Source organism: Halopolyspora algeriensis (assembly GCF_003337235.1).
GTDB lineage: Bacteria > Actinomycetota > Actinomycetes > Mycobacteriales > Pseudonocardiaceae > Haloactinomyces > Haloactinomyces algeriensis.
This window is the reverse complement of record NZ_QPJC01000001.1, coordinates 1-57,545: the sequence shown is the minus strand read 5'-3', so window position 1 is coordinate 57,545 and position 57,545 is coordinate 1. Positions and strand designations below refer to the sequence as shown.

General features: G+C 69.0%; 53 protein-coding genes (1 of these 53 running past the window's edge). 28 read left to right on the top strand and 25 right to left on the bottom strand.

The genetic code is table 11. The annotated features are described in order from the left end of the window. The 8 genes from DFQ14_RS00260 to DFQ14_RS00225 all read right to left on the bottom strand — a co-directional run. Window positions 1-818 carry the 5' portion of a S8 family peptidase gene (locus DFQ14_RS00260; protein WP_114450994.1) on the bottom strand. Its footprint begins 259 nt before the window's first position, so the window shows 818 of its 1,077 coding nt (coding positions 1-818); the start codon lies at window positions 816-818; the stop codon falls past the left edge of the window. Window positions 819-1,000: 182 nt separating this feature from the next. Beyond that, the gene (locus DFQ14_RS00255; protein WP_158546632.1) at window positions 1,001-1,936 is read right to left on the bottom strand and encodes a glycoside hydrolase family 43 protein; all 936 of its coding nucleotides are present in this window, start codon (window positions 1,934-1,936) and stop codon (window positions 1,001-1,003) included. Window positions 1,937-2,149: 213 nt separating this feature from the next. Then, window positions 2,150-3,679 (bottom strand): nucleobase:cation symporter-2 family protein, encoded by a 1,530-nt coding sequence (locus tag DFQ14_RS00250; protein ID WP_158546631.1) that lies wholly within the window; start codon window positions 3,677-3,679, stop codon window positions 2,150-2,152. A 189-nt stretch (window positions 3,680-3,868) separates the two neighbouring features. Then, complete coding sequence (pucL, locus tag DFQ14_RS00245) at window positions 3,869-4,759, bottom strand: factor-independent urate hydroxylase (protein ID WP_114450992.1); 891 nt, start codon at window positions 4,757-4,759, stop codon at window positions 3,869-3,871. A 7-nt stretch (window positions 4,760-4,766) separates the two neighbouring features. Further along, entirely contained in the window at window positions 4,767-5,117 is a 351-nt protein-coding gene (uraH, locus tag DFQ14_RS00240; protein WP_114450991.1) for a hydroxyisourate hydrolase, read from the bottom strand. Next, entirely contained in the window at window positions 5,114-5,641 is a 528-nt protein-coding gene (uraD, locus tag DFQ14_RS00235) for a 2-oxo-4-hydroxy-4-carboxy-5-ureidoimidazoline decarboxylase (RefSeq protein WP_114450990.1), read from the bottom strand. Before uraD ends, uraH begins: the two co-directional genes overlap by 4 nt. Before the next feature lie 210 nt (window positions 5,642-5,851). Further along, window positions 5,852-6,220 carry a helix-turn-helix domain-containing protein gene (locus tag DFQ14_RS00230; protein WP_114450989.1) on the bottom strand — a complete coding sequence of 123 codons (369 nt, stop codon included), beginning with the start codon at window positions 6,218-6,220 and terminating at the stop codon, window positions 5,852-5,854. 9 nt (window positions 6,221-6,229) lie between these two features. Then, complete coding sequence (locus DFQ14_RS00225) at window positions 6,230-6,487, bottom strand: thiamine-binding protein (protein ID WP_114450988.1); 258 nt, start codon at window positions 6,485-6,487, stop codon at window positions 6,230-6,232. A 218-nt stretch (window positions 6,488-6,705) separates the two neighbouring features. On the opposite strand from DFQ14_RS00225, the gene DFQ14_RS00220 reads away from it, so the two are divergent. The 10 genes from DFQ14_RS00220 (at window position 6,706) to tsaD (ending at window position 16,712) form a co-directional block, all read left to right on the top strand. Next, complete coding sequence (locus DFQ14_RS00220; RefSeq protein ID WP_114451480.1) at window positions 6,706-7,506, top strand: hydroxypyruvate isomerase family protein; 801 nt, start codon at window positions 6,706-6,708, stop codon at window positions 7,504-7,506. Then, window positions 7,439-8,656, top strand: coding sequence for a 2-hydroxy-3-oxopropionate reductase (locus DFQ14_RS00215; protein WP_257233518.1), 1,218 nt, complete (start codon window positions 7,439-7,441; stop codon window positions 8,654-8,656). The genes DFQ14_RS00220 and DFQ14_RS00215 overlap by 68 nt, the downstream gene beginning before the upstream one ends. Before the next feature lie 241 nt (window positions 8,657-8,897). Beyond that, window positions 8,898-10,646: a glyoxylate carboligase gene (gene gcl / locus DFQ14_RS00210; protein ID WP_114450986.1), complete on the top strand. Its 1,749-nt coding sequence runs from the start codon at window positions 8,898-8,900 to the stop codon at window positions 10,644-10,646. Window positions 10,647-10,728: 82 nt separating this feature from the next. Beyond that, entirely contained in the window at window positions 10,729-11,853 is a 1,125-nt protein-coding gene (locus DFQ14_RS00205; RefSeq protein ID WP_114450985.1) for a glycerate kinase, read from the top strand. 109 nt (window positions 11,854-11,962) lie between these two features. Beyond that, on the top strand, window positions 11,963-12,130 hold the full coding sequence (locus tag DFQ14_RS21735) for a hypothetical protein (RefSeq protein ID WP_158546630.1): 168 nt from the start codon (window positions 11,963-11,965) through the stop codon (window positions 12,128-12,130). Window positions 12,131-12,132: 2 nt separating this feature from the next. After that, window positions 12,133-12,855, top strand: a complete 723-nt coding sequence (locus tag DFQ14_RS00200) for an aspartate/glutamate racemase family protein (protein WP_114451479.1) — start codon at window positions 12,133-12,135, stop codon at window positions 12,853-12,855. A gap of 119 nt (window positions 12,856-12,974) precedes the next feature. Beyond that, the gene (gene allB / locus DFQ14_RS00195; RefSeq protein WP_114450984.1) at window positions 12,975-14,354 is read left to right on the top strand and encodes an allantoinase AllB; all 1,380 of its coding nucleotides are present in this window, start codon (window positions 12,975-12,977) and stop codon (window positions 14,352-14,354) included. A gap of 53 nt (window positions 14,355-14,407) precedes the next feature. Continuing rightward, window positions 14,408-15,124 carry a tRNA (adenosine(37)-N6)-threonylcarbamoyltransferase complex dimerization subunit type 1 TsaB gene (gene tsaB / locus DFQ14_RS00190; RefSeq protein WP_114450983.1) on the top strand — a complete coding sequence of 239 codons (717 nt, stop codon included), beginning with the start codon at window positions 14,408-14,410 and terminating at the stop codon, window positions 15,122-15,124. Window positions 15,125-15,162: 38 nt separating this feature from the next. Continuing rightward, a complete protein-coding gene (gene rimI, locus DFQ14_RS00185) occupies window positions 15,163-15,642 on the top strand; it encodes a ribosomal protein S18-alanine N-acetyltransferase (RefSeq protein WP_114451478.1) in 480 nt (159 codons plus the stop codon). Window positions 15,643-15,653: 11 nt separating this feature from the next. Then, the gene (tsaD, locus tag DFQ14_RS00180) at window positions 15,654-16,712 is read left to right on the top strand and encodes a tRNA (adenosine(37)-N6)-threonylcarbamoyltransferase complex transferase subunit TsaD (protein WP_114451477.1); all 1,059 of its coding nucleotides are present in this window, start codon (window positions 15,654-15,656) and stop codon (window positions 16,710-16,712) included. 77 nt (window positions 16,713-16,789) lie between these two features. On the opposite strand, the gene DFQ14_RS00175 is transcribed toward tsaD, so the two are convergent. After that, on the bottom strand, window positions 16,790-18,358 hold the full coding sequence (locus tag DFQ14_RS00175; RefSeq protein WP_114450982.1) for an alkaline phosphatase D family protein: 1,569 nt from the start codon (window positions 18,356-18,358) through the stop codon (window positions 16,790-16,792). A gap of 507 nt (window positions 18,359-18,865) precedes the next feature. On the opposite strand from DFQ14_RS00175, the gene groES reads away from it, so the two are divergent. Further along, complete coding sequence (gene groES / locus DFQ14_RS00170) at window positions 18,866-19,156, top strand: co-chaperone GroES (protein ID WP_114450981.1); 291 nt, start codon at window positions 18,866-18,868, stop codon at window positions 19,154-19,156. A gap of 339 nt (window positions 19,157-19,495) precedes the next feature. Continuing rightward, window positions 19,496-21,112: a chaperonin GroEL gene (gene groL, locus DFQ14_RS00165; RefSeq protein ID WP_114450980.1), complete on the top strand. Its 1,617-nt coding sequence runs from the start codon at window positions 19,496-19,498 to the stop codon at window positions 21,110-21,112. Window positions 21,113-21,205: 93 nt separating this feature from the next. Here the strand turns inward: groL and DFQ14_RS00160 are convergent, their stop codons facing one another. Next, window positions 21,206-21,508, bottom strand: a complete 303-nt coding sequence (locus DFQ14_RS00160) for a WhiB family transcriptional regulator (protein ID WP_114450979.1) — start codon at window positions 21,506-21,508, stop codon at window positions 21,206-21,208. A 233-nt stretch (window positions 21,509-21,741) separates the two neighbouring features. On the opposite strand from DFQ14_RS00160, the gene DFQ14_RS00155 reads away from it, so the two are divergent. From DFQ14_RS00155 to DFQ14_RS00140, 4 genes are all read left to right on the top strand, one after another. Further along, on the top strand, window positions 21,742-22,815 hold the full coding sequence (locus DFQ14_RS00155) for a MerR family transcriptional regulator (RefSeq protein ID WP_420810122.1): 1,074 nt from the start codon (window positions 21,742-21,744) through the stop codon (window positions 22,813-22,815). A gap of 299 nt (window positions 22,816-23,114) precedes the next feature. Further along, a complete protein-coding gene (locus DFQ14_RS00150; RefSeq protein WP_114450977.1) occupies window positions 23,115-23,711 on the top strand; it encodes a response regulator transcription factor in 597 nt (198 codons plus the stop codon). A 300-nt stretch (window positions 23,712-24,011) separates the two neighbouring features. After that, the gene (locus DFQ14_RS00145; protein WP_114451476.1) at window positions 24,012-24,584 is read left to right on the top strand and encodes a sigma-70 family RNA polymerase sigma factor; all 573 of its coding nucleotides are present in this window, start codon (window positions 24,012-24,014) and stop codon (window positions 24,582-24,584) included. Next, entirely contained in the window at window positions 24,585-25,802 is a 1,218-nt protein-coding gene (locus tag DFQ14_RS00140; RefSeq protein ID WP_114450976.1) for an anti-sigma-D factor RsdA, read from the top strand. It begins immediately after the preceding gene. 71 nt (window positions 25,803-25,873) lie between these two features. Here DFQ14_RS00140 and DFQ14_RS00135 read toward each other — a convergent pair whose 3' ends face one another. Then, window positions 25,874-26,275, bottom strand: coding sequence for a DUF5319 domain-containing protein (locus DFQ14_RS00135; RefSeq protein WP_170206401.1), 402 nt, complete (start codon window positions 26,273-26,275; stop codon window positions 25,874-25,876). A 217-nt stretch (window positions 26,276-26,492) separates the two neighbouring features. Between DFQ14_RS00135 and guaB the strand changes: the two genes are divergently transcribed. The 4 genes from guaB (at window position 26,493) to guaA (ending at window position 32,802) form a co-directional block, all read left to right on the top strand. Next, on the top strand, window positions 26,493-28,004 hold the full coding sequence (guaB, locus tag DFQ14_RS00130; RefSeq protein WP_114450975.1) for an IMP dehydrogenase: 1,512 nt from the start codon (window positions 26,493-26,495) through the stop codon (window positions 28,002-28,004). A 137-nt stretch (window positions 28,005-28,141) separates the two neighbouring features. Beyond that, the gene (locus DFQ14_RS00125) at window positions 28,142-29,272 is read left to right on the top strand and encodes a GuaB3 family IMP dehydrogenase-related protein (protein WP_114450974.1); all 1,131 of its coding nucleotides are present in this window, start codon (window positions 28,142-28,144) and stop codon (window positions 29,270-29,272) included. Window positions 29,273-29,361: 89 nt separating this feature from the next. Beyond that, window positions 29,362-31,092 carry a GMC oxidoreductase gene (locus DFQ14_RS00120; protein WP_114450973.1) on the top strand — a complete coding sequence of 577 codons (1,731 nt, stop codon included), beginning with the start codon at window positions 29,362-29,364 and terminating at the stop codon, window positions 31,090-31,092. A 96-nt stretch (window positions 31,093-31,188) separates the two neighbouring features. Then, entirely contained in the window at window positions 31,189-32,802 is a 1,614-nt protein-coding gene (guaA, locus tag DFQ14_RS00115) for a glutamine-hydrolyzing GMP synthase (protein WP_114450972.1), read from the top strand. 7 nt (window positions 32,803-32,809) lie between these two features. On the opposite strand, the gene DFQ14_RS00110 is transcribed toward guaA, so the two are convergent. Further along, window positions 32,810-33,085 (bottom strand): hypothetical protein, encoded by a 276-nt coding sequence (locus DFQ14_RS00110; RefSeq protein ID WP_246195825.1) that lies wholly within the window; start codon window positions 33,083-33,085, stop codon window positions 32,810-32,812. Further along, entirely contained in the window at window positions 33,078-34,322 is a 1,245-nt protein-coding gene (locus DFQ14_RS00105) for a PspC domain-containing protein (protein WP_114450971.1), read from the bottom strand. The genes DFQ14_RS00110 and DFQ14_RS00105 overlap by 8 nt, the downstream gene beginning before the upstream one ends. 189 nt (window positions 34,323-34,511) lie before the next feature. Between DFQ14_RS00105 and DFQ14_RS00100 the strand changes: the two genes are divergently transcribed. Further along, window positions 34,512-35,828: an ATP-binding protein gene (locus DFQ14_RS00100; protein ID WP_246195834.1), complete on the top strand. Its 1,317-nt coding sequence runs from the start codon at window positions 34,512-34,514 to the stop codon at window positions 35,826-35,828. A 64-nt stretch (window positions 35,829-35,892) separates the two neighbouring features. Then, window positions 35,893-36,576 (top strand): response regulator, encoded by a 684-nt coding sequence (locus DFQ14_RS00095; protein ID WP_114450970.1) that lies wholly within the window; start codon window positions 35,893-35,895, stop codon window positions 36,574-36,576. A gap of 29 nt (window positions 36,577-36,605) precedes the next feature. Here the strand turns inward: DFQ14_RS00095 and DFQ14_RS00090 are convergent, their stop codons facing one another. Next, window positions 36,606-37,619, bottom strand: coding sequence for a DMT family transporter (locus tag DFQ14_RS00090; protein WP_114450969.1), 1,014 nt, complete (start codon window positions 37,617-37,619; stop codon window positions 36,606-36,608). Between the two features lie 119 nt (window positions 37,620-37,738). On the opposite strand from DFQ14_RS00090, the gene DFQ14_RS00085 reads away from it, so the two are divergent. Further along, window positions 37,739-38,632: a LysR family transcriptional regulator gene (locus DFQ14_RS00085; protein WP_114450968.1), complete on the top strand. Its 894-nt coding sequence runs from the start codon at window positions 37,739-37,741 to the stop codon at window positions 38,630-38,632. Between the two features lie 43 nt (window positions 38,633-38,675). Here DFQ14_RS00085 and DFQ14_RS00080 read toward each other — a convergent pair whose 3' ends face one another. From DFQ14_RS00080 to DFQ14_RS00055, 6 genes are all read right to left on the bottom strand, one after another. Then, on the bottom strand, window positions 38,676-40,265 hold the full coding sequence (locus DFQ14_RS00080) for a serine/threonine-protein kinase (protein ID WP_114450967.1): 1,590 nt from the start codon (window positions 40,263-40,265) through the stop codon (window positions 38,676-38,678). A gap of 177 nt (window positions 40,266-40,442) precedes the next feature. Then, window positions 40,443-42,056, bottom strand: a complete 1,614-nt coding sequence (locus DFQ14_RS00075; protein WP_114450966.1) for a serine/threonine-protein kinase — start codon at window positions 42,054-42,056, stop codon at window positions 40,443-40,445. Window positions 42,057-42,615: 559 nt separating this feature from the next. Further along, window positions 42,616-43,428 carry a hypothetical protein gene (locus tag DFQ14_RS00070; RefSeq protein ID WP_114450965.1) on the bottom strand — a complete coding sequence of 271 codons (813 nt, stop codon included), beginning with the start codon at window positions 43,426-43,428 and terminating at the stop codon, window positions 42,616-42,618. A gap of 173 nt (window positions 43,429-43,601) precedes the next feature. After that, the gene (locus DFQ14_RS00065) at window positions 43,602-44,789 is read right to left on the bottom strand and encodes a hypothetical protein (protein WP_114450964.1); all 1,188 of its coding nucleotides are present in this window, start codon (window positions 44,787-44,789) and stop codon (window positions 43,602-43,604) included. A gap of 43 nt (window positions 44,790-44,832) precedes the next feature. Continuing rightward, on the bottom strand, window positions 44,833-45,570 hold the full coding sequence (locus tag DFQ14_RS00060) for a PIG-L deacetylase family protein (protein WP_114451472.1): 738 nt from the start codon (window positions 45,568-45,570) through the stop codon (window positions 44,833-44,835). Window positions 45,571-45,723: 153 nt separating this feature from the next. Further along, window positions 45,724-46,041, bottom strand: coding sequence for a hypothetical protein (locus DFQ14_RS00055; RefSeq protein WP_114450963.1), 318 nt, complete (start codon window positions 46,039-46,041; stop codon window positions 45,724-45,726). A gap of 174 nt (window positions 46,042-46,215) precedes the next feature. On the opposite strand from DFQ14_RS00055, the gene DFQ14_RS00050 reads away from it, so the two are divergent. Beyond that, on the top strand, window positions 46,216-47,019 hold the full coding sequence (locus tag DFQ14_RS00050; RefSeq protein WP_114450962.1) for a 3-hydroxybutyrate dehydrogenase: 804 nt from the start codon (window positions 46,216-46,218) through the stop codon (window positions 47,017-47,019). Between the two features lie 8 nt (window positions 47,020-47,027). Here DFQ14_RS00050 and DFQ14_RS00045 read toward each other — a convergent pair whose 3' ends face one another. After that, window positions 47,028-47,321 carry a chorismate mutase gene (locus DFQ14_RS00045; protein WP_420810121.1) on the bottom strand — a complete coding sequence of 98 codons (294 nt, stop codon included), beginning with the start codon at window positions 47,319-47,321 and terminating at the stop codon, window positions 47,028-47,030. Between the two features lie 315 nt (window positions 47,322-47,636). Between DFQ14_RS00045 and DFQ14_RS00040 the strand changes: the two genes are divergently transcribed. Next, on the top strand, window positions 47,637-50,153 hold the full coding sequence (locus DFQ14_RS00040; protein ID WP_114450960.1) for a UvrD-helicase domain-containing protein: 2,517 nt from the start codon (window positions 47,637-47,639) through the stop codon (window positions 50,151-50,153). A 10-nt stretch (window positions 50,154-50,163) separates the two neighbouring features. Here DFQ14_RS00040 and DFQ14_RS00035 read toward each other — a convergent pair whose 3' ends face one another. From DFQ14_RS00035 to DFQ14_RS00025, 3 genes are read right to left on the bottom strand one after another with little or no spacing between them, the layout of a single operon-like run. After that, on the bottom strand, window positions 50,164-50,508 hold the full coding sequence (locus DFQ14_RS00035) for a type II toxin-antitoxin system PemK/MazF family toxin (RefSeq protein ID WP_114450959.1): 345 nt from the start codon (window positions 50,506-50,508) through the stop codon (window positions 50,164-50,166). 56 nt (window positions 50,509-50,564) lie between these two features. Then, window positions 50,565-52,163: an ABC transporter permease gene (locus DFQ14_RS00030; protein ID WP_114450958.1), complete on the bottom strand. Its 1,599-nt coding sequence runs from the start codon at window positions 52,161-52,163 to the stop codon at window positions 50,565-50,567. Further along, a complete protein-coding gene (locus DFQ14_RS00025; protein ID WP_114450957.1) occupies window positions 52,163-53,080 on the bottom strand; it encodes an ABC transporter ATP-binding protein in 918 nt (305 codons plus the stop codon). Before DFQ14_RS00025 ends, DFQ14_RS00030 begins: the two co-directional genes overlap by 1 nt. Window positions 53,081-53,214: 134 nt before the next feature. On the opposite strand from DFQ14_RS00025, the gene DFQ14_RS00020 reads away from it, so the two are divergent. Continuing rightward, complete coding sequence (locus DFQ14_RS00020) at window positions 53,215-53,739, top strand: GbsR/MarR family transcriptional regulator (protein ID WP_114450956.1); 525 nt, start codon at window positions 53,215-53,217, stop codon at window positions 53,737-53,739. A 59-nt stretch (window positions 53,740-53,798) separates the two neighbouring features. Here the strand turns inward: DFQ14_RS00020 and DFQ14_RS00015 are convergent, their stop codons facing one another. Further along, window positions 53,799-54,542, bottom strand: a complete 744-nt coding sequence (locus DFQ14_RS00015; protein ID WP_246195832.1) for a M23 family metallopeptidase — start codon at window positions 54,540-54,542, stop codon at window positions 53,799-53,801. An 898-nt stretch (window positions 54,543-55,440) separates the two neighbouring features. Here DFQ14_RS00015 and DFQ14_RS00010 point away from each other — a divergent pair. Then, window positions 55,441-57,150, top strand: a complete 1,710-nt coding sequence (locus DFQ14_RS00010) for a hypothetical protein (protein WP_114450955.1) — start codon at window positions 55,441-55,443, stop codon at window positions 57,148-57,150. A 234-nt stretch (window positions 57,151-57,384) separates the two neighbouring features. Beyond that, window positions 57,385-57,545: ATP-grasp domain-containing protein (locus tag DFQ14_RS00005; RefSeq protein WP_179951452.1), on the top strand; the 161-nt coding region annotated here is incomplete at its 3' end.

Genomic DNA, 57,545 nt, shown 5'->3' with positions numbered 1-57,545 from the left:
CACACGTCCTCGGCACAGGACTGGATCGCCGAACCACCCGGCGCCGCCAGCGAGTTGGCGTCCAACTTGATGCCGAGGTTGGAGTACAGGGAGTGGAACTCGTTGCGGTCGGTCGCCGTGACGCACAGGGCGCCCGACTCCCAGGAAGGTGTGGCGCACAGCGGTGAGAGTTCGTTCCCGGCCGCGGCGACCACCACGACCCCCTTCTCACGCGCGTAGGCGATCGCGTCCTTGGCCGCGCTCTGCAGACCGGTCAGCGTCAGCAGTTGCGCACCGGGGAGAGCTCCCACGCTGAGGTTGATCACGTCCGCGCCGTGGTCGGCCGCGTAGCGGATACCGGCTGCGATATCGGTGAAGCTGCCGGAACCACCTTCCAGCACCTTGATCGGCATGATGCGGGCATCCGGTGCCACTCCGGCGATACCGATCCCGTTGTCGGTGGCCGCGGCCGCGATGCCGGACACGTGAGTCCCGTGGGTGTCGCTGGGTTGACCCTTGCCGTCCACCCCTTTCCAGCCGCCGTTTCCGCACGGAGCGGGATTCTGTCCACAACCGACGAAGGTGGCCCCGGGCACCAGTTGGGACTTCAGATCGGGGTGATTCAGGTCGACACCGGTGTCCACCACGGCGATGACCTGCCCGGCACCGGTGCTTTCGGACCATGCTTCGGGGGCATGGATCTGCTCGATGCCCCACTGCTTGCTTCGGAGGGGGTCGTCGGTGGACTGCACGGTGCCGGGTTCGGCCGCCGCGGCAGGTGCCGCGAGGACGAGCGTGCCTGCGGCGGCACAGGCGGTGATCACTGATCGCAACCGCATGGAATCTCCCATGGTTTAAGGCACGGTTCAGGCGATCAACGACCATGGGAGTGCCGGGGTGACGACCGTTACGTCATCGTTTTTGACTTCGATGGCAACGTCGGCGACGCGGTGTTCGGACGGCGCTCGAGGCCGCCGCGGGCCGCAACCGCAGCAGCCGCGGATGCGGTCGCGGCCACGGATCAGCGGGCCAGCACGGGATGCAGGCCGTTCCAGCGCAGGCCGGCCACATACATTCCGCGCGGGCCACCGGGAGCGGCGAGATCGCCGTGGAAGACGATGTGCTCGGAGTCCTCGACCACGTCCTGACCACCGGGGTCGGCCACCTGGCCGTCGAGTGTGTCCTTGCTCAGGAAAGCGCCCGGAGCCTTGGTATACGGCCCGGTGAGTGTCGGGGAGGTCGCGTAGTTCGTGAAATACCGGCCGCTGTCGAACGTGTTCGCGGAATAGAACAGGACATAGCCCTGCTCACGCCGCACCAGCGTGGGCGCTTCGATCACTCCGGCCTCCTCCGGGCGCGTCGATCGCAGCAGCACGACCTCCGAGCCCTGCTGGGTGAGCCCGTCGGCGGCGACGGGACGCAGCCGGATCGCGGAAGGTCCGCCTCGCGCACGAGCACCGCGCGAGTCCTTGTACAGCAGGTAGCGACGGCCGTCGGAGTCGACGAAGGCGGCCGGATCGATGACATCGCCCCGCCCGGCCCCGCAGACCAGCGGCTGCGGGCCGGTGGGTGCGAAAGGACCGCCGGGGGTGTCGGCGACGGCCGCGCCGAGGCACTGCTGCCGGTTTCCGGAATGGAAAGCGGTGTAGTAGAGCAGGAATGTCCCGTCGTCGCGCCTGCTGACGTCGGGAGCCCAGATATTCGGATGGCCCTGTGCGTCGGGTCCGATCCACTCCGGAAGGTTGCTCGAGGGCAACGCGTCGGGCTGGTGCCGCCACGGTCCGGTGAGGTCTTCGGCAGTGGCGACCTGTACGTTCGTGCCTCCGCTGTTCGTGGCATAGGCCCAGCGGACTCCGGCGATGTCGACAACGCCGGGATCGGGAAAGTCCCGATCGATCACGAGGTGGACCACATCGGACGTTGCCGTGTGGTGCGGGCCGGTTGCTCGGGCCGACACGGGCGGACAGGGGAGTGCGGCCAGAGCCGCTGTGGTGATGACGGCGCGACGTGAGTACCGCGGGAATCGCTGCACGATCTCTCCTGGAGGGGCTTCGTGCGCTCATTGCACCCGATCACGTCCGGCTCCGCCCCCTGCGTTGCTCCGACGGGGGACCCCCGAAAGGAGTCGGGCCCGCGGGCGTTGCCGCGGGCCCGGGGCGATCGAGACCGGTCAGGTACTCGGTTCGGCGTTGCGGCCGGACCGTTCGGAGTGCGGTACCGATACGGGGCCGGACTCCTGACCTGTGGCGCCGACGTCCTCGGAGTCGGTGGCCGTGCTGGTGGAGTCCTGCGCCAGAGCGGCCAGCGGATCCTGATCGCCGTCCTCACCTTGCGCGGCCAGCTCGGCCTTGCGTGCTCGGCCGCTGTTGAACAGCAGGTTCAGTGCCACCGCGGCGATGCAGCCGGTGCTGATGCCGGAGTCGAGCACCGTGCGCATCGCAGCGGGGAAGTGCTCGTAGAACCCCGGTGCGACGATCGGGATGATGCCCACACCCATCGAGCCCGCGACGATGAGGGCGTTGAACGGGTCGCCCAGTCCGGCCTTGCCGAGTGTGCGCATGCCACTGGCGGCCACGGAGCCGAACAGCACCAGGGCGGCACCGCCCAGCACGGGCTGTGGCACGAGCGAGACGATCGCACCGGCCACCGGGAACAATCCGAGCACGATGAGCACGCCACCGGCCGCGGCGACCACGAAGCGGCTCTTGACCCGGGTCAGCGCCACCAGCCCGATGTTCTGGGCGAAGGCGCTGCAGGTGAAGCCACCGAACACCGAGCTCAGCGCACTGCCCGCACCGTCGGCACGCAGACCGGCCGAAATGAGCTTCTCGTCGGCGGGACGGTCGACGATCTCACCGAGCGCGATCATGTCGGCGGTGCTTTCCATCATCGCCACCAGCATCACGATGCAGATCGAGATGGTCGCGGTGAGGTTGAACGCGGGAGCACCGAGCTCGAACGGCATGGGGAAGTTGAACACCGGTGCCTGTTCGAAGGTGCCGGTGTTCACCGCGCCGAGCGGCCAGGCCACGAGCGTGCCCACAACCAGACCGAGGAGCAGGGCGATCCGGTTGAGGAATCCCTTCAGGAAGCGGTTGAGCAGCAGAACGAGAACGAAGGTACCGGCGCCGAGGCCGAGCTTGAGCGGGGAGGCGTAGTCGGCTGCTTCCGGATCCTGCCCGGCGATCCAACCGATCGCGACCGGAAACAGCGACAGACCGATCAGTGTGATCACGGTTCCGTTGACCACGGGTGGAAAGAACCGCACCATTCTGGAAAAGTACGGCGCTGCGAAAAACGCGAGGACACCGGCGATCAGCACCGCGCCGTAGATGACCGACAGTGATTTCATTTCGCCCTGCTGGGACACAATGGCCAACATCGGTGCGACGGAGGCGAATGTGACGCCGTTGACGAACGGCAACCTGGCACCGATGCGCCAGACGCCGATGGACTGCAACAGGGTCGCCAACCCCGCGGTGAGCAGGCTGGCACCGATCAGCAGGGTCATCTCCACCGGGGCGAGCCCGAGAGCTTGGCCGACAATCAGCGGTGGTGCGGCAACACCGGCGTACATCGCTGCGACGTGCTGGACGCCGTAGGCGGTCAGTTTGCCCGGAGGAAGCATTTGGTCCACGGGATGGACTTCGGAACTTCCGTCGCGGGTGCCGTGGTCGCTCCGTTTGACGAAAAGGGCCATAGGGGACTCCTGGGCCGCAGGGAAAAGGTCAGAGCAGAGGAGTTTCGAATTCGGCACTCGGGCCGGTTTTCCCGCATATTGCGGGCGCACGAAGAAAGGATCGGTGAGAAGCGGTTCTCCGCGGACGAAAGCCGCGCCATTCCGGGAAGGACGGGGCCGCCGAACAACGGCGGCCCCACTACGTGTCGATCAGAATTCGGGGAGGGTGTACCAGGCCTGCGGCGCCGGCGGGACGTCATCGCGGGTCACGGTGCCCTCGATCAGCCCGTAGGGACGGTCGGCGGCGATGTAGACCTCGTTGTCGTTGTCCAGCCCGAACCGCTCCAGGTCGTAGAGGAAGTTGTGCTTGTTCGGCAGCGACATCCGGACCTCGGCGACCTCCGGCTGCTTTTCGAGCACCGCCTTGCCCATCTCGTAGAGGGTCTGCTGCAGCGCGTAGCTGTGCGTGGTGGCGAATGCTTCCAGCATGGTGCTGCGGATGGCCTCGAAGCTCTTGGCCCAGTCCACATCGGTGTGCAGGTAGCGCCACCGCGCGGTCACGGCGGTGGCCAGGATCCGGTCGGTGGTCTCGGCCAGCGTGGTGTACTTGTCCTTGGGGTAGCCCCAGAACTCCGAGCCGGTGGACTTGAGCACGACGAGGTCCTTGAGGCCGGAGACCACGTGGGCCTGCGATCCGTCGATGGTCACCGCAGTGGTGCGCTTCTCCTCGCCTGCGCGGGCGAAGGAGTGATCGTGACCGGCCCCGCCGACGGGGATCCGCTCCCAGCCGTACTCCTCGATGAGTACGCGTGCGCCCTCGACGGGCTCCTGGGAGTCGACGAAGTGCCTGCCGAGGCGCAGCCCGAAGTCCTCGATCTCGTTGACCGGAGATTCCTTGGCCAGGGCGAAGACGGTGTTCTTCTGCGTGTCGGTCGGCAGCACGTTGCTGTTGTCACCGCTCAGATGTGCCTGGTCGAACGCCCCGCGCAGCGAGGTGCTGACATTGAGGTCCTTGATGCGGTGTCGGTCGCTGCTGCGGTCGACGGTGACGAGGCGGCACTCGGCCTTGCCGTACTGGTTCTCACCAATGACGATGCCCATGAGGTGGTCAACTCCCTCGGTAGGTGGAATAGGCGAACGGGCTCAACAACAGCGGCACGTGGTAGTGCTGCTCGGGATCGCCGATGCGGAAGGTGATCTGCACCTGCGGGTAGAAGGACTCGGTGCCCAACTGCTCGAAGTAGGCGCCTGTGGCGAAGGTCAGTCGGTAGTCGCCGGCTTCCAGTCGCTGCGGACCGAGTTGCTTGACTCGGCCGTCGTCGTTGGTTCGTGCCTCGGCCAGGTGTGTCCAGTCGGATCCGTCGGCTGCTTCGAGCCGAACCGCGATCCCGGCCGCGGGCAGGCCCCGTGCGGCGTCCAGCACGTGCGTGGTCACCGCACTGGTTGTGTCGGTACTCAACTTTCGATCACCCTTGCCAGTCGCAGTCGTGCGATCTTGCGTAGTTCGTCGGCGACGATCCGCATTTCCGTGGCCCGGTCGTTGTCCAGGCGGGAGCGCAGGATCTCCAGCAGTTCGGCACCGCTGCGGCCACTGGCGCAGACGAGGTAGACGTGGCCGAACCGCCGTTCGTACTCCTCGTTGCCCTCCCGCAGCGCGGTGACCAGTTCGGCATCCTCGGCATCCACCCCGGACTGCTCGCTGCGCGACCACGTCGAGGAGGTACCACTGCCCTGCGAGCGTTCCCCGATCCTGGGGTGGGCCGCGAGAGCGGTGTGGATCTCGTCGTCGGTGAGGTCGGGCGCTGCCGCATCGGCCGCTGCGTAGAGCTCGGCCGCGTCGGCGAAGGGGCGCCGATCGGCGATTTCGTGTGCCCAGCGCTGTACGTCGAGGCAGGCGAGAAGCTGCTTGATCAGCTCGGGCCTCGGCAGGCTGTTGACCCTGCCGAGGCCGGAGCCGGTGTCGGTCGATGATGGTGCTGACATAGGAAAGACCCCACGGATTCGCGGACGGTGCGCTCCGGCGTGGGCCGTGGTTGGCCGTTGGAGCGGCGCGGTGAAGGCAGAAGCTACGCCTGTGTCGCCGCGAACGTCAACAGTTTGTTGAATGCGCAGGTCTCTCGATTGTGCAGCGGCACAATTCCGAGGCTCTCCGCCGGGCCGGCGGCTTGCCGAACCAACGGTTGCCTGCCCGGATCACCGCTGGGACTCGGCCTGCTCGCGGTTGAGGTAGTTGTACACGGTGAACCGGCTGACGCCGAGAGCCTTGGCGACCGTCTCCACCGATTTGCGCAAGGTGAATGCGCCGCGCTCCTCCAGCAACCGCACGGCCCGCTGCTTGTCGGCACGCGGGAGATCCGCCAGGCGGCCACCGAGCTCCGATTCGACCTGGCCGATCACCCGATCCAGCGCACTGGTCAGCTCTTCACCAGGCAGGCGGACAGCGACCGCGGGCGCGCCGTCCCAGTGCAGGACGACATCACCGGGTGCGCGTTCCTCGACGGGTACGGCGGTGGCGCCGATCCGGTCCAGCAGGGGTGTGATCGCGGTGGCGAGTTCGTGCACGGTGCCGTCCTAGGACTCGTCGACGGCGGTTCCGTCGACGCTGATCTGCAGCGTGATCCTGTCCGCTCCCGTGTCCAGGACTCTGTCCAGCATCGATGCCAAGGCGGGCAGGACGGTCTCGCGCTCTCCGGCGATCGTGGTGCCCAGGGGACCGAACTCGGGATCCAGCCCTGCCGAATGCAGGCTGTCGCGCGCCGCCACGGCGTGCGCGGGCGGTTCGCCTTCGCCTTCGAACGGTTCGGTGGTGAATTCTGCTCTCACGCGCATGGGCTGCTCTCCGGCCGGATGTACTGCGGTCACGGTAGCCCGCCCCGGTGCGGTGGCGGCAGCGCCCCTGGGCCGGCTGAAGGGAGTTCGGGGCTCCCGCAGCGTTGACCTGGTGACGGAAGCTCGCTAATCTATCGCTGTACGGAATATTAATTTCGTAATGCGGAACTCAGAGAAGGAGTCCGCGATACGGAATGACGGGTCAGCAAGGGGTGTGGATGAGTTCCTTCCGGTACGACGTCAATCTCTCGATCCTGTTCACCGAACTCGACATCGCACAGCGGCCCGCGGCGGCCAAGGAGGCCGGGTTCGACGCGGTCGAGTTCTGGTGGCCCTTCGCCGATCCCGTGCCCAGCGATGGTGAGGTCGACAAGTTCGTCCGTGCCATCGAGGAGGCCGGCGTTTCACTGGTCGGGCTGAACTTCTTCGCCGGTGACATGCCCGCCGGGGACCGCGGGGTGCTCTCGCATCCCGGCCGTTCCCGGGAATTCACCGACAATGTCGACGTTGCCGTGGGAATCGGTGCCCGCCTCGGATGCACCGCCTTCAACGCCCTCTACGGCAACCGGCTCGACGAGCTCGAGCCTTCGGCCCAGGATGCCGCCGCCACCGAGAACCTCGTGCATGCGGCGAAGGCGGCGGCCCGCATCGACGGCACGGTCCTGATCGAGCCGGTGAGCGGGACCCCCGCTTACCCGCTGAAGCGGGCCTCCGATGCGTTCGCCGTGATCGACCGGGTGCACTCCGCGGGCGGTGTGGACAACCTGCGCCTGCTGCTCGACCTCTACCACCTGGTGACCAACGGCGACGACCCCGATGCGGTCATCGACAGCCGCGGGGGCGAGGTCGGCCACGTCCAGATCGCGGACGCGCCGGGGCGGCACGAGCCGGGGACCGGCGGGATCGACTTCGAGCACTACTTCGCCAAGCTGCGCGCCGCCGGCTACTCGGGTGACATCGGCCTGGAATACAAGGCCAGCGGGGCCACCACCGACAGCTTCACCTGGGCTTTCCAGTAGACACGTGGGTCGGTTTCGTCGCGGGTCGGTCCGGAAGAGGGACTCGTTCGAACGGAGACGCGGAGACGCTGAGGGCTCATTTGAGAAAGCGGCGCCAGCCGCTTTGCACCACGCACGCAGTCGGCACCGCCGGGGGTTCTCCGGTGTCGCCTCGCGAGGACAGCCCCGACGTGGCGTAGTAACTACTCGATGTCGGGGATCCCGGAGCGAGGCGACGTCCGAGGTTCCCCTACCGGCACCGCTGCGCAAGCCATTGCGAAAGGACTTTCAAATGACCAAGGTCGGATTCATCGGACTGGGCATCATGGGGGGGCCGATGGCGGCGAACCTCGTCGCCGCCGGTTACGAGGTGACCGGCTACAACCGCAGCCGCCCCAAGGTCGACGAGCTCGTTGCCGGCGGTGGCAAGGGAGCGCAGAGCGTGGCCGAGGCGGTCGGCGACGCGGACGTGATCGTCACGATGCTGCCGGATTCGCCGGACGTCGAATCCGTGGTGCTCGGCGAGGACGGTGTCCTCACTCATGCCAGGGAGGGCGCGCTGCTCATCGACTGCAGCACGATCCGTCCGGACGTCTCCCGGCAGGTTGCCGAGACCGCTGCGAAGCAGGGCGTGCGGGCGCTCGACGCCCCGGTCAGCGGTGGGGAGAAGGGCGCGATCGACGGCGCACTGTCGATCATGGTCGGTGGCGAGGCGGATGCCTTCGCCGCCGCGGAAGAGGTGTTCGACGCGGTCGGCACGACCATCGTGCACGTGGGGCCCGCCGGGGCGGGCCAGACCGTCAAGGCCGCCAACCAGCTCATCGTCGCGGGCAACATCGGGCTGGTCGCCGAGGCGCTCGCCTTCCTCGAGGCCCACGGTGTGGACACCGAGTCGGCGTTCCGGGTGCTCGGCGGTGGTCTGGCGGGCAGCAAGGTGCTGGATGCCAAGAACGCCGGCATGCGTGCCCGGCAGTTCCAGCCGGGTTTCCGGATCGAACTGCACCACAAGGATCTCGGCATCGTGCAGAGCGCAGCCCGCGATGCGGGAGTGGCCACTCCGATGGGGGCGCTGGTCGCGCAGCTCATGGCGGCTGCCGTCGCTCAGGGGGACGGCTCGCTGGACCACTCCGGGCTGTTCCGCCAGATCGCCCGGCTCAGCGGTACCGAGTGAGCCTGCCCCTGTCGCTTCCCGACGGGTAGGTCCACACCGGAACCACTCGATCGGGTGAGTCCCGGCGCCGCCTCGTCTCTCCTGCGACGGCACAAGGCGGGGTCGGGACTCCACGAGAGGCACGTGTTGCCTCGGACGCCCAGAGCGCGAGTGGGCGGTCCGTCGCCGCCAAGCATCCGGTACCGCCCACCCGCTCTTCGAATCGATGCGGAAACACCCGCACCCCGAGAGGTTCTACACCATGGCGAAAGTCCCTGTCATGCAGGCCGTTGTCGACGTGCTCGAATCCGAGGGAGTCGACACCGCGTTCGGCTGTCCCGGCGCGGCCATCCTGCCCCTCTACGCCGCCCTGGAGCACCGCGACATCAAGCACCTGACCGTGCGCCACGAAGAGGGCGCGACCCACATGGCCGACGGCTGGGCGCGCACCAACGGCAAGGTCGGAGTGGCCATCGGGACCTCCGGTCCCGCGGGCACCAACATGATCACCGGCCTCTACACCGCGCAGGCCGACTCCATTCCGATGGTCTGCCTCACCGGTCAGGCCGTGTCCACCAAGCTGCATCAGGAGGCCTTCCAAGCGGTCGACATCGTGGAGGTCGCCCGTCCGGTCACGAAGTGGTCGGTGCAGGTCAAAGAGGCCGCGCAGGCACCGTGGATCCTCCGTGAGGCGTTTTGCACCGCCCGCTCGGGCCGTCCCGGCCCGGTGCTGGTCGACCTGCCGTTGGATGTGCAGCGGCAGGAGATCGAGTGGGACCCCGCGATCGACGCGCCGCTGGACGTGCAGCGCGTCGAGCCACATCCGCCGCGGGTGGAGCGCGCGTTGGACATGCTGTTGGCGGCCGAGCGCCCGCTCGTCCTCTCCGGCGGTGGTGTCGTGCTGGGGGAGGCCCACGAGCGGCTTCGCGAGCTCGCCGAGCTGCTCGGGATCCCGGTGCAGGTCACCCTCATGGGCAAGGGCTCGTTCCCGGAGGACCACGAGCTGTGGGCGGGCATGGCGGGTATCCAGACCAGCCAGCGCTACGGCAACCAGTCGCTGCTGGAGTCCGATCTCGTGCTGGCCCTGGGAGCTCGCTTCGGTGACCGCCACACCGGTGCGCTGGACACCTACCGGGGCGAGCGGACGTTCATCCACGTCGACATCGAACCGACCCAGATCGGCAAGGTGTTCGGGCCGGACCTCGGCATCGTCTCCGACACGGGGGCGTTCCTGGAGTCTCTGCTGGCGGCGGTCCGGCGGCGAGCTCCGGGCCCGGACCCCGTCGGCCGGCGTTTTTCGGAATGGGTCGGCCGGATCGGTGAACTGAAGCGGACCCACACCCGCCCGGACGACTACGACAGCGTGCCGATCAAGGCGCCGCGGGTGTTCAAGGAGATCAACGAGATCTTCGGCCCGGACACCTACTTCACCACCGCCATCGGCCTGTACCAGATCTGGTCCGGCCAGTTCCAGACCACGCACAAGCCGCGGCACTACCAGGTGTGCGGTCAGGCGGGGCCGCTCGGCTGGGAGATCCCTGCGGCCATCGGGGTGAAGTCGGCCGAGCCGGACGCCGAGGTGGTCGCCGTCGTCGGTGACTACTCCTTCCAGTTCCTGGTGGAGGAGCTCGCCGTGGCCGCGCAGTACGACGTGGGCTTCGTGGTGATCATGCTCAACAACGAGTACCTCGGCCTGATCCGGATGGCCGAGGAGGGCTACGGCATGAACACCGAGGTCGACCTCCACTACGACGAGCACGGCACCGACAACGTCAAGGTGATGGAGGCCTACGGCTGCTCCGGGCGCCGCGTGGTCGATCCGGACGAGCTCACCGAGACCATCGAGTGGGCGCGCAAGGAGGCGGTGACCACCAACCGCCCCGTCCTGGTCGAGGTCATGATCGAGCGGGAGGCCAACACCGCCAACGGCGTGCGCATAGACGCCATGACCGAACCGGAACCGGTGCCCGGGGCCCCGGTTTCGGCCGAGCCGGGCCGTCGGGTGCAATGACTCGACGACCCGGGGTCCCCCGCCGGCCGTGCCGGGCGAGCCGGTGGGGGACGCCCTCCACAGTCAAGGGCGGGAGTGTGCTGTGCCTGGTCATATCCTGATCGCACCGGACAAGTTCAAGGGGTCGCTCAGCGGGCCCGAGGTGGCCGAGGCGGTGTCGGCGGGGCTGCGCCGCGGCAGGCCGGACGTCGAGGTGCGCTGTACCCCCGTGGCCGACGGTGGCGATGGCACCGTGCAGGCCGCGCTCGCCGCCGGCGACTGTCGCCGGGTACCCGTGCAGGCCACCGGGCCGACCGGTGAACCGGTCGACACCGAGGTCGCCGTGCGAGGGGACACCGCGGTGGTGGAGCTGGCCGCGGCTTCGGGACTGGCTCGTCTCGACGAGGACGAGCTCGCCCCGCTGAGCGCCTCCAGCGACGGCACCGGGGAGCTGATCCGTGCCGCGCTGGACACGGGAGCGCGCACCATCGTGCTCGGTGTGGGTGGCAGTGCCTGTACCGATGGCGGGGCGGGCATGCTCGTCGCTCTCGGCGCCCGCGTGCTCGATGCGCAGGGGTACCCCCTGCCTCCGGGCGGGAGTCCGCTGGCACGGGTGTCCGAGGTGGACTTGTCCGGCCTGGATTCCCGGCTGTCCGAGACCGAGTTCATTCTGGCCTCCGATGTGGACAACCCCTTGCACGGCCGGAGCGGGGCCGCACATGTCTACGGTCCCCAGAAGGGGGCCGATCCCGAGCAGGTCGAGTTGCTGGACTCGGTGTTGCAGCGCTGGGCCGAGGCGGTGGTCGCGGCAGGCGGCCGTGACGTCGCGGGTGAACCGGGGGCCGGTGCGGCGGGCGGTGTGGGGTTCGCCGCGCTGGCCGTGCTCGGTGCGAGGCGACGCGCCGGTGTCGACATGGTCCTCGAACTGGTGGGCTTCGAGGAGCAGTTGGAGGGAGCGCGGCTGGTCGTCACCGGAGAGGGCTCGCTGGACGAGCAGACGTTGCACGGCAAGGCCCCGGCAGGTGTGGCGGAGCGCGCGGTGGCCGCGGGAGTGCCGGTGGTCGCCGTGGCCGGCCGCTGCGCGCTGTCCTCGGCGCGCCTGCACGACAGCGGCTTCGCCGGGGTTTACACCGTTGCCGAGCTGGAGTCCGATTCCGAGCGCAGCATGCGCGAGGCGGCGACGCTGCTGGAGTCGCTGGGGGAGAAACTCGCCGAGGAGTGGCTGTAGCGGCCGAGCAGCCCGGGGTCCGTGACCACATTCCCTTGACCGTGTCTCCGGCGGGCTCTAATTTACGTATACATTTAAGTATACTTAGCGGAACAGCAAGGGAGCGGCCATGTCCCCCGAACACGCCGGCCCCCGGGGCCGACGTGGCCTCGCCGCGGCCCTCCACTACCTGATTGCCGACCGGTCGGGGCGGTTCGCCGATGTCTCCGATGAGCACCTGAGCCGGGAAGCCGCCGCCGAAGGCATTCGCCGCTGTCCCCACGTCGAGCCGGGATGAACATGCGTATCGTCGTCGCCAACGTCAACACCACCGAGAGCATCACCGAGGCCATCCGCGGCCAGGCCGAGAAGGCTGCGCGCCCGGGCACCGAGATTCTGGCGGTGACCCCGTCGTTCGGCGCGCCCTCGGTGGAAGGCAACTTCGAGAGTTATCTGGCGGCGGTGGCGGTCATGGATCGTGTCACCGCCGTCACCGAACCCTTCGACGCCGTCGTGCTGGCCGGTTTCGGCGAGCACGGCAAGGAGGGGCTGGCCGAGCTGTTCGATGTTCCGGTCGTGGACATCACCGAGGCCGCCGCGCACCTGGCCTGCCTGCTCGGGCGCCGCTACTCGGTGGTGACCTCGCTGCGGCGGACCACCGGCCAGATCCACGACAGGCTCCGGCTGGCGGGACTGGATTCGCACTGCGCGTCCGTGCGCGCCACCGGCATGCCCGTTCTGGACCTGGAGGGTGACCTCGAACGCACGGGTGCGCGCCTCGTCGAGGAGGCCGAGCACGCGGTGGAGTCCGATGGTGCCGAGGTCATCTGCCTGGGGTGTGCGGGCATGGCCGGGCTCGCCGAACACGTGCAGGACCGGGCCGGCGTTCCCGTCGTCGACGGGGTGCCCGCCGCGATCGGTCTTGCTCAGACCCTCGTCGAGCAGGGATTGAGCACGTCGAAGGCCGGAAGCTGGGCCTCGCCGCTGCCCAAGGACATCACCGGGTGGCCGATCGGCGGCTGAGTCGGACGCGGCACGCGATGTTCGTCGGGGCCGCGCTCCCGCGAACGGCGAAGGGCTTGACCGGTCGCGCGGCAAGGTTCAACATTTTGTTTAACAAGTAAGCCGAGGAGGGAAACGCGTTGGTCGAGCCGGTATCCCCGACTTCCGGGGTGGGATTCGATGTGGTGTTCCGCGCACGGCGCCTGATCGGGCCGAACGGGGAGACCTCCGGCAGCGTCGGTGTGCGTGACGGCCGCATCGCCGCCATCGAGGCACTGGACGCCGATCTCGATGCCGCTCGGGAGGTCGAGCTCGCCGACGACGAGGTGCTGCTGCCCGGCATGGTGGACACGCACGTCCACGTCAACGATCCCGGCCGTGCCGAGTGGGAGGGGTTCCCGACCGCGACCCGTGCCGCGGCGGAAGGCGGGATCACCACGATCGTGGACATGCCGCTGAACTGCCTGCCCCCCACGATCGACGCGGGTGCGTTGCAGGTCAAGCGCAAGGCGGCGCAGGACCGGGTGCACATCGACGTGGGATTCTGGGGTGGCGCCGTGCATGGCAATCTCGCCGAGTTGCGCGGACTGCACGAGGACGGTGTCTTCGGCTTCAAGTGTTTCCTGCTGCACTCCGGCGTCGACGAGTTCCCGCCGTTGGATGCCACCGAGATGGAGGAGGCGCTGCGGACGGTCGCCGCGCTCGACGCGATGATGATCGTGCACGCGGAGGATTCCGACGCGGTCGAGCACGCTCCCAGCGCGCACGGCGAGGACTACGGCGACTTCCTGGCCTCCCGCCCTCGCGGGGCCGAGAACGTCGCCATCGCCCAGGTCATCGAAGCCGCCCGGCGCACCGGAGCCCGAGTGCACATCCTGCACCTGTCCTCCTCGGACGCGCTGGCCATGATCGCTTCCGCGCGCGCGGACGGGGTCCGGGTGACGGTGGAGACCTGCCCGCACTACCTGAGTTTCACCTCCGAGGAGATTCCCGACGGTGGCACCCAGTTCAAGTGCTGCCCACCGATCCGGGAAGCCGCCAACCGCGAACAGCTGTGGCGGGGCCTGGCCGACGGCACGATCGACTGCATCGTCAGCGACCACTCGCCGTGCACCCCGGATCTCAAGCGGTTCGACACCGGCGACTTCGGCGTGGCCTGGGGTGGAGTGTCGAGCCTGCAGCTCGGCCTGTCGGCGATCTGGACGCAGGCGCGGATACGCGGACACAGCCTCGCCGATGTGGCGCGGTGGATGTCGTCCCGGCCCGCCGAGTTCGTCGGGATGCGGCGCAAGGGGGCCATCGCCGTCGGCAACGATGCCGACCTGTGCGTCTTCGCTCCCGACGATGCCTATGTGGTCGACGTGGGCAGGCTGCACCACCGCAATCCGGTCTCGGCCTACCACGGGCGGGCTCTGGCCGGTGTGGTGCGCGGTACCTGGTTGCGCGGTCACCACATCGCCGGCCCCGGAGCCGACACCTCCAGCCCGTACGGGGAATTCCTGCATCGGGGAGAGGTGTAGAGCACGCCAGGTGCTGCGCCTGCCGGAGACGGCTCCGGGTAACCTGGAACATCGTGCTCGTCATCGCGCTGGATACCTCGACCCCCGCGGTCACCGCGGGGCTGGTCACCCTGGAGGACGGCGGCCCTCGCTCGCTTGCCGAGCGGGTCACGGTGAACCCTCGCGCGCACGGTGAGCTCCTGACCCCGCAGTTGCTGGAGGTCCTGGCCGAGGCCGGGTACCAGCTCGGCCAGGTCGGCGCGATCGTGGTCGGTTCCGGGCCGGGGCCGTTCACCGGCCTGCGGGTGGGGATGGTCACCGCCGCCGCGCTCGGACATGCGTGCGCCACGCGGGTGTACCCGGTGTGCAGTCTCGACGCGATCGCCGCGCAGACTCCCGGCGACGATCCGCTGCTGGTGGCCACCGACGCGCGGCGCAAGGAGGTCTACTGGGCGGCTTACGGTGCCCACCGGCCCGGCGGCGCGCGTGCCCGCCTGACGGAGCCGGGTGTCGAGCGCCCCGAGAACGTGCCGGGGCGGCTCGACGGCTTGGGTGTTCGCAGCGCTGCCGGGGAGATGGCGCTGCGTCACCGCGAGGTGTTCGCCCTCGATCCCGTCGAGCCGAGCTACCCGACCCCGGCCGGTCTGATCGCGGCCACGGCCGCCGAGTTGCGTGCCGGTGCAGCCCCGCAGCCGTTGGTGCCGCTGTACCTGCGTCGCCCGGATGCCGGAACCCCGGGACCGCCGAAGCCGGTGAGTGCAGGTACGGACATCGACCGAGGCCGGACGTGACCGACAACGCCGGGAAACCGTCGGGCACCCGTGGAACCGTGCGCCTGGCCAAGCTGCTCCGCCGCGATCTGGCGCGCTGCGCCGAGCTGGAACGGATCCTGTTCCCCGAGGACGATCCCTGGTCGGAGGGCGCGTTCGTCTCCGAGCTCAAGCGGGGAAATTTCTACCTCGGCGCCTATGACGCGCAGGAGTACCTGCTGGGGTACGCCGGGATCGCCCTGACCGGGCGCCCTCCCGATGCCGAGGCCGAAATACACACCATCGCCGTCGATCCCGAGTATCGGCGGCAGGGGATCGGTCGTGCGTTGCTGCGAGGGTTGTTGAGCAAGGCCGACGAGTGGCGGGCGCGGACGTTTCTGGAAGTGCGGACCGACAACGATGCCGCCATCGCGCTCTACCGTGAACACGGATTCGAGATCGTGGGACTGCGCAAGCGTTATTACCAGCCCTCCGGGGCGGACGCGCACACCATGTCGCGACCTGCGCAGTCCTCTGTGGAGGAGAGTGGTGTGCCGTGAGCGCCGGTGACATGCCCGAGCCCGGCCGGATCGTGCTGGGAATCGAGACTTCGTGCGACGAGACGGGCGTCGGCCTGGTCCGGCTGATGCCCGACGGGTCGGTGCGGTTGCTCGCCGATGCCGTGGCTTCCAGTGTCGACCAGCACGCCCGATTCGGTGGGGTGGTGCCGGAGATCGCCAGTCGGGCGCATCTGGAGGCGATGGCCCCCACCGCGCGCCGGGCCCTGGAACAAGCCGGTCTCGAACTGTCCGATGTGGATGCAGTCGCCGTCACGGCGGGTCCCGGGCTGGCGGGTGCGCTGATGGTCGGTGTCGCGGCCGCGAAGGCCTATGCCGGTGCGCTGGGAGTGCCGCTGTACGGGGTGAACCATCTCGCCGGCCACGTCGCCGTGGACACCCTGGAGCACGGGCGGTTGCCCGCGCGGTGCCTGGCAATGCTGGTCTCCGGTGGGCACACCCAGTTGTTGTCGGTAGCCGGGATCGCGGACACGATCACGCAGGTCGGCTCGACGATCGACGACGCCGCCGGTGAGGCCTATGACAAGGTCGCCCGCCTGCTGGAGCTCCCATATCCGGGCGGGCCGCCGATCGACAGCATGGCCCGCGAGGGGGATGCGCATGCGATCGCCTTCCCGCGCGGCCTGACCGGCCCGCGCGATGCCCGCCACGACTTTTCCTTCTCGGGTCTGAAGACCGCCGTCGCGCGGTGGGTGGAGCAGGCGCGTCGCGAGGAACGGGAGGTACCCGTCGCGGACGTGTGCGCCTCGTTCCAGGAAGCGGTGGCCGACGTGCTGACCGCGAAGGCGGTTCGTGCGGCCGGAGATCTGGACGTGGACACCCTGGTGATTTCGGGCGGCGTTGCCGCGAATTCCAGGCTGGCCGCTCTCGCTGCCGATCGTTGCGCCGCGGCGGGCCTCACCCTGCGCGTGCCGCGCCCGCGGCTGTGTACCGACAATGGTGCGATGATCGCCGCACTGGGCGCGCACGTGCTCGCCTCCGGCGCCGAGCCGTCCCCGCCGAACATCCCCGCGGATCCGGGGCTGCCGGTGGAAACCGTCGTCCTGCGCTGACCGGCAAGGGCGCGCGGATGAGAGCTGCTCGATGTTCCGCCACCCGCACCGAGAGCAAGTCCCATCTCGGAATATCCCTAGGCCCGGTGCAGGGTGGGGTCACCATCCTCGACGACGAAGGTGGCCGCCGTCTCGGTCCGTGCGCCCTTGCGGGTCACGTACGGCAGGACACGGTAGTCCGCTCGCAGTCGGCTGCCGCTGAACTTCGTGCGCACGTAGCCGCGACGATCGGCGTAGAACTTCACGTGCGGATTGTCGTCGAGCACGTCCCGATTGGTGTCGTCGCTGCCGTCGCCGGAGCTGGTGATCGAGGTCGTGACGAACTCGGTGCCGACGGGCCGGGAGTCGGGGTGCTCGTGCGAGTCCTTGATCTCGGCCGCCCAGTGCCGGTGCACGTCACCGGTGAGCACCACGCCGTTGCGGACCTTGCTGTTGCCCATCGCGTGCGCGATCCGGTCGCGGTTGGCGACGTAGCCGTCCCAGGCGTCCACGTTGTAGCCCTCTCCCGAACCCGGGGTCAGGTCGAGCTGGGAGAAGAAGACCTGCTGCCCCAACACGTCCCAGCGCGCGGAGGTGTTGGCGAACCCGTCGAGGATCCACTGCTCCTGCCTGTCACCGGTGATCGAGCGGTTCGGGGCGAAGCGCTCCGGGCACTCCACGTTGTACCCGTCACCGCAGGCCTGGTCGTGGCGGTACTGGCGGGTGTCGAGCATGTGGAAGTTCGCCAGTCCGCCCCACTGGATCCGGCGATAGAGTTGCATGTCGGGACCCTGTGGCCTGGACGTGCTGCGCAGCGGCATGTTCTCGTAGTAGGCCCGGAAGGCAGCCGCGCGCCGCTTCATCCAGTTCTCCTGCGGCTCCTCGGGGGTCTCGTCGGCCCAGTTGTTCTCCGCCTCGTGGTCGTCCCAGACCACCAGCCACGGCGCGGTCGCGTGCGCGAGCTGCAGGTCCGGATCGGTCTTGTACTGGGCGTGCCGCTGCCGGTAGTTGGCCAGCGTCCGGGTTTCCGGCCCGAGCACGGTGCGCACATCGTCCTCGGAGGAGGGGTACTCGTACTGGTAGTCGCCGAGGTGCAGGATCAGGCCCGGCTCGTCCTCGGCCATCCGCCGGTAGGCGGTGAAGTAGCCCGCGCCGTAGTGCGAGCACGAGGCGAAACACATGGTCAGCTCCCCGAGCGTGCCGGGAGCGGGAGCCGTGCGGGTGCGCCCGGCCGGGGAAAGCTCGTCACCGACCCGGAAGCGGTAGAAGTACTCCGCGCCGGGGCGGAGCCCGTCGACCTCGACGTGCACGCTGTGCCCGAGCTCGGGGGCGGCTTCGGCGATACCGCGCTGCACGATTTTCGTGAACGTCTCGTCCTCGGCGACCTCCCACCGCACCGGGACCGTCCTGTCCGGCATACCGCCCTTGCCGTCCTCGGCCGTCGGCTCCGGAGCCAGGCGCGTCCACAGCACGACGCCGCCCGGCAGCGGGTCACCCGAGGCGACGCCGAGGGTGAACGGGTCGACGAGGCGTCCGGTACCTGCCCCGCGCCGGCTCATGCCGTCGGCCAGAGCGGAACCGCCGACAGCGGTGGTTCCGAGCGCGGCGGCACCGCCGAGCAGGATCGAGCGACGGTTGACGGGGCCGGGTGTGGTGGGATGGCTCATCTCGCCCTCCGGGAAGACGGTCGCGGAACACTCCGCCGGAATCCTCACTCGGAGGAGTGGGCAAAAAACACCGACAGTCGGTGGGTATCCGGTGAACACTCGGCGACACGACCCTGTCGCACGCTCCCGCTCCGGGACTTACGGCCGGCGCCGACCGGGGCGCTGCGGGGGACCGTGCGGGCCGGGTGGGCGGGATGGTCGTGGGCGGCGCTTCCACGGTTGGTTCGTGGGCCTCGTCGGTGCAGCCATGGCGTGCAACCTAGGACAACGGGTCGATCATGGTGTACTCGCCCCGCTGTGAATCCGAATCATTCACATGGTGGTCCACCAGCGAAGATCCACCGACGATCCCTCGATGGTGGGGTGCTGTTGAAGGTTGGCACTCGCCTGGGTAGAGTGCTAGATGAACGGCGCCGGAGCGCCCCGGCACCCGCGACGGCGGGGAGCCACGGAGCCGTCGCACATCCAGCCAACGCTTCGAAGGCCCCAGAAGGTGGAGGTCACACCGTGGCGAACATCAAGCCGCTTGAGGACAAGATCGTTGTTCAGGCGAGCGAGGCCGAGACGACGACTGCGTCCGGCATCGTGATCCCGGACACGGCCAAGGAAAAGCCCCAGGAGGGCAAGGTTCTGGCTGTCGGGCCGGGCCGTGTCGACGACAAGGGCAATCGGATCCCGCTCGACGTCAAGGAGGGTGACGTCGTCATCTACTCCAAGTACGGCGGGACCGAGGTCAAGTACAACGGTGAGGAGTACTTGGTGCTCTCCGCCCGCGACGTGTTGGCTGTCGTCAACTGAGAACCAACGTCGCCAGCGCTGACAGAGCGCAGTAGCGCCGCCCCGGCGGTCCCGACCCCGGGACGCCGGGGCGGTCGCATGTGAAAACTGTTCTCGGGTCGGAATCCGTGGCTGCTGCGGCCGCCGCTTCGGACTCCGGATGTGTCCCCGGGTCGCAGCATTCGTGCCGGACTTTCCGGGAGAGCAGCGTCGGTGCCCGGCCGGACACGGCATCGAGAGGAAACCGGAGGCGGCCACCCTGCGGTCACCGTCTCCGCGATCGTGCTCGCTCCCCGCGGACAGGCACGGCGATTTCGGGAACTACAGACTCACCCTCCCATGCTGAAGGGCTGTTGAAACATGGCTAAGCAGATCACCTTCGACGAGCAGGCTCGCCGCGCGCTGGAGCGCGGTGTCAACCAGCTTGCCGACGCGGTGAAGGTCACCCTCGGGCCGCGCGGTCGCCACGTCGTCCTGGACAAGCAGTTCGGCGGGCCGCAGATCACCAACGATGGTGTGACCATCGCGCGCGAGATCGAGCTGGACGACCCGTACGAGAACCTGGGTGCCCAGCTCGTCAAGAACGTGGCGACGAAGACCAACGACGTCGCCGGTGACGGCACCACCACCGCGACCGTGCTCGCCCAGGCGCTGGTCAGTGGCGGCCTGCGCAACCTGGCGGCCGGTGCGAACCCGGCTTCCCTGGGCAGTGGCATCCAGCAGGCCACCGATGCGGTCATCGAATCCCTCCGGGAGAAGGCCACCCCGGTCAAGGGCCGGGACAACATCGCCCAGATCGCCACCGTCTCCTCGCGGGACGAGAACATCGGCGCGCTGGTCGGCGAGGCGATGGAGCGGGTCGGCGACGACGGTGTCATCACCGTCGAGGAGTCCTCGAGCCTGGCCACCGAGCTGGAGGTCACCGAGGGTGTCCAGTTCGACAAGGGCTACGTGTCCCCGTACTTCGTCACCGACTCCGAGCGGCAGGAAGCCGTCCTGGAAAACGCTCAGGTGCTGCTGCACCAGGAGAAGATCTCCAACATGCAGGAGCTCCTGCCGCTGCTGGAGAAGATCGCCAACGACGGCAAGCCGCTGCTGATCATCGCCGAGGACGTCGAGGGCGAGGCGCTGTCCACCCTGGTCGTCAACGCCGTCCGCAAGACCTTCAAGGTCGCCGTGGTCAAGGCACCGTACTTCGGTGACCGGCGCAAGGCCTTCCTGCAGGATCTGGCCGCCGTCACCGGTGCACAGCTGGTCTCCCCCGAGATCGGGCTCAAGCTCTCCGAGGTCGGTCCCGAGGTGCTCGGTACCGTCCGTCGCGCCACGATCACCAAGGACAACACCACCATCGTGGACGGTGGCGGGAGCAAGGAGGACGTGCAGGGGCGCGTCCAGCAGATCCGCAACGAGATCGAGGCCAGCGATTCCGACTGGGATCGCGAGAAGCTGCAGGAGCGGCTGGCCAAGCTCGCCGGTGGTGTCGCGGTGCTCAAGGTCGGTGCGGCCACCGAAACCGAGCTCAAGGAACGCAAGTCCCGCATCGAGGACGCCGTGGCTGCGGCCAAGGCCGCTGCCGAGGAAGGCAGCGTTCCCGGCGGCGGTTCCAGCCTGATCCACGCCGCGCAGGCGCTCGACGGCAACCTCGGCCTCACCGGTGACGAGGCAACCGGTGTGCAGCTCGTGCGCTCCGCGCTGGAGGCGCCGCTGTACTGGATCGCAGGCAATGCGGGCGAAGAAGGCGCCGTCGTGGTGTCCAAGGTCCGCGACATGAAGTGGGGCGAGGGCTACAACGCGGGCAACGAGACCTTCGGTGACCTCATCGGCCCGGGTGTCGTGGACCCGCTGAAGGTGACCCGTTCCGCGGTCTCCAACGCGGCCTCCATCGCGCGCATGGTGTTGACCACCGAGAGCGCCGTCGTGGACAAGCCCGAGGAGGAAGAGGAGTCCGCGTCCGGCGGCCACGGTCACGGCCACTGAGACGCGGTACCGGCGCGGTCCGCAGCGGGCCGTCCGGACGGAATCGAATGACATCAGGGGCGGCACTCCGCGAGAGTGCCGCCCCTGATGTCGTCAGCTCGCCACCGTAGCGACCGGCCGCCGGTGAGCCTTGATGATGACTTCGCGTTCCGACTCCGACAACCCGCCCCAGATGCCGTAGGGCTCCTGGACGGCCAGTGCATGCCTGCGGCACTGTTCGAGTACGGGGCAGTGGTGGCAGACCTCTTTTGCCTTGGCTTCGCGTCTTGCTCGAGCCGGTCCGCGCTCCCCGTCGGGGTGGAAGAAGTACGAGCTGTCCATTCCCCGACAGGAACCGCGTATCTGCCAATCCCAGATATCGGCGTTCGGCCCTGGAAGACGCCGTGTGTCCGCCATTGCGACAACCACCTCCAACCCGGTGGATCCCCTCTTGCCACGGCTTTTGCCGCAGCCCGCACCGATCACCGTAAAACCGCGCCAAAGCTTGTTCAACACTTAACGCGCCAGACCTTGTTCACGTTGGAGTGATCCTGGAAGAGCGACCCGGGTTGCCACGCCCGATGACCAACCACGAACATGGCCCCGTGACGAGGAGGCCGGGAACTGTCCGGACGGAGACCGACTCGGCGATCGCGGGCGCCGCCACTGCCGCGGCCGCGGAAGATGTCGACGTGTCGGACGATCGGGAACCGCCGAAACTCACGGTCGCGGCAGTGGCCCGGCGGCTGGGGGTGGCCCCCGCGACCCTGCGTACCTGGGACCGCCGGTATGGCATCGGTCCCAGCGATCACACGGCGGGCCACCATCGCCGGTACGGACCCGGCGACATCGCCCGGCTGGAACAGATGCAGCGCGCGCTGCTGCGGGGAGCCTCGCCCGCGGAGGCGGCGCGCTATGCCCGAACCGCCACTCCGGCGCAGCAGCCTTCCTCGTCGGCGGAGGCTTCGATCCTCGAAGAACCCCGGCAATCGCCCTCCGGTCACGAGCCGGTCCTGTCGTCCGGGGTTCTCGGCAGTGCCGATGACGAAACCGAGGAAACGTTCCACGCCGGCGGCGGTGGGCTGAAGCTCGGTAGCGCGGATCCGCGTGCCCGCGGCCTCGGGCGGGCCGCGCTCTCACTCGACTCGCAGTCGGCGCAGCAGCTCCTTGCGGAGGGGATGCAGGCCGATGGAGTGGTGGCGACCTGGCACGACATGCTGTGGCCGGTGCTGCGTGCGCTCACCGAACGCAGGCAGCGCTCGGGTACCGGGATCGAGGCCGTCCGATTGCTGACCGACTGCGCCTCGACGGCGTTTCGTGTCGTCATCGCCAATGCGCCGTTGCCGATCAACCCGCGTCCGGTCGTGCTCGCCCCGGTGCCCGGAGAGGGGCAGGAGCTCGAGCTCGTCGCCCTCGCGGCGGCCCTGGCAACGAGCCGGGTGGGACATCGCTTGTTCGGGGCTCCCCTTCCGAAGGAAGGTCTCGACAATGCCGTTCGCCGTGCGGCTCCGGCTGCGGTCGTTCTGTGGGCACAGCAGCCGTATGACGCGGCACCACACCTGATCTCCGACCTGCCGAGTCCGCGCCAGCGGGTCCGTGCGTTCGCGGCGGGGCCGGGGTGGGATGCCGAAGCCATGCCCGCTCGGGTCGAAGTGCTGGACTCGCTGCCTGTCGCCGTGAAACGCGTGTCCGAGACCGTCCTGGGAGCGGAAACCGGCGATTAGTTGTGACCTAAATCACATACTACTGCTCGAGCTGGTTCTGCCGGCTTCCCGGATCGGGTGTCGCGTTCTCGGCGAGAGGGTGCTTTCGAGTGAGTATCGCAGGTGACAGCCGTGCATGCCCGAATGCGTCAGGACGGGTGACAAGAGATTTCCGAAACGTGCTCCTTTCCGGTGAACGTCACTGTGAAACCCTGTCATCACACTCTGAATGGATTTAGTACCGGATCGTGTCAAGGTTCGCGTTTTTGCGGCCGATGGGGGAGGTGGAACGTTCACTCGCCTGCAGGAAAGGAGTTCCCGTGACGACGGTCTTGATCTGTGATGATCGGCGGAGCGTTCGGGAAGGGCTCACTCGTGTGATGTCGGCCGTCCCCGGAGTGAGTCGGATCGATTGCGTGGCGCACGGCGACGAGTTGCTTGCCCGCTTCGCGCGGCAAGCCGTGGATGTCGTCCTCGTCGGTACGCAGCGCGCGGTGCCCAACGGCGTGGAAGCCACGCGCAGGCTCGTTTCGGCGCATCCGCAAGCGAACGTGATCGTGTTCGGCGCGCCCGACGACGCAGGCAGTATCGCTGCCGCCATCGCCGGTGGTGCGCGCGGATACCTGCGTTGGGATGCCTCGCGACCGGAACTGGTCGCCGCGCTCGCGCACACGCTCGCCAGCACCTCGGTGCCCTCTCCCCGGCAACCCTCGGACCCCGGTGTGCAACTCACCGATCGGGAGTTGCAGGTGCTCCGCGGAATGGCTCAGGGCAAGAGCAACGGCCAGATCGGGCGGGAACTGTACCTGTCGGAGGACACGGTCAAGACGCATGCGCGGCGTCTGTTTCGCAAACTCGGAGTGCGTGATCGAGCACAAGCGGTGGCGCACGGGTTCCGCCGCGGCCTGGTCGCTTGAGGGATCGGCTCGGGGCGCGGAATCACTGGAGTGCGGCCCTGGGGTGGGCATCTGGTAATTGTGGTCGTGTGACTACAGTCGTCCGTCGTTCTCGCGCCCTGCTTGCTGTTCCCACCTTCTCCGCGGGCACCGCCTTGTCGATGTCCTCTCCCGCCGTGGAGTCCTCCCTCGAAGACCCGTCCCTGTTCGGTGACAAGTTGTCGCCCGGTACGGTGACAGTTGATCGGCGTGCGAGGAGCGCTGGAAACGCCGGTCGGATCCGAATCGCGTGAACTCGTAACACCAGGGCTGCTGTCTGCGATGAGCAACGTGGGGGACGGGCTGGACGCTCTTGTAAGCGCCGCCGTCGACGGCGACCGTCAGTCGATCGAGCGCTTGCTGGCGGAAATCCGTCCTTTGGTGGTGCGGTACTGCCGCGCCAGGGTTGGACGAAACGAGCGTTCGTACGCTTCGGCGGACGATGTCGCACAGGAGGTGTGCCTCGCCGTGCTCACGGCGTTACCCACCTATCGCGACCAAGGCCGTCCCTTCCTGGCGTTCGTATACGGCATCGCCGCGCACAAAGTGGCTGATGCGCACCGTGCATCGGCCCGCAACCGTTCCGAACCGGTCGCGGACCCTCCGGACACACCGGAGTCCGAGGCCGGTCCCGAGCAGCGGGCGATACAGGGTGAGCTTTCGGACAGGATGGCGCAGTTGCTGCGGGTCCTCCCTGCCAAGCAGCGGGAGATCCTGCTGCTTCGGGTGGTCGTCGGGTTGTCCGCGGAGGAGACGGCCGAAGCGGTCGATTCGACTCCGGGGGCGGTGCGAGTGGCGCAGCATCGTGCACTGGCCCGGCTGCGCAAGACGCTGTCCGCGGAGGAGGTGGTCTGAATGGCTGAGCGGAAAGGGTCCGAAGGTGACGGTGACGGACACGACCCTGTCGGGTCCGATCAGCAGGACGACCGTTCGCGCACCGAGACCGAGCGGGACACACCCGTCGGCAGTGCACCGAGTGACGAGTCGGAATCAAGCGACGATCTCGATGGTGGATCCGAAGCCCCGGAGTCCGTATCGGAACCGGATCGGCAGACGGCGAAGTCCGAACAGGACGGCATCGCCGATGGGGAACAGGTGACCGAACAGACTTCTCGAACCGAGCAGACCGCGGATGGCACCGCGAAGATCGTGACCTTTCGCGGGCGTGCGGACGAATCGGACGCAACGGAAGCAACCGGGGAGTACGAGAGCGAGCAACCGGACGCGGAGAATGCGGACCCCGTCGACCTCTCCGCGCTCCAAGCCGATGACGAGCTGCTGGACGTGCTCGGGGGAACCGATCCCGACATCGCGCTGGCGGATACCGACGAGCCGGCTCTGGAATCGCTGCTGGTCGCCTGGCGGCGCGATGTCGATGCCACGCCGATCGGCGAGCTCGTCGACACCGACACCGCGGTATCGGCCATCGACGAGGGGCGAGCGCGGCCGCGCAGGCGCAAGCGGCGTCACCTGGTGCCGGTCGCGACAGCGGCGGCTGTCCTGATGATCACGTTCACCGGCGTGGGGGTGGCGGCGCGTGATGCGCTGCCCGGTGACGCGCTCTGGGGTGTCGCACAGGTTCTCTACGCCGATCACGCCCAGTCGGCCCAGGCTGCCTGGCAGGCGAAGCAGCAGCTCGACAAGGCAGGCACGGCGTGGGAAAAGGGCCGCCCCGAGGCGGCCAGGGAAGCCCTGGAGCAGGCACGTGAGGAGATGCACACGGTCGATGCCGAGCACGGCCTGTCGGACCTCCAGGCTGCGCATGCCTCCCTGAGCGCGAAGATCGAGCGCGGGCAGGAGAACGTCGAGAACCTGCCGGTGGCGTCCTCGTCCTCGACACAGCCGGGGATGACGAGTTCCACGAGGCCGAGTTCGACTCCCCTGGTGCCTCCACCGCCTTCGGGCTCGACACAGCCGACGCACACGGGTTCCGGCTCCCCGAGCACGTCCTCGTCGAATCCGAGCGGTTCGGCGTCGCGGTCGAGCAGCTCCTCAACCGGTAGCTCGGACCGGAGCACGTCGGACGGGAGCTCCTCGAGCGACACCGGGGACTCCGGGCTGTTCCCGCCCTGATCACGAAGATCGAGCGGTTCGGCGCCCGAAAGCGCCGAACCGCTCTCACGTGCTTGTCGGCAGTAGTCGCCCTACCGGCTGTTCTCGTTCTCCGTCTCGGTGACCCCGTCCGCGAAGCCGCGGCAGTATTCCCAGCTCACGTAGTGGCCGGGGTTCGGCTCGTAGGCGGGCTCGTGCGGGCGCATCCGACCGTCGTTGAGCAGTTGCTCCAGGCTGGAACGCAGTAGTTCCCACTCGTGGTAGTGGGGTTCCCCGCAGTCCCCGCAGTCCACGACGATGCCGCGGACGCCCCGGGGCTCCAGCAGTGCCTGGTACACGGCGAGATCGGTCAGGTCCGACAGCAATTCGGCCCGTTCGTCGTCGCCGAGCGGTGGCTCCTGCTCGGGGTCGTGATCGCCGAGTGCCATGCTCGGATCATCCGGATCATCCGCGAATGGGTCTGGGGGCAATGGGTCATGCGGCACAGTCCGCACGGTACCGTCAACGTCCAGTCGGGTGTGTTCCGGCCGGGGACCGGGTAACGGGCCGGGAGCCGATACCATGGGGGTATCCCCCCTGCAGGTCGTGCCGGGATGTGGTGAGCGTCGTCGCCTGCGACCGTCGGTGAATCGGGCGAAGCCGGGTGCTGCCATGGCCGGGTGCGGGTCCTGCGGGTCCACCAGTTCTTCAGGAAGGCATTCCTTTCGCGCCATGACCAGCGAACTGACCGCACCAGGTTTTCCCACGAAGTTCGCGACGCTCGGGCTGACCTTCGACGATGTGTTGCTGCTCCCGGACGAGTCCGACGTCATTCCCAGTTCCGCTGACACCGGTACCTGGCTCTCGCGCAACATCCGGTTGCGAGTACCCCTGGCTTCGGCCGCGATGGACACGGTCACCGAGGCGAGGATGGCCATCGCCATGGCCCGCCTCGGAGGGGTCGGTATCCTGCAGCGCAACCTCTCCACCGAGGAGCAGGCGGCGCAGGTCGAGGTGGTCAAACGTTCCGAGGCGGGCATGGTCACCGACCCGGTCACGTGCACACCGGAGGACACGCTTTCCGAGGTGGACGCGTTGTGCGCGCGGTATCGGATCTCCGGGGTGCCGGTGACCGACCCGGACGGCATGCTCGTGGGGATCATCACCAACCGGGACATGCGGTTCGAGGCGGATCACACCAGGCGCGTCCGCGAGATCATGACCCCGGCTCCTCTGATCACCGCGCAGGTCGGGGTGACCGCCGAGGCCGCATTGGGGTTGCTGCGCAGGAACAAGGTCGAAAAGCTGCCGATCGTGGACAACGCGGGCAAGCTGCGCGGTCTCATCACCGTCAAGGACTTCGTCAAGACCGAGCAGTATCCCGACGCCACCAAGGACCCCGACGGGCGGCTGCTGTGCGGCGCCGCGGTCGGTGTCGGCGCCGACTCGCACGAGCGCGCGATGGCCCTGGTGGATGCCGGGGTGGACGTCCTCGTCGTGGACACCGCACACGGGCATTCCAAGGCGGTCGTGGACACGGTGGCGACCTTGAAGCGGGAACTCGGTCACTCGGTGGACGTGATCGGGGGCAACGTGGCGTCCAAGGCCGGCGCGCAGGCGTTGGTCGATGCGGGAGTGGACGGCGTCAAGGTGGGTGTCGGGCCCGGTTCGATCTGCACGACGCGCGTGGTGGCCGGCGTCGGTGTTCCCCAGATCACCGCGGTCTACGAGGCCGGATTGGCGTGCCGCCCGGCGGGTGTGCCGGTGATCGGCGACGGGGGGATCCAGCACTCCGGTGACATCGCCAAGGCGATCGCCGCGGGCGCCAGCAGCGTGATGCTCGGCAGTCTGCTGGCCGGAACCGCCGAGGCTCCCGGCGACCTGGTGCTGGTCAACGGCAAGCAGTTCAAGGTCTACCGGGGCATGGGGTCGCTGGGTGCGATGCAGTCGCGCGGCGAGTCGCAGTCCTATTCCAAGGACCGCTACTTCCAGGACGACGTGCTCTCCGAGGACAAGCTGGTTCCCGAGGGGATCGAGGGGCGTGTCCCGTTCCGCGGGCCGCTCGGGCAGGTCGTGCACCAGCTCATCGGTGGCGTGCGCTCGGGAATGGGCTTCACCGGCGCGCGGACGATCGCCGAGTTGCAGGAAGCGCAGCTGGTGCGAGTCACCTCGGCCGGTCTCAAGGAGAGTCATCCCCACGACATCACGATGACCACCGAGGCACCGAACTACACGACGCGGTGATCCGCGTGCCGGGCGAGGAGTGATCCAGGCGGAATTCGCCTCCACGCCCCCGGGGAGTGTGCCCCGGCGCCGCTTGGGGCGCCTGTGCCAGAGAGAATGCGCCGCTGACAGCACCGGCGTTGTGAGGAAGGACTGACGTGCGGGATCTTGTGGAGATCGGCATGAGCCGGACGGCCATGCGCGGCTACGACCTGGAAGATATCGAGATCGTGCCCTCGCGGCGCACCCGCTCGTCGAAAGACGTGTCGCTGTCCTGGCAGATCGACGCCTACCGCTTCGACATCCCGCTGGTCACACACCCGACCGACGCGGTCGTCTCGCCCGATACCGCTGTACACGTGGGTGAACTCGGTGGGCTCGGTGTGCTCAATGCCGAGGGCCTGTGGGCGCGGCACGAGAACGCCGAGGAGGCCCTGCTGCAGGTGGTCCGGGCTGCCGAGCAGGACGGCGATCCGGACGCGGCGATCAGGATGCTGCAGCAGTTGCATGCCGCGCCCATCCGGACCGACCTGCTCACCGAGTCGGTGAAGCGGATCAAGGATTCCGGCGTGACCGTGGCTGCGCGCGTCAGTCCCCAGCATGCCGAGGAGCTGACCCCGACTCTGCTGGCCGCCGGTGTGGAGGTGCTGATGGTGCAGGGCACCATCGTCTCCGCCGAGCATGTCTCCCGGGACGGGGAGCCGCTCAACCTGAAGCGGTTCATCGCCGATCTCGACGTGCCCGTGATCGCGGGTGGGGTCGGTGACTACCGGACCGCCATCCACCTGATGCGCACCGGTGCGGCCGGCGTGATCATCGGGTTCGGTCAGGCGCGGTCGGCGACCACGACGCAGGTCCTGGGGATCGGGGTGCCGATGGCCACGGCGATCGCCGACGCCGCGGCGGCGCGCCGTGACTATCTCGACGAGACCGGTGGCCGTTACGTGCATGTGATCGCCGATGGCGGCCTGTCGTATTCGGGGGATATCGCGAAGGCGGTGGCGTGCGGTGCCGATGCGGTGATGCTGGGTGAGGCGTTGACCGAGACCGACGAGGCGCCGGCCCAGGGGTACTACTGGACGGCCGCTGCCGCGCACCCGAACCTGCCGCGCAGCGAGATCGTGGGTTTCGCGGGAGCGGATGCCGACCTGAGGACGTTGCTGTTCGGGCCGACCAGTGATCCCTACGGCACGTCGAACCTGTTCGGCGGACTGCGCCGAGCGATGGCGAAGACGGGCTACTCCGAACTCAAGGAGTTCCAGAAGGTCGGCCTGATGCTGCGCCGCTGAGTCGCTGCGGGCAAACGGCGTGTCCAGTGGCCGGGATGAGAGGAAGCCCGGGCTACCGGTAGGTAACTTTTGCGTTTAACCTACTGTGCATGGCTTCACGTGGCGGAGAGCACAACACCGACGGGAATCGTGATCCCCGAGGCGGAACCGATTACGACGTCGTCGTCATCGGCTCGGGATTCGGCGGTAGCGTCGCCGCCCTCCGGTTGACCGAGAAGGGCTATCGCGTCGCGGTCCTGGAAGCGGGGAGGCGATTCGCCGATGACGAGTTCGCGAAGACCTCCTGGGATCTGCGGCGCTTCCTGTGGGCACCACAGCTCGGGTGCTTCGGCATCCAGCGCATCCACCTGCTGCGCAACGTACTCGTGCTCGCCGGGTCGGGAGTCGGCGGTGGCTCGCTGGTGTATGCCAACACGTTGTACCGGCCGATGAAGCCGTTCTACACCGACTCGCAGTGGGCCCACATCACCGACTGGGAGGACGAGCTCGCTGCGCACTACGACCAGGCGAGCCGGATGCTGGGAGTGGTCACCAATCCCACGGTGACGCCGTCGGACGAGATCATCAAGAGCGTGGCCGAGGACATGGGGGTCGGCGAGACCTGTCACCCGACTCCCGTGGGCGTGTACTTCGGCAAGCCTGGCGAGGACAACCCCGACCCGTACTTCGGTGGCGCCGGCCCGACCCGTGCGGGCTGCACCGAGTGCGGTGCCTGCATGACCGGATGCCGGGTCGGTGCCAAGAACACGCTGATGAAGAACTACCTGTACCTGGCGGAGCAGGGCGGTGCCGAGGTGTGGCCGATGACGACGGTCACCGGGTTGACGCAGGGCTCCGACGGCCGCTGGCGCATCGGCACCGAACGCACCGGGGCCAAGCTCCGGCGGGGCAGGCGAACCTTCACCGCCGACCAGGTCGTCGTGGCCGCCGGAACCTGGGGCACCCAGAACCTCCTGCACCGGGCCCGGGAACGCGGGGACCTGCCGCACCTGCCCGCGACTCTGGGCAAGCTCACCCGGACCAACTCGGAGTCGATCATCGGGGCGCAGGCGTCGAAGGTCGATCCGGAACGGGACTTCTCCCGGGGGACGGCGATCACCTCCTCGTTCCACCCGGACACCGATACCCACATCGAGCCGGTGCGCTACGGCAGGGGCAGCAACGCGATGGGGCTGCTGCAGACACTGCCGACATCGGGGGCCGAGCCCACGCCACGCTGGCGGCAGTGGCTGCGGACGGCGATCAAGCGACCGCTGCTGACATTGCGGATGCTGTCGGTGCGCCGCTGGAGCGAACGCACCGTGATCCTGCTGGTCATGCAGAGTCTGGACAACTCGTTGACCACGCGGCTGCGCCGCGGACTGTTCGGGCGCCGCAGGCTCACTTCGCAGCAGGGGCACGGCGCTCCGAACCCGAGTTGGATCCCGGCGGGCGAGGAGGCCAACAAGCGGGCGGCCGAGAAGCTGGACGGGATCGCCGGTGGAACCTGGGGAGAGCTGTTCGACATTCCGCTGACCGCGCACTTCATCGGCGGGTGCCCGATCGGTTCCGATGCCGAGCACGGGGTGATCGACCCGTATCACCGCGCGTACGGCCATCCGACGCTGTCGATCGTGGACGGATCGGCGATCACCGCGAACCTCGGTGTGAACCCCTCGTTGACGATCACCGCGCAGGCCGAGCGCGCGTTCTCGCTGTGGCCGAACAAGGGGGAGCCCGATCCGCGCGCGTCCCAGGCCGAGGGCTACCGCCGTGTCGAGCCGATCGCCCCCAAGGCGCCTGCCGTCCCCGCCGACGCGCCCGGCGCCCTGCATCGTTGAGGCAGTGATGTCCCCCGGCCGGGGTCGGTGCCGTTGCGATCCCGGCCACCTGGGACAATGGGGTGGTAGGCGGCTATCCCGGGAGGTTTCGACGACGTGTCCGACACGGCAAGCAGCAGCTCTGCTTCGCAGGATCAGGCCCGTGCCGATCAGCGGCCGGTCCTCGTCGTCGACTACGGCGCGCAGTACGCGCAGCTGATCGCCCGCCGGGTGCGCGAGACACAGGTGTACTCCGAGGTCGTTCCGCACGACACTCCGGTCGACGAACTCCTGCGCCGTGATCCGGCGGCCATCGTGCTCTCCGGCGGCCCCGCCAGCGTCTATGCCGAGGACGCACCGCAGGTCGACGGTGCCCTGTTCGACACCGGGGTGCCCGTGTTCGGCATCTGCTACGGCTTTCAGGCGATGACCTCGGCGCTCGGCGGCACCGTCGAGCACACCGGCGTCCGCGAGTACGGGCGCACCGAACTGTCGGTCACCGGCCGGGGCGGAACGCTGCACGAGGACCTGCCCGTGCACCACCCGGTGTGGATGAGCCACGGCGATTCGGTGAGCAAGGCACCCGACGGGTTCACCGTCACGGCGGGCACCCCGGACACGCCGGTGGCGGCGTTCGAGCACCCCGGACGCAGGATCGCGGGGGTGCAGTACCACCCCGAGGTGGCACACACTCCGCACGGCCAGGAGGTGCTCCGGCGGTTCCTGCACGACATCGCCGGTGTCCGTCCGCAGTGGACGACTTCTTCCATCGTGGGCGACACGGTCGCCGCGATCCGTGAGCAGGTCGGTGACCGTCGCGCGATCTGCGGGTTGTCCGGCGGTGTGGATTCCGCCGTGGCCGCCGCCCTGGTGCAGCGGGCCATCGGCGACCGGTTGACCTGCGTCTTCGTCGACCACGGTCTGCTGCGCGCGGGGGAACGCGCCCAGGTGGAGCGCGATTTCGTCGCGGCGACCGGTGTGCGGCTGGTCGTCGTCGACGCCGTGCAGCAGTTCCTCGACGCGCTGGCCGGGGTCACCGATCCCGAGGAGAAGCGCAAGATCATCGGCCGCGAGTTCATCCGTGTTTTCGAGCAGGCGGCCCGTGACCTGCAGAACGAGGCCGGCGAGGCGGGCGAGCACATCGACTTCCTCGTCCAGGGGACCCTCTACCCCGACGTGGTGGAGTCCGGCGGCGGCTCCGGTGCCGCCAACATCAAGAGCCACCACAACGTCGGCGGGCTGCCCGAGGATCTGCAGTTCGGCCTCGTCGAGCCGCTGCGCGCGCTGTTCAAGGACGAGGTGCGCCGGGTGGGGCTGGAACTCGGGCTGCCGGAGACGATCGTGCACCGTCAGCCGTTCCCCGGGCCGGGCCTGGCCATTCGCATCATCGGCGAGGTGACCGCGCAGCGGCTGGAGACGCTGCGCGCGGCCGACTCGATCGCGCGGGAGGAACTCACCGCCGCCGGGCTCGATCGCGACATCTGGCAGTGCCCGGTGGTGCTGCTGGCCGATGTCCAGTCGGTCGGGGTCCAGGGCGATCACCGCACTTATGGTCACCCGGTCGTGCTGCGGCCGGTTTCCAGCGAGGACGCGATGACCGCCGACTGGACGCGGTTGCCCTACGACGCGCTGGAGCGGATCTCCACCCGGATCACCAACGAGGTCGCCGAGGTCAACCGGGTGACCATCGACGTCACCTCGAAGCCGCCGGGCACCATCGAGTGGGAGTGAGGTGCGCCTACCGGTCGCGATACGGGCGCAGCGAGGCGACGAGCATGGCGCCGCCGATACCGATCGCACCGAGCGCCAGCACCCACTGCAGGCTCCACGGCCCCCCGACCAGGACGTAGACCGCGACGGCCAGGGTGAGCAGCCCGGCCGTCAGGGTGATCGGGTCGGGGCCGCCCCGACGCACCGGGGCGGCGGCCCGAGTGCTCGAGGGAGGCACGTCCCGGGGTGGGGTGCCCGGTTCCCGGGGAGCCGGGCTCTGAGCGGAAAAGTCGTTGTCAGCCACGGAAGACCTCCACATTGCCGGTGTCCGCCGTCAGGTCGAGCGCGATGGTGCCCCCGCCGGGGCCGTCCGCCCCGAGGTCGGTGGTTTCGACCCGGAGGTCTCGGCCCTCGCGCTGCTCGCCCAGGCAGTCGACGGCGCCCATGCCACCGGTCGAGCACCGTACTGTCGCGTCGACGTTCGGCGGGAGATACACGCTGATGTTGCCCAGCCCGATGTGGGCACTCGTGGCCAGTTGCTGCTCGTCGGCGAACCGCAGATCGTCGAGATGGAGCTCGATGTTGCCCACCGAACCGGTGTAGGTGTCGCGCACCTCGCCGATCGTGTCGGGACGCACCTCCTCGGAGGTGAATCCCCGCCACGGAGTCGGGAGCACGCTCAGCAGCATCGCCAGCGCGGCCACCGGGATCGCGAAGCCGATCAGGCCGCGACCGCCCTGCACGAACGCGCCGACGATCATCCCGGCGCCGAGCACCGCCAGGCCGACGGCGACCGCGTCGGCGGGCGACATACCGATCGCCACGCCGAGGCCACCCGCGAGCAGGGCCAGCGCGAGGGTGATGAGCGTGACCGACCGGCGATGCGTGCGCGGAGGTTCCGGCTCGGGCGACTGCTCGCCGGGCTCGGGAAGGTCCCAGGCGAACGGTGCGGCACCGAGCGGGTCCCACGACGGGGGGTCCGTGCGTTCGGTGTCGCCGGCCGTGCTGCTGCGGTTCGTGCCCGGATACACCCACGTGTTGGCGTCACCGGCGGTGGCCTGTTCACCGGCGGTGCTCTGCTCGCCTGTGGTGCCCTGCTCGCGCTGCTGCGCGGCCACGGGTGCCGATGGGCGATCACGGTGGTGGCGATGGAGCAGGTACAGGCCGAGTCCGCCGAGTACCAGACCGAACAGTCCTGCAAGGTCGGCAACGGCGAACAGTGCGGGAACGAGCAGCAGTACGAGCAGCACCAGCATCGGTCCCGAGGTGCTGCGGGAGCCGACCTCACCGGGCTTGCCGGTTCCTTCCTTCGGAAACAGCAGCCAGCCCAGCAGGTACAGCACGAGCCCGGCGCCGCCGTAGAAGGTGCCGACCACGAAGGCGACCCGCACCAGGACCGGGTCGATGCCGTACCGGCTGCCGAGGGCTGCCGAGACACCGCCGAGTTTGGCCCCCGCGCGGGGCCGCACCGGCCGGTTGGCCCAGAAGTCGCGGACCGTGTCCTCGATGCCCGCGGTTGTGTGTCCGTTCGGCCTGCTCATGGTTTCCACTATCCGGGTGCGGAGACCGTCCGGGCATCGGGGACGCCCCTGAGTCGGCCCGGAAAGGCACGGGTGCTTCCCCGATGTCCGCAGGTGTGCGCCCGTGCAACCATCGATGGTGTGAACATCCGCCCCGAGCGTTCCGTGCAAGCGGACGGTGACGAGTACCCGCCCGCCTCCGCGGACCGCCTGCGGCCGCTGCAGAACTCGGAGACGCTGCCCGAATCCGCCCGACTGCGCAGGCAGCGCTCCGGGCGGCTGGTCGCCGGTGTGGCCACGGGGACCGCTGAGCACCTGGATGTGCCGGTGCTGTGGGTGCGGGCGGTGTTCGCCGCGCTCGCCGCTTTCGGCGGGGCCGGAATCCTGGCCTACGGCCTGCTGTGGGTGTTCGTGCCACAGCAGGCCGGTGCGGAGCATCCGCCGTCGCCCCGGGAACGTCAGCAGGGCTTCGGTCTGCTCGTTCTCGGGCTCGGTCTGGCGGTCACCGTCGTTTCCTTCGGGGCGCTCCCACCGTGGCTGGCAGGCCCGCTCGCGGTGACCCTGATCGGAGCCGCGGTGGTGTGGCGGGAGGCCGACGAGTCGCAGCGGCGCCGGTGGCGGCGGAATGCCCGCTCCGGCGTGGCCGGTGCGATGCTCGGAGGGGGAGGACGCTTCGCCGCGGTGCGGATCCTCGCCGGTGTCTGCCTCGTCGTCGCGGGCATCGTGGTCTTCCTGGTGAGCAATGTGTCCGTGAGTGCACTGCAGTTCGCCCTCCTGGCGGTGTTGGCGACACTGGTCGGCGCCGCCGTGCTCACCGTGCCGTGGTGGGTGCGTCTGGTGCGCGACCTCAATGTCGAGCGCGCGAGTCGGATCAGATCCCAGGAGCGTGCCGAGATCGCGGCGCACTTGCACGACTCGGTGCTGCAGACTCTCGCGCTGATCCAGAAGCAGTCGGACTCCTCTCGTCAGGTGCGGCGCCTGGCGCGGGGGCAGGAGCGGGAACTGCGCCACTGGCTGTACGGATCGGGGGGCTACCGGGCCGCGGAATCCGGGAAGGCGGAACCGGCCCGAGCCGGGCGTGGGGAGACGGCGGCCGGGCAGGGCGAGGTCGGTGGTTCACCGGTCGCGAGCCGGGCTGTGACACTGTCCGATGAGCTCGCCCGGATCTGTGCCGATGTCGAGGACACCTTCGCGATCACGGTGCAGCCGGTCGTCGTGGGTGACTGCGCTCTTGACGAGTCGGGCACGGCGACGCTCGCGGCTGCGAGGGAGGCCGTCGTCAACGCCGCCAAGCACGCGGGAGTGGACGAGGTCAGTGTCTACGCCGAGGTGCAGCAGGAATGTGTCGAGGTTTTCGTACGAGACCGGGGTGTCGGTTTCGATCCGGACGATGTCCCCGCCGATCGGCACGGGCTCGCCGACTCGGTCCGGGGCAGGATGGAGCGCAATGGTGGGCACACCCGTCTGCGCACCGCGGCCGGGGCCGGGACCGAGGTGCAGTTGAGAATGCCCCGTTCCGGCCGCTGAGCCGGGGACGAGTCCGGGGAAGGTACGGCAGGCACGGAAGCCGGCCGGGAGAAGGGGAGTTGCGATGACCGGTGCAGAAGACGACGGCGAACGGACCGGCCCGGTACGGGTGTTTCTGGTCGACGACCATGCCCTGTTCCGTGCCGGCGTGCGGGCCGAGCTCGCCGATGCGGGGGATCGGGTCGAGGTGATCGGTGAGGCCGGCTCGGTGGACGAGGCCGTGGCCGGGATCGGCCACTTCGCACCCGAGGTCGTCCTGCTGGATGTGCACATGCCGGACGGGGGCGGTTCCGAGGTGCTGCGCCGGGTGCGCGACAGGCAGCCGGAGGTGGTGTTCCTGGCCCTGTCGGTGTCCGATGCCGCCGAGGACGTCATCACGGTCATCCGTGGTGGTGCCCGCGGGTACGTGACGAAGACGATCTCCGGGAGGGAGCTCGCGGACGCGGTCTGCCGCGTGGCGGGTGGGGACCCGGTGTTCTCGCCGCGGCTGGCCGGGTTCGTGCTCGACGCGTTCTCACAAGGCCCGGACTCGGCGCCGATTGGCGATCCCGAACTCGACCAGCTCACTCCGCGGGAACGGGACGTGCTGCGGTTGCTCGCGCGCGGCTACGCCTACAAGGAGATCGCCTCGGAGCTGTTCATCTCGGTCAAGACGGTCGAGACGCACGTGTCCAGCGTGCTGCGCAAGACCCAGCTGTCGAACCGCTACGAGCTGTCCCGCTGGGCCTCGGACCGCCGTCTGGTGTAGGCCCGGCGGTTCTCGCGAAACCGCCGGGATCACCTCGACGGGTGGCCGCACTGCGCCGTGGTGGACACCTCGGGGTCTTCGGAGTCGCTGCGCCGGGCTGTGGCCTCGACGCGGGCAGCCTGCCGTGAACCGGGTCCCGGCGAGCCGGTCCCCTGCCTGCTCAGCGCGACCCCGACCAGTACGACGGCCATGCCGACCAGGACGCGCGGCCCGAACTGCTCGTTCAGGACCAGCCAGCCGAGCAGCACCGAGACCAGGGGCATCAGGTAGGTCACGGTGGAGGCGGTCGTGGCGCCCTCATCGGAGATGATTCGCATGTTCAGCGCGAAGGCGAAGCCGGTGCCGACAATGCCCAGCACGGCGACGGCGAGCAGCGGCACCGGATCGAGTGCCACGGGCTGAAGCCCACCCACGGGAAGCGCGAGCAGTCCGAGTCCGGTGGCGGCCGTCATCTGCATCGCGGCGACGCCCAGCGGCGGCAGCTGCTGCCCGTCGACCCGGGCATCGGTGAGGCTGCGGCCGATGTAGACGAAGCCGATGCCGTAGCTGACGGCGGCTGCCAGGCATGCCAGCGCGCCCCAGCCGAAGGCGCCGCTTGCGGTCCACGGCGCCAGAATCACCACGACCCCGGCGAAGCCGAGCAGCAACCCGGTGAACCGCACCGGCGTCAGTGACCGCTCCGTGCCGAACAGCAGCCCGAACAGGACCGTCCACAGTGGCGTCGTTGCGTTGAGTACGCCGGTCAGCCCGGACGAGACGGTCTGTTCGCCCAACCCGAACAGCACCCAGGGCAGGGTGTTGCCGAACAACGCGGCGATGGTGATGGTGCGCCAGAGTCCGCGGGCTTCGGTGGTGGCAGCGCCGCGGAGCCGGATACCCCGCAGCGCGCACAGCAGGAGGAGGACGATCGCTCCGAGAGTGATGCGGGCGACGGCGACCTGCGTCGGCGACAGAGCCTCCAGACCGATCTTGATCAGCAGGAAGCTGGCGCCCCATACCAGTGCCAAAGCCCCCAGCCGCAGGTAATTCGCCGGATTGTTCACGGTTGCACCCGCTCCTCTCGCACTCCGCGATGTCTCCCTCTCCACGGTGAGGCCAGGAAGGAGTAAGGACAAGTGAAAATAACTACACCGACTTTTCAGAGAAACTGTATCGTGGGGTCATGCTGGACGTACGTCGGATGCAGGTACTGCGGGCAGTGGTGACCAGCGGCTCGGTCAGCGCCGCCGCGACCAACCTCGGCTACACGCCGTCCGCGATCAGCCAACAGCTCTCGGCTCTGGAGCGGGAGGCGGGCATATCGCTGCTGGAGAAGGTCGGGCGCGGGGTACGCGCGACCCCGGCGGGCATGCTGCTGTCGGAACGGGCGGGCATGCTGTCCGAACTGCTCCACACGACCGAGACCGAACTCGCCGACCTCCGTGCCGGACGTACCGGCCTGCTGCGGGTGCGGTTCTTCCAGAGCGCCAGTGTCGCGCTGATCCCGCCCGCCGTGGCGAAGTTCCGCGCCGAGCGCCCCGAGGTCCAGCTCGACCTGCGCATGGTCGAACAGGGAGCTCTCGATCAGGTGACCGGCGGCGAGGCCGATGTCGTGGTCCTGGTGGTGGGACGCGACGTTCCCGGAGCGCGGGGCGTGCGCATGCTGCACCTCGTCGACGAGCCGTACCGCGTGGTGCTTCCCCGGGGACATCCGCTGTGTGACGAGGAACCCGTCGACCTCGCTCAGCTGTCCGGGGAGTCGTGGATCCACGGGGGACTGGCACCGGGCCCGTGCACCGAGTCGCTCACGGACGCGTTCGCCTCCGCGGGGTTCGCTCCGGCGGTGGCCGTCGAGGCGGACAGTCCCCAGGCCGCCCAGGGGTTCGTGGCTGCCGGGCTCGGCGTCTCGCTGCTACCGCGGTTGGGACTGGACATCGTGCACCCCGGTGTTGTGGTGCGCACGGTGCGCAATCCCGAGCCGGTGCGGCGGATCTACGTCGGCGTGCGCGAAGCCGTCGCCGACCAACCCGCCACCCGGGCACTGCTCACGGCCCTGTTCGATTCCGCGGGCACCTGAGGAACCGGCACCCCGGAGGGACGCCCCGATCGGTAGTGCTCTGTCACAGCCGGGTGTCGGTGTTGATCAGCAGCTTGTCGCCCTTGGCGACGAAACCGAGGAGGCGTTTCTCGGTGCTCTTGCCGTCGTCCGTCTTGTAGCGCAGCTTCACCAGCACCCTGTTGCCGAGGGCTTGTGGCTTGCCGAGGATCTTGACGTCGTCGACCGAATCCTCCCACCAGTCCTCGTAGGAGTCCTTGCCCGTCTGCTTCATCTTCGGCCCGAGCATCGACCACGCCTTGTCCACCTTGTCGGGAAGCAACGAGTAGTACTTCTTGACGGTGGCTTCCAGCTCCTTGCCCGATACCTTCTTCTCGCTGGCCCGTGGTGCCGAGCTCGGCGTGTTGTCGGTGGGGGGCGTGCTGCTGGTCGTGGGTGCCGTGGTCGTGGGCGCCGACGTGGCGGGCGGTGCCGGTGCCGGTGCGGGGGCGGAGGTATCGGGGGTGTCCGACGGCTGCGCACTCGATTGCTGCTCGCTGCCGCTGCTGCCGAAGGCGTTGGCGACCAGCACTCCGAGCAGGATCGCCGCTGCCACGGCAGCGGCCCACAACGCACGCTGCCGGGACTTCGTGAGTCCGGGCGAACCGGCGGATGCGTTCTCCCCGCCTCCGGTGGGCGGTTGGTCGGCGGGGGAGGGCGGGGCGATGCGGGTGCCGCCGGATTCCTGCGGAGCCGGATGCGCGGAGGCCACTGCCGTCGGAGCCGGACCCGGCCCCGGCGGGGCAGCAGCAGGGGCGTGTTGCCGCCCGCCGGTGTCACCGGTGGCCGGCGGCCGTCCGTCGGCCACGGCCTGCAGGAGGCCCTGCGCCTGCGCCATGGTGGGCCGTTCCACGGGGTCGGGCTGCAGCAGCTGCATGAGCGCGGCCGTCATCGGCCCGCCCTGCCGGGGCGGTTCCACCTGGCCGCGCGAGACCCGGTGCAGCAGGCTGATGGCGTTCTCGTCCACGCCGAACGGCGGGTATCCCTCGATCGCGGCGTACAGGGTCGATCCGAGGGAGAACACGTCCGAGGCGGGTTCCGGATCCCGGCCGAGCGCGACCTCCGGAGACAGGTACGCGGGCGTACCGGCCAGGATGCCGCTCTTGGTGACCGCCACGTCGCCGATCGCCCGCGAGATTCCGAAGTCGGTGATCTTGGCCTGGCCGTCGTGCCCGAGCAGGATGTTGCCGGGTTTGAGGTCACGGTGCACGATGCCCGCCAGGTGGGCGGCCGCGAGCGCGCCGGCGACCTGGGCGCCGATCCGGGCGACTTCCAGCGGTGGGAGCACGCCGCGCTCGGCGATCATCGACGCGAGGCTGGTGGAGGGCAGGTACTCCATGACCAGCACCGGCTGGCCCTCGTCCTCGGCCACGTCGAAGACCGCGATCGCGTTCTGGTGCTGCAGCCGTGCCGCGATGCGTCCCTCGCGCATCGAGCGCTCACGGGCTTCCTCGGTTTCGGCGTCGGTTTGGCCGGACTGGAGCAGTAGTTGCTTGACCGCGACCGTGCGCTGGAGGCGCTCGTCGACGGCGCGCCACACGACCCCCATCGCGCCGCTGCCGATTTGCTGGTGCAGCCGGTAGCGGCCCGCGATCAGACGCCCTTCGTCGCTCACACGTGTCTCCTGGTCCTGGCGGTGCCGGTGGCGGGACGGTTCCGACCGGCATCCCGCGGCCGACTTCACTCGACGCCCGCAACGGTACTGGGCGCGCGATCCCGATCAGGGGCCGGGCACGGTCGGGCGTGGAAACCCACCGGAGCGGGCCCCCTGACCGAGCCTGCCCGGCCACGCTCAGCTCGCGACCGGTGAGGCCACCGAGCCGGAAGAGCCGCCGCCGCCGGTGTTGTCGCCGCCGGAGGCGTTGTTCCGGGTGTCGTCGGTGCCGTCCCCGCTGGGATCGGGATTCCCGGTGGGGCCGGTGGGGTCGGTGGGATCGGGATTCCCGGTGGGGCCGGTGGGGTCGGTGGGATCGGGATTCCCGGTGGGGCCGGTAGGACCGGTGGGGCCGGTGGGGCCGGGATTCCCGGTGGGGCCGGTATCTCCGTCTGGTTGCCGCTCCGTGGTATTCGGCGGCTGCTGCGGGGACGAGGTCCGCTGCTGCGTTTCCTCCGAGGCGTCCGTCTCGTCGCTCGGATACACCGTCGTCCACTGGCGGATGGTGGTCGAGTCCGGTGCCACCGGTGGGGGAGCCTGCCTGCTGTTTCCCGGGTTCCCGGCGGTGTCCACCGGTGTCCCGCCGTCCTGGTTGCCCAGGAACGCCGACGTCACCAGGACGGAGACGACGGCGGCGGCCGCCAGTGCGATACCGGAGATCAGCACCGGGCGGTTGTTCCTCCCCGAATCGGCCAGCGCCGCGTCCCCGCGCGTGTCCTTGCCCATGTAGGCGACGGCATCGGTGTACGCGTCCTCGCTGTAGGGGTCCTCCTCGTAGATCGAGCCCGCTGCGATGGTGGTGCCGTCCCGGCCGACCGTATTGCCGACCGTATTGGTGGGGGTCAGGTCCGGCGCGCTGGTCGCGGCCGCGGAACCGGGTGCCATCGCAGGCGGGATCGGCGTGGGCGTGGACGGGACCGAGGTCACGGCCTGGCCATCGGCGACCGTCTGCAACATCTCGTGCACCTGCGCCATGTCCGGGCGGTCCTGGACACGAGCTTGCAGCATCGCCATCAGCGGCTCGGTCATCGGCCCGGCCTGCTGCGGTGGTTCGGCACGACCCGCGGCCACGGCGTGCAGCAGCGCCAGCGTGTTCTCGCTCTGCCCGAACGGAGGACGGCCCTCGATCGCCGCGTACAACGTGGCACCGAGGGAGAACACGTCCGAAGCTCCCGTGGGCTCCTCGCCGCAGGCGACGTCGGGTGAGAGGTAGGCGGGCGTACCCGCCAACATCCCGGTCTTGGTGACCGCCACATCGCCCTGGGCACGGGAGATCCCGAAGTCGGTGATCTTCACCGTGCCGTCGTCGCCGAGCAGGATGTTGCCGGGCTTGATGTCGCGATGCACCACTCCCGCGGAGTGAGCGGCGCCGAGCGCCGAGGCCACTTGAGCACCGATCCGCGCCACCTCCCGAGGAGGCAGCGGACCGTGCTCGGACATCATCGACGCGAGGCTGGTGGAGGGCAGGTACTCCATGACCAGCACCGGCTGGCCCTCGTCCTCGGCCACGTCGTAGACCGATACCGCATGCGCGTGCTGCAGCCGGGCCGCAATCCGGCCTTCTCGCATCGCCCGCTGCCGTGCTTCCTCGGCTTCACCCGGATCCAATCCGGGCTGCAGCAACAACTGCTTGACCGCGACCGTGCGGTGCAGGCGCTCATCGACACACTCCCACACCACACCCATCGCGCCACTGCCGATGCGCCGCTGCACTCGGTAGCGTCCGGCAACCAGACGGCCTTCGTCGCTCACCGACGTCTCCCCGTACTGCTCTCGGCACCCGGATGGTCGTGTTCGGCATCGGTGCATCTCACCGAACAGCGAACCCACCGGATGCCGGTGGATTTTGGCGGGCCGGGTTTCGGCCCTCCGACATGGACAACGCTTGTTTGGCGGCCGGGATCGGCCCGTGGCAATCCGACCGCGATACAGCAGCCTAGCCGACGCCCTCCCAATGTAACCCCGAAGTGTGGAGATCCGTGATCGGTGAGTTGTGTTCCGTGTCCGGGTGCCGCCGCGCGCGGTGAAGCACCACCGGATCCGTTGCCCGGTCGAACATCATTTCCGCAGTCCATATCCGGTGCGGGTGCGTGGTTCTCCGGGCACGGCAGTGTGGAAACGGTCTCTCGAAGAGGTGGGCGGGAGTGCGTGTCCCCCGCGGTGTGCGTCTGCTCGGAACGAGCATTCGTGGCATGGTGCGCGCCGCCGGTGAGTCAGGTCGTTGCCGCATTGTTGTGAGAATCCCGATGCTCGGCTGCCGAGTGCTGCGCCGTCCGGCGGTATTCCTGCCGGCCTCGCACGTGCTCGGTCGTCATGTGTGTTTGGCGGCCAATAGCTCGATCCCGGTGATGTACGGGCTGGTGCCCATGTTCACGGTGAACAGGTGCCGCAGGACAACGCGCCTGCCGTCGGGGTGCTCCGCCGTGAGTGTGGCGACCACCGAACCGTCCCGGCGGGGCCGGGTTCCCTGCGTGCGCACCGAGTCCAGCGCGTGCCAGGCCTGTACCACGTCGGTGCGTTGCGTGGCGAGAAGCTCGGGAGAAACCAGACCCATGGCGCGGCCGGGATCGGTGCCGAGCAGCCGATGGAACTCGGTGACCAGCAGGGCTGCCGACCTGGGGGTGCCGGCCAGCGGATTCGCCTGCCCCAGCCCGTGGGCCGAACCCGGTTCGGGGTGCGATCTGCCGAGAAGGTCGTCGAGGCGGAGCGAGCCGGATTCCCGGCCGGAGTGTCGCTCCGCGGCGAGCGGCAGGCGGACGCTGTGCAACAGGTCCGGACGCAACGCCTGTGCGCCCGTGATCGGCTCCGCACGGACAGCGGGCCGAGCCGGGGAGTTCGTCGACGACCGTTGCAGGATCAACGAAGTCGTCGCCGTTCCGCCGCACAGCGCCAGGACGGTCAGCAGGACTCCGGTCACGTGCAGGGCTCTCGGCGGGGAAGGGGGCTGCGGGAGGGTCGCCGTGTCGTGCTCGCCGGAGGTGCCCGGTTGCCGTGCGTGACGGCCGGTTCCGGCGTCGGTCGGCGCTTTCCGGACCGGCCCGGTCCGGTGATCGATCAGTTCGGCGGCGTCGAGGGGCCGTCGCCGACCATGGGTGCGCCCACGGCCGGGGAAGTCGGAATCCATCGTTGTACGTCTCGCATGTTTCGTGTCTTCGCGTTCTCGGGTACCTCGGTCGCGGAGACCGCTCGCACGAACCTTGACCGCTCTTTCGGGGAACACACGAGAGCGGACGGTCGCGTCTTCGCTCGAAGAGGGAAAGATTGCGGGTCGGTGCACATTCGGATGGAGCAACGTTGCTACCGGCGGCTCCTTCGGGGAATGAGGGTGTCGGCGGTGATCCGGGGTTTCTCCTCGTCGGTGAACTCCAGCTTTCGCCGTTGAGTGGTCACCGTTTCGTCCTCGCGGACGATGCGCAGAGTGGTCACGGTGCCGGTGTCGCGCACGGAACTGTCGAGAACCTCGATGGAGGCTGCGCGGGCATAGCGGGACGCGAAGCTCTCGTATCCCCGCGCGCGCAATGTTCCGGCGGTCAGGGCGAAAGCGTCGCGGAGATCGCCGCGGGCCACGGACGCGAAGTACTGTTCCGTGCGCTGCCGGACGGCGTCGTCGTCGGTGGACGAGGAACCGGCCGGATCGAGGTTGTCGCTGTTCTCGGATGATGCGGCCACCCCGGGCGATTCGGCAGCGGAGCTCTCGCCGCCGGAGCTCTCGCCGCCGGAGCTCTCGCCGCCGGAGCTCTCGCCGCCGGAGCCCTCGCTACCGGAAGTGGCGGCCGCATATCCGGGGTCGGTGGGTTCCACATCGGTCGGTTCGCTGCTGTCGGACGTGTCGCCGAGAGCGAGCACATCACCGATGGGAAGCACTCCACGGAGGAGGTTCTCACCGGGGAACTCCTCGCCCGGAGGAGCGCCGGGGAGCAACCCTGCACCCGGCTCGTCCGGAGGCGTCTCGTCACCCGGCGTGGGCGTCGACGGGGTGGCGGAACCACTCGGCCGCGGTGAGGACGCAGCACCGGACCGGTCGGAGGCGCCCGCCTGCTCCGGAACCGCTGCAGCGATCTCCGTGTGCGGGAGGGAGGGCGGGCGCGGTTCCAGGGTCACCGATCCGGTCGTCCCCGTGGGAGGTGCGTGATTGCCCACCTCGGGCAGCGGCGGGTAGTCACCCCCTCGCGGTCTGCTCGGCAGGTCCAGCCCCTGGATGGACGTGGTGTTGCCCATCAGCGCCGCCGTCGCGAACATGAGTCCGCCCAGGGTCGCTGCCGAGGAAGCGACCGCGAACCATGCGGCTCGTCGCCAGGTCGGTGGTGGGGTGACCGAGGCGGGAACCGTGCCGAGGTCGAACTTGTACAGGCCACCGTCCGGGTGGGTGTCCTCGAGCGGGTCGCGCGGGGGGTGCTGCGGAGTCGGGGTGGTGGATTGGTGCGGTGCAGGGGTGACCGGCCCTTCGATCCTGCCGGTCCAACCAGTGGGTTTGACGCTGTGCATGAGATCTCGACTTTCTGCCGCCCGCTCGGGCGGCCGAGCTCACTCAGGCCGTATCGACCACGTGGAATACCTCGGCGAGACGGTCCGGCGCCGGGCCGTACCGTTCGGCGTTTCCTTCCAGATGCTGACGGATCAACCCTTCGAGATCGTGGAGGCGCGCGGTCTGGGAGTGGTGTGCGCGGAGTGCGGCCATCTTCGTGTCGAACTGCTCGGTGATGTCGACCGCGCGGTTGATCCGCTCCTGCGAGGACTCCGACATCCACAGCTGGGAGACCGTCCAGGGTTGTAATCCGTGCTGCTCGAGCAGATCCGGGTGGGCGGACGCGTTGCGCGCGTCCGGATAGATCGCGGCGAGCGTGGCCTCGCCGACCGCGCGGTGATCCGGATGCGAGATCGTCACGGCGTCCCAGTTGATCTCCGGGGAATGCGTGACGACCACATCCGGGCACACCGTGCGGATCACCTTGGCGATGTCTCGCCGCAGTGCGAGGTTCACGGTCATCTGGCCGTCCCGGTATCCCAGGAAGACGACCTCGGCGACCCCGGCCGCTTCGGCGGCCGCGCGTTGCTCCTGCTGCCGGAGTTCGGGGACGTCCGCCCGCGACGTGCCGTCGAAGGCTCCGGCCTCCCCGGACGTGCAGACGCAGTAGGTGACTTCCACTCCCGCCGCCGTCCACGTTGCGACGGTGCCCGCGCAGCCGAAGTCGACGTCATCGGGGTGCGCGGTGACCACGAGTGCCCGCCGGAAGTCGGCGGAGGCAAGATCCGGTGCTGTGGTCATGACCACAGGTTAGGACCTTGCCGGATCATGTGCGTTACGGGTACCCGCCATCACGGCAAGTAACACACCTTCGTGTAGCCGTGTCCCATTGACGGAATCACCACTCGCCGGCTCGCAGCCGTGCGATGTCAGAGTCCGGAGGAATGCTCGACCTCAGTACTCGCCGTTGCGGAAGCGGGTCCGGCTGCTCTGCAGCGCCTGGACCGAGGCGAGGCCACCGCCTCCGCCGAGCAGGATGGCCACGATGTCCATGCCGGTGCCACCGCTGGAAAGCAGCAGGGCCAGCAGGGTGACACCGAGAGTGGCTCCGGCGACCGGCATGCGTGTCCGGGCGAATTCGGCAGCGGGCCCGCCGCCGGGACGCTTGCGTGCCGCCGTCGAGAGCATCGCCAGATAGCCACCGTGCCCGGCCGCGGCGACAACGGCGACGAGCGTGACGAGAAAGGCCACCACATCCACAACAGCACTCATACGTGAGAGTCTCCTCCCTTCGATCCGTGTCCGGTACCGGGGAAAACCCTGACTTTTCGGGCGAGCCGCCCATCGGCAAGCCGCGGATCGGGTGACACCGCGGCACCTGAAGCGACAACCCACCGCGTCTCGGCTATGGCCTCCGGGAGCGTGTTCCCCTTAAGTTTCTCGACCATGGGTGACAGCTCTGCTCCCGCGCCCGGCCCCGACGCGGGGAGTGCAGCAGGGAGCGCAGGGGACCTCACAGGCAAGCGGGCGGTCGTCACGGGTGCGGGCAGCGGCATCGGCGCGGCCGTGGCCCGGCGGCTCGCCGCGACGGGAGCCACCGTGGTAGCCGTGGACCACGCCGCAGCGGAGGTGCGGGCGGTGGCGGCGGAGATCGGCGGCCATCCGCTCGTGATGGATCTGAGCGACCCGGAGACCGCCGCTGCTGCCGGCGAGGGTGCCGACATCGTGGTCAACAACGCCGGGATGCAGCATGTGGCCCCGGTGCACCGATTTCCTCCGGACGTCTTCTCCCGCCTGCTGACCGTGATGGTGGAATCGCCGTTCCGGATCATCCGCGCGGCGCTGCCCACCATGTACGCGCGGTCCTGGGGGCGCATCGTCAACGTCTCCTCGGTTCACGGCCTGCGTGCGTCACCGCTGAAAAGTGCCTACGTGACCGCCAAGCACGGTCTGGAAGGGCTGTCGAAGACGGTCGCACTCGAAGCCGCGGGCTACGGGGTAACCTCGAACTGCATCTGCCCCGGCTACGTGCGCACGCCGCTGGTGGAGCAGCAGGTCGCCGACCACGCGACCCTGCACCGCGTCCCCCGCGAGCAGGTGATCGAGGACGTGCTGCTGGCTCGCACCGCCGTGAAACGCCTGGTCGAGCCCGACGAAGTCGCCGAACTCGCGGCCTGGCTGTGCGGCCCGGCGAGCAGTTCGGTCACCGGGGCCTCGTTTCCGATGGACGGAGGGTGGGGCGCCCACTGACCGCTCGTCTAGTGACCGAGGCGACCCCGGCCGAGGCGCAGCAGGATCATGGCGAGCTCGCGACCCTCCGGGCCGAGCTCACGGTAGCGGGCGAGTACATCCATTTCGCGGTTGTAGACGATGCGGGGTCCGCCCTCGGCCATCCGGGCCGCGCCGATCTCGCGCGAGACCTCGGCACGCCGCTTGATCAACCGCAGGATCTCGGCGTCGAGGTGGTCGATCTCGTCCCGCAGAGCGCTGATCGAGCTCTCGTCGGGCTGTTCCGGGGCAGGGGTGTCCCAGCGCTGCTGTTCGTCGTCCACGGTGGTGCTCACGGGTTTCGTCCTCCGGTGCGTGGGCCCCGGCCTCGACCCGGATACGTGAACGCCCCGGGTCCGAGGACTCCGGGGCGGCGTAGTGGTTTGAGCTCACGCGACTACGGGCGCCGGAGTCCGGGCCCGTAAAAAAACTCGTGGTCGCGTGTCAGCACACCCCCAGTGTGCCACAGCACCTTCCTCCCCGGCCATGCGGCGGCACAGCCATCCCAACGAGCGGGACGACCCGCCGCGGGCGGTGCGGAACCGGCCGGCACTCGGCTTCGGTGATCCGTCGGAGCCTGCCGGTACTCTGAACAGTCGATGAGCGCCCTATTCGACCTCCCCCACGACAGCTCCTTCCAGCGCGGAGACACGGTCGCGGCGACCGGCTCTCCGGAACCGCAATCGGCACGGGAGCACGATCCGGGGGCGTTGCTGGACGACCTCAACCCGCAGCAGCGCGAGGCGGTCACCCACAGCGGCTCCCCCCTGCTGGTCGTGGCGGGCGCCGGATCCGGCAAGACCAAGGTGCTCACCCACCGCATCGCCCACCTGCTGGACGTGCGAGGCGTGCATCCCGGCGAGATCATGGCGATCACCTTCACCAACCGGGCCGCCACCGAGATGAAGGAACGCGTGGTCGACCTGATCGGCCCGCGCGCCACTGCGATGTGGGTCTCGACGTTCCACTCGATGTGCGTGCGGATCCTGCGGCGCGAGGCGAAGGCGCTCGACCTCTCGTCGAACTTCTCCATCTACGACGCCGACGACTCCCGCCGGCTGATCACGCTGGTCGGCCGGGACCTGGAGTTGGATTCCAAGCGCTACCCCGTGCGCACGCTGGCCGCGCACGTGTCGAACCTGAAAAACGAGCTGATCACGCCCGACGAGGCGGCCGAGAACGCGGGCAACGACCTGGAACGCAAGGTCGCCGACGTCTACGCCGCCTACCAGCGCAGGCTCGCCGACTCCAACGCGATGGACTTCGACGACCTGATCATGCGCACGATCGAGCTGCTGCAGGGATTTCCCTCGGTGGCCGAGCACTACCGGCGCCGCTTCCGGCACGTACTGGTCGACGAGTACCAGGACACCAACCATGCGCAGTACGTGTTGGTGCGCGAGCTCGTCGGTGTGCCGGATGACGACGGCGACCCGGGGGACGGCTCTCGCAACGAGGCCGGGTCCGGGGCGAGTGCGGTCGAACCGGCGGAGCTGTGCGTGGTCGGTGATGCCGATCAGTCGATCTATGCCTTCCGTGGCGCGACGATCCGCAATATCGAGGAGTTCGAGCGCGACTACCCGCGGGCGCGCACGATCGTGCTGGAGCAGAACTACCGCTCCACGCAGACGATCCTGTCGGCCGCGAACGCGGTGATCAGAGGCAATGCCGACCGTCGGGACAAGCGGCTGTGGAGCGATGCGGGCCAGGGCGATCCGGTCGTCGGCTACGTCGCCGACAACGAGCACGACGAGGCGGCCTTCGTCGCCGCCGAGATCGACCGGCTCGTCGATCGGGGCGCGGCGACCTTCGGTGATATCGCGGTGTTCTACCGGACCAACAACCAGTCCCGCGTGTTCGAGGAGGTCTTCATCCGGCTCGGGCTGCCGTACCGGGTGATCGGCGGGGTGCGGTTCTACGAGCGCCGCGAGATCCGGGACGCACTCGCCTACCTGCGGGTACTGGACAATCCGGACGACACGGTCAACCTGCGGCGCATCCTCAACGTGCCCAAACGCGGTATCGGCGACCGCGCCGAAGCCGTGGTGGCGGCCCACGCGGAGCAGGAGCGGATCTCGTTCGCCGCGGCGCTGCGGCAGGCGGCGGCCGGTGAGCTCAAGCTGCTCAACACGCGCGCGCAGCGGGCCATCGCGGGCTTTCTGGACCTGCTGGACGAGTTGCGCGGTGTCGCGGCGGAGTCCGATGTCGCGGAAGTGCTGGACACGTTGCTGGAACGCACCGGGTATCGCGGCGACCTCGAGGCCAGTGACGACCCGCAGGACGTCAGCAGGCTGGAGAACCTCACCGAACTGGTCACGGTCGCGCGGGAGTTCACCGAGACCCGTGCACAGGAGGGAACCGCGGCAGCGTCCGAGGGAGATGTCGAGGCGTCGGCGGAGGCGGTGGTGGCTCCGGCCGAGCCCGCCTCCGGGGAGGCCGACGAAGCCGTGCCGGGTATTCCCGCCGATGATTCCCTGGCGGCCTTTCTGGAACGAGTGTCGCTGGTGGCTGATGCGGACGCGCTGCCCGAGTCCGGCGACGGCATGGTCACGCTGATGACCCTGCACACCGCGAAGGGGCTGGAGTTCCCCGTCGTGTTCTCCACCGGCTGGGAGGACGGTGTCTTCCCGCACAATCGGGCGCTCGGCGATCAGACGGAACTGGCCGAGGAACGCAGGCTGGCCTATGTCGGCATCACGCGGGCCCGCCGGGGGCTGTACCTGTCGCGTGCGTTGATGCGCTCGGTGTTCGGGCAGCCGGTGACCAATCCGGCCTCGCGGTTCCTCGACGAGGTTCCGGAGGAACTCGTGCAGTGGCGGCGTACCGAGCCGGAACGCGCCGCGCCGCAGGTGCGCAGCACCTGGGGCGGTCGTGGCGGTGGTTTCGACCGCGGCGGCTCGGGATCCGGCCCGCGTTCGGCCTCGGGGCAGGACTGGAAGAACACCGTGGCGATCAAGCTGTCCGCCGGTGATCGGGTCAATCACGACAAGTACGGACTGGGTACGGTGTTGGCCACCGAAGGGGAGGGGGCCCGGGCGACGGCGACCATCGACTTCGGCGACTCCGGCACCGTGCGCCTGATGCTCATCGGCAGCGTCCCGCTGCAGAAGTTGTGAGCACCGTTGCTCACAGAGCGAGAACTCGGCGGAGGCCGTGGTCGAGTTCCTGGAGAAGATTCCCGGGAACGGTGCCGACCCACTGCCGGCAATCGTGTTTGTCGAGCGTGACCGGAGAGGTCACGTTGGCGACGGAATCCCGAGGAAGTCCGGTGGCCACGGCAGGCAGGAAGACATTGCCGGGCATGGTGGCCAGATCGGTGTTCGAGGTGACCACGACGGCGATCACGGTGGCCAGCCTGCTCGCGTTGTACGGGTCGGATTGGATCACAACCACGGGACGGCGTTCGGCGGGTCGGCTTCCCACGGGAGCACCGAGGTCGACCCAGTGCACCTCGCCGCGCCCGATCCCCACTCGTCGTCGCTCTCGGCCAAGCGCACGCGACCGGCATGGGCGGCTCTCGATGCCCTTCACCTCACGTCGCGGCGGCGAAAACCGGTCAGCCCGGCCAGTACCAGTGCCGTGGCGAGAGCGACGAGCACGATGATCGGGCCCGCGGTGAACTCGGCACCGGGAAGCTGCGGGGTGTGCGCGAACGGGGAGAGATCGGAGACCCACTCCGGCAACTGCAGCAGCGGTCCGAACATTCCGAGGAAGACCACACCGGCCAGAGCTGCCCAGACCAGGCCGATCGCGGCGGGTGCCAGACCGAACAGTGTCACGGCGAATCCGGCCAGAACCCACAGCGCGGGCAGGTGGGTCAGTGCCCCGGCCAGGACCGCTGCAGCATCGACGACCTCCCCGGTGGTGCCCGCATACACCACTCCCGCGCCGAGTCCGGCACCACCGAGCACGAGCACGCTTCCCGCCAGCGTCGCGACCAGGTGGCTGCTCGCCCAGCGCAGGCGGGACAGTGGCGCGCCCCCCAGCAACGGTTCGAGCCGCCCGGAGGCCTCCTCGGAACGCAGCAGCAGGGTGGCCTGAAGCGCATAGCCGGTGCCGACCATCGCCATCAGGGACATGTACGTCGCCAGCAGCGTCTCCGTGGCCGCCGCCGAACCTCCCAGACGGGAGAAGTAGCGTCGCGCCATCTCGTTCTCCGCCACGAAGGCCGCTGCCTGATCCGCCATCGACCCGATGAAGAGTCCGAACAGGACGAAGGCGACCATCCAGCCGATGAGGACGCCACGTTGCAGCCGGAACGCCAACGCGATCGGTCCCGCCAACCATCCCGACGCCTCCGCCCGGCCGAGTCCGGCACGCACCAGTCCCGCACCCTCGTCCCGCCGTGTCCGCAGTACGTAGGCGGTGATCACGAGCACCACGGTCAGGCCGAGTGCCGGCAGTAGCGGCCACCATCGCCCGTCGACATAGGCGCGGGTGGCCTGCGCCCACCCGATGGGCGACAGCCACGACAGCGTCCCGGTGCCGATGTCTCCCGCCGCTCGCAGTGCGAAGGCGAGTCCCAACAGCGCGGCAGCCAGCCCGGTGGCCGCCCGGCTGTGCTCCATCAGCTGTGCGGTCACGGCGGCCATCCCGGTGAAAACCACTCCGACCGCGGTCATCGATGCCGCGAACAGCAGTGACCCCGCCAGGCCGAGTTGGGCCGGGCTGCTCACCAGGCCCAGTGCCAGGATCCCGCCGAGCAGCAGGTTGGTGCCGAGTCCCACGGTCAGCGTGGCGGTCATTGCCGCGTGACGGCCGACGACCGCCGCGCGGATCAGCTCGGCCCGCCCGCTTTCCTCCTCGGCGCGGGTGTGCCGGACGACCAGCAGGATGCTCATCAGTGCGAATGCCACCGCCGTGAAACCGCCCAGTTCGTTGGCGGTCATGGCTCCGAAGGTGTAGTTGTCGAGTCCGTGGCCGGGTCCGCTGAGCGCCACGGTGGCAGGGTTGTTCATCAGTGCGGCGCGGGCCTGCCGGTCGTCGGCGTCGGCGTAGATGCCCGGGAAGGAGGCCACGCTGCTCACCACGGTGGCGGCGATGGCCAGGATCCACACCGGGATGCGGATACGGTCCCGCCGCAGGATCAACCGGATCAGCGATCCGGTGCCCGACAGTGTGGTCATCATGCCCCCGTTCGCACGCCGCTCGAGGGGGAGCGGTCCTGCTCGTAGTGCCGCAGGAACAGCTCCTCCAGCGTCGGTGGTTGGCTGGTCAGGTTGCGCACTCCGGCCGCGCTGAGGTGTCGCAGCACGCCGTCCAGTGCGGTGGTGTCCACCTCGCAGCGCACGTGGGTGCCATCGGTTTCCAGGTCGTGCACTCCGGAAAGTTCTCCCAGCCCGGTCGGTGCGGTGCTCAGCTCGGCCGAGATCGAGGTGCGGGTGAGGTGCCGCAGCTCGGCCAGCGTTCCGGACTCCACCGTGCGCCCGTCGCGGACGATCGTCACCCGATCGCACAGTGCCTCCACCTCGGCGAGGATGTGGCTGGACAGCAGCACTGTGCGCCCGTTGCGTCGCTCCTCGCCGATGCATTCCCGGAAGGTCTCCTCCATGAGCGGGTCGAGACCGGAAGTCGGCTCGTCGAGGACGAGCAACTCCACGTCGGAGGCCAGTGCCGCGACCAGCCCCACCTTCTGGCGGTTGCCCTTGGAGTAGGTGCGGGCCCGCTTGCGGGGGTCGAGATCGAAGCGGTCCAGCAGCTCTGCCCTGCGTTGCGGGTCGATCCCGCCGCGGAGCCTGCCGAGCAGGTCGATGACCTCTCCTCCGGACAGGGTCGGCCACAGGGTGACGTCGCCGGGAACGTAGGCCAGGCGCCGGTGCAGGCTCGTGGCATCCCGCCAGGGATCACCGTCGAGCAACCGTGCCGTCCCCGCGTCCGCGCGCAGCAGGCCGAGCAGGATGCGGATCGTCGTGGTCTTTCCCGCGCCGTTCGGACCGAGAAAGCCGTGTACCTCGCCGGTGCGCACGCTCAGATCGAGCCCGTCGAGCGCACGGGTGCGCCCGTAGTGCTTTTCCAGTCCGGAGACCGTGATCGCGGTGGTCATGTTCTCTCCTGCAGCCGGTGTGGCGGGTCTGCCCGTCACACCGTGCAAGTTACACCTTCTTCATTAATTCGTGAATATCGAGAACAAGGTAAACTCGGTAGCCGGAAGAAGCGGTGTGTCGAAGGAGAGCCACGATGACCGAGCACGAGGGTGAGCCCGGCCATGGTGGTGGCTCCGGTCGCGACGAGGACGCGGTGGCACGGTTCGTCGAGCGGTTCGCCCTGGAACTGGCCGACGGCGGCGTGCCGCGCATGGCCGCCCGGGTGTTCACGTACTTGCTCGTCTCCGACGACGGCAAGCGCACTGCGGGCGAGCTCGCCGAGTCACTGCAGGTCAGTCCTGCCGCCATCTCCGGAGCGGTGCGATATCTGACCCAGGTCGGCCTGGTCACGCGGGAACGGGAACCGGGACAGCGGCGCGATCGCTACCGGGTCCACGATGACACCTGGTACGAGTCGTTCGCGCAGCGGGACGAGCAGCTCGGGCGCTGGGAGCGGACCATCCACGACGGTGTCCGGGCGCTGGGGGCGGACAGTCCGGCCGGTCGACGCATCGCCGAAACCGGCGAGTTCTTCGGGTTCCTGCGGCGGGAACTGCCCGTGCTGATGGAGAAGTGGCGGCAGCGCCGTGCCGCCGGTCGCGGACCCGGACCGGGGTGAACGCGAAGTCCGCGGGAGGTCGCTGTACCGGGCAGGCAGGTCCGCTGTGCACCGTCCACTCAGGTGACGTCGACGCCGTGCTCCCGCAACCACGGAACCGGGTTGATCTTCTTGCCGCTGGTGTTCCACACCTCGAAGTGCAGATGCGTGCCGGTGGAAAAGCCCCGGTTGCCCATCGTGGCGATCTGATCGCCGGCCTCGACCCGCTCGCCCTCGTTCACGGTGATCGTGTTGATGTGCCCGTAGACGGTGACGGTGCCGTCGTCGTGCAGGATGCGGACCCACAGGCCGAAGCCGCTGGCGGAGCCGGCTTCGATGACCGTGCCCTCGGCCACGGCCTTGATCGGCGTGCCCGTGCTGTTGGCGATGTCGATGCCGTAGTGCGTGGTGCCCCAGCGGCCACCGTATCCGGAGGTGAACCGGCCTTCGGCGGGAGCCACGTAGTCCGGCTGCCGGGCCTCTCGGAGCGCTGCCTGCCGTGCGGCCTCGGCCGCTGCACGTTCCTTGGCGATTCGCTCGCTCTTGGCGAGCTGGCGCACCTCGGCATCGGACTCGGAAGGCTTGGCCACGGGCAGGACCTGCGGGGCCGGGGCGGCTCCGCCCACGCCATTCGCGCTTTTCGCCGTGTCGCCCGCCGACGCCGTATCGCTTGCGTCGGCCACGGAGCCGAAGGAAGCCGCGGCATTCTGCCCGCTCGCCAGGGGGGCGTACTCGTCGTGACCGGTGTCGGCCTGTTCCTCCTCCGCGGCCATCGCCTGGCCGGCTGCCGCGAAGGCGCCTGCGGCGACGGCCGCGACCACGATGCGGCCGCGAACTGCCGACGAAGGAGAGGGAACCTTGGTCCTCCCCCGTCTACTGGGAGGCTCGCTGTCGCGAGAGTCCTCCGGATCCGGGGAAGTGTGTTGGCCGCCGGGGGAGCGGTATTGAGCCAATGCTTGCCCTTCCGTCTTCGGGGAGCCCGATCACGCTGGCCGGGTGGGGACCCGGGCCGGTTCGGGGGTTACCGGCCATTGCCTTGTTTCGTGATCGGACCGTGACAACGGACGGGGGGACGGTAACCATGCTGATCCCCTAGGGGCAAATCCCGATCATGGAAGAGCGGCCCTTCGGCGTTCGTGAGTGCGCGGTGGCGCGCGTGCGTACACAACGTGCTCGCAACGTTCCGAATGATGTGCACGAAGTGCGACTACCTGCGTCTTTGTGGCTTGCACAACTGTCCCCCAAAGGACCAACAACAGGCGGTGTTGACTGACTGTGTGTGCTTGCCTGCCAAGTTGAGTGATTGATTTCACAAAAGAAGGGCCTCTTTTTGTCATGTGCGACTACTCCGAATGGGCGTCACTCCCTGCGGGGTCGCCTTCCGGAGCCCCGAGAGACGGTGCTTCACTTCTCCGGGACTGAAAGGGTCAAGAGCGGCAGGCCGCAAGCTTCGGACTCACGAGAGTGAATTTGGCGGGAAGGTGGTTACACCGGGCATGTCCCGGCGATCGCGGGACCCGTCCGATGCCGCTGCGCCGATCGAAGGGGATCGGGTGGATTCCCGATCCGTATCCGGTGGTTGCTAGCGTCGGCGCGGTGAGTGTGCGGTCCGACAACTCGCCCGGTGACTCTCCCGCCTCTTCGGGTGCGTCAAGGCAGGCACGCGGGACTCCTGCGCGGTCGCCGGATCAGCAGGCTCGTGAAGGAAACCCGGGCAGCCGGATGATCGTGGCGATCGGTATCGCCGTTCTGGGTGCTCTCCTGACCGCGCTCGCGCCCCTGCTCGGATTGGTGACGCCGCAGCGACCGCCCGCCTTCGCGTCATGGCCCCTGCTGCTGATTCTGGGCGTGTTCCCACCGGTGTTGGCCACCGCGTTCGCCCGCAAGCAGCGAATCGACTCGGCCGCGGGTGTCCTGATCGGAACCGCACTGCTGGTGCCCGGACGGCTGGTTCTCGATGCCCGGCTGCTCGACGACGCGGGCCTGGCGGCACGTCCGTCCCTGCTGCACCCGCACGATCTCGCACCCTTGGCACCCTCGATCGGCCTGTGGGTACTTCTGGCCGGCCACGTCGTCTCGGGCATTGCCGGCTTGGTCGCGGCCCGTTGCCGCGAGCGTGTGCCCGACCCCATCCCGGGGTCGGGCTTCGAGACCGGTGCGCTCGATGATCGGGGAGGCGGGCTCGACTCGACCGGCACCGGTGCTCGCAACCAGGGTTTGCTCGCCGCCGTGCTGTTCGCGACGGTGCCCGCGTCGGCCGGGGTGCTCATGGCGCAGTTCGCTTCCGATGACCCGTACCTGTTGCCGAAAGCGGCAGTGGATTCACCGGCACTGGGTTTGCTGGGGGCTCTGCTGCTCGCGGTCGGCGTGCCGACGGCGGGTGGCTGGTTCGTGAGCTCGGCCGACCCCGACTTCGCGCGTGGGGGGTTGCTGGGACTGGCCGCCGCAGTGGCGGGTGTCGCGGTGCCGCCACTGTTCGCGGCTGCGGTGCTGGAGCGGCTGCACTACGGCTGGGGTGCCCTGCTGGAGCTGCTGAGTGTGTTGGTGCTGGCCTGGCTGTCGATACCTGCCGGGCGGACTTCCCCGGGTGACCGCGGGGAGGAGACCGCCGATGTGCGGTTGCCCGGACTTTCCCGCTTGCTCGCGGTCTCCGGTGTGCTGGGGATGCTCGCGGGTGTCTCGGCGGTGGCCGCTACGGCGATGCCGCAGTTGACCATGCCGCTCGGGTCCGGTGAAGTGACCCCGTATGCGGCGCCGATGCTGCTGCCCGCCGGGTTGGCGGTCGCCATCGTGGGAGCCGCGATGCTTTCCCCCCGTGCAGGGGTGCTCGTCCGGCCCGCACTGCCCGTGGCCTGCGCCGCCCTGCCACTGGCAGGGGCGGCCACATTGGACACGGTGCTCACGGCCGCACAGGCGACCGGTGCGCACGCGGGGATCGGTGCCTGGGCGACCGGCTTTGCCGTGCTGTTGGCGGTGGCCGCCGCGCTCGTGGCAGCGGTGGCGGGAGGTGTCGAGCGCGACGAGGCCGATCTGACCGAACTGTCGCTGCATCGTGCGGTGGGCCGGCTGTCGGTGCCTGCCGCCCTGCTGGCACTCGGCGCGTTCGGCCTGCCGGTGGTGACGGCGCCGGACTACACGCCGCCGGGAGTGTTCACCGGATTCAGCACGACCTCCTGGGGGCTGGTGGTGGCGCTGGTGTCGGTGCTGGTCGCCGTGGTGCTGGCGCCGCTGTGTCGCCCGGCTCGTGCTGCGGCACTGCCGGCCGGTGCGGCGGTGGTCGTGCTCGTGCGCGTGCTGGAACTGCCGCTGACCGCCGGGCGTGCCGAGGGCTCGGGACCGGGTCCGGGGTTGTGGTGCGGCCTGGCCTGCCTGGTGATCCTGCTGATCATGTCCGCTTTCGCCGCGCGCCGGGGAGCCGCCGAGGCGAGGTGACTTCCCCGGTCTTGCGGCGCTCGCCGGTACGTGTTGTTGTTTTTCTCGTCACTTCCCGATGCTGTCTCGGGCGTACGAGTGGCACGTGAACTCGGTCGATTCGAGTGCTGAATCGATTCGAGCGCGGTGCGGGACGTCGTGGCGTGAGCGAGTTCACCGGGATGCGCCGCCCCAAGCGTCATCGCAGGTCGATATGGTCATCCGCGTCTGACACCGACGTCGCAGGAGAGTCGAGTGGATCTGTACGAGTACCAGGCGAAGGAGCTCTTCGCCGCCCACGGAGTGCCGACGCTGCCCGGCTCCGTGGCCACTGATCCGAACGGGGCCAAGGCAGCCGCTGAAGAACTCGGCGGACCTGTGGTGGTCAAGGCCCAGGTCAAGGCCGGAGGACGGGG

Bases quoted from the DNA above. Each gene is read 5' to 3' on its own strand.
- DFQ14_RS00250 (WP_158546631.1), bottom strand. From the start codon at position 3,679: ATGGCCCTTTTCGTCAAACGGAGCGACCACGGCACCCGCGACGGAAGT.
- pucL (WP_114450992.1), bottom strand. From the start codon at position 4,759: ATGGGCATCGTCATTGGTGAGAACCAGTACGGCAAGGCCGAGTGCCGC.
- uraD (WP_114450990.1), bottom strand. From the start codon at position 5,641: ATGTCAGCACCATCATCGACCGACACCGGCTCCGGCCTCGGCAGGGTC.
- DFQ14_RS00225 (WP_114450988.1), bottom strand. From the start codon at position 6,487: ATGCGCGTGAGAGCAGAATTCACCACCGAACCGTTCGAAGGCGAAGGC.
- DFQ14_RS00220 (WP_114451480.1), top strand. From the start codon at position 6,706: ATGAGTTCCTTCCGGTACGACGTCAATCTCTCGATCCTGTTCACCGAA.
- gcl (WP_114450986.1), top strand. From the start codon at position 8,898: ATGGCGAAAGTCCCTGTCATGCAGGCCGTTGTCGACGTGCTCGAATCC.
- DFQ14_RS21735 (WP_158546630.1), top strand. From the start codon at position 11,963: ATGTCCCCCGAACACGCCGGCCCCCGGGGCCGACGTGGCCTCGCCGCG.
- DFQ14_RS00200 (WP_114451479.1), top strand. From the start codon at position 12,133: ATGCGTATCGTCGTCGCCAACGTCAACACCACCGAGAGCATCACCGAG.
- tsaD (WP_114451477.1), top strand. From the start codon at position 15,654: ATGCCCGAGCCCGGCCGGATCGTGCTGGGAATCGAGACTTCGTGCGAC.
- DFQ14_RS00175 (WP_114450982.1), bottom strand. From the start codon at position 18,358: ATGAGCCATCCCACCACACCCGGCCCCGTCAACCGTCGCTCGATCCTG.
- groL (WP_114450980.1), top strand. From the start codon at position 19,496: ATGGCTAAGCAGATCACCTTCGACGAGCAGGCTCGCCGCGCGCTGGAG.
- DFQ14_RS00160 (WP_114450979.1), bottom strand. From the start codon at position 21,508: ATGGCGGACACACGGCGTCTTCCAGGGCCGAACGCCGATATCTGGGAT.
- DFQ14_RS00145 (WP_114451476.1), top strand. From the start codon at position 24,012: ATGAGCAACGTGGGGGACGGGCTGGACGCTCTTGTAAGCGCCGCCGTC.
- DFQ14_RS00140 (WP_114450976.1), top strand. From the start codon at position 24,585: ATGGCTGAGCGGAAAGGGTCCGAAGGTGACGGTGACGGACACGACCCT.
- guaB (WP_114450975.1), top strand. From the start codon at position 26,493: ATGACCAGCGAACTGACCGCACCAGGTTTTCCCACGAAGTTCGCGACG.
- DFQ14_RS00120 (WP_114450973.1), top strand. From the start codon at position 29,362: ATGGCTTCACGTGGCGGAGAGCACAACACCGACGGGAATCGTGATCCC.
- DFQ14_RS00105 (WP_114450971.1), bottom strand. From the start codon at position 34,322: ATGAGCAGGCCGAACGGACACACAACCGCGGGCATCGAGGACACGGTC.
- DFQ14_RS00095 (WP_114450970.1), top strand. From the start codon at position 35,893: ATGACCGGTGCAGAAGACGACGGCGAACGGACCGGCCCGGTACGGGTG.
- DFQ14_RS00085 (WP_114450968.1), top strand. From the start codon at position 37,739: ATGCTGGACGTACGTCGGATGCAGGTACTGCGGGCAGTGGTGACCAGC.
- DFQ14_RS00070 (WP_114450965.1), bottom strand. From the start codon at position 43,428: ATGGATTCCGACTTCCCCGGCCGTGGGCGCACCCATGGTCGGCGACGG.
- DFQ14_RS00065 (WP_114450964.1), bottom strand. From the start codon at position 44,789: ATGCACAGCGTCAAACCCACTGGTTGGACCGGCAGGATCGAAGGGCCG.
- DFQ14_RS00060 (WP_114451472.1), bottom strand. From the start codon at position 45,570: ATGACCACAGCACCGGATCTTGCCTCCGCCGACTTCCGGCGGGCACTC.
- DFQ14_RS00055 (WP_114450963.1), bottom strand. From the start codon at position 46,041: ATGAGTGCTGTTGTGGATGTGGTGGCCTTTCTCGTCACGCTCGTCGCC.
- DFQ14_RS00050 (WP_114450962.1), top strand. From the start codon at position 46,216: ATGGGTGACAGCTCTGCTCCCGCGCCCGGCCCCGACGCGGGGAGTGCA.
- DFQ14_RS00040 (WP_114450960.1), top strand. From the start codon at position 47,637: ATGAGCGCCCTATTCGACCTCCCCCACGACAGCTCCTTCCAGCGCGGA.
- DFQ14_RS00030 (WP_114450958.1), bottom strand. From the start codon at position 52,163: ATGACCACACTGTCGGGCACCGGATCGCTGATCCGGTTGATCCTGCGG.
- DFQ14_RS00025 (WP_114450957.1), bottom strand. From the start codon at position 53,080: ATGACCACCGCGATCACGGTCTCCGGACTGGAAAAGCACTACGGGCGC.
- DFQ14_RS00020 (WP_114450956.1), top strand. From the start codon at position 53,215: ATGACCGAGCACGAGGGTGAGCCCGGCCATGGTGGTGGCTCCGGTCGC.
- DFQ14_RS00010 (WP_114450955.1), top strand. From the start codon at position 55,441: ATGATCGTGGCGATCGGTATCGCCGTTCTGGGTGCTCTCCTGACCGCG.